Source organism: Pseudomonas sp. NFACC10-1 (genome assembly GCF_900119195.1).
In the GTDB taxonomy this organism is placed as follows: Bacteria; Pseudomonadota; Gammaproteobacteria; order Pseudomonadales; family Pseudomonadaceae; genus Aquipseudomonas; species Aquipseudomonas cerasi.
Map to the genome: position 1 here is coordinate 418,247 of NZ_FPJB01000001.1, position 57,671 is coordinate 475,917.

Genomic DNA, 57,671 nt, shown 5'->3' on the forward strand with positions numbered 1-57,671 from the left:
GTGAGGGATGAGACGCGTCCTGAAGAGCACCATCGTGCCCATGCTCCAGCGTGGGCATGCCTTTCTGGACGCTCTGCGTCCTCTCTTGAGTGCGTGGCGCGGTATCGATTGTGACGCAGAGCTTCACGCACGGCATTCCCACGCGGAGCGTGAGGAACGATAGGTGTCCGCTGTTGATCGCGAGGGGCAAGCGTCGCTTAAAAATCACCGCGCAGGGTCAGGACGTAGTTGCGCGGGTCGCCGTAATAGTTACCGCGGTCGATGTCGCCGGTGGCCTTGTAGTATTTGCGATCCAGCAGGTTGTTGCCGTTGAGCGCCACCGACCAGTGTTCGTCGATTTTCCACGCGACCCGGGCATCCCAGATGGCCCGGCCAGCGTTATCGATGGGTTGGGTCGACTCGTGTTCCGAGTAGCCGCTCTGCGCCGAAACCCCGCCGCCGACGCTCAACCGACGCCAGGCGCCGGGCAGGGTGTAGCTGCTGGTCAGGCGCAGCATATGCCGGGGTGTTTCTGCTGAAATGGACTGTCCGTCACTGCCGCGGGTGATGTTGAACGTGTACCCGGCGAGGGTCTGCAATCCCGGTAACGGCTCGCCACTGATTTCCATGTCGACGCCCTTGCTGCGCCGGATATCACCGTTCAGGTAGCAGGTCCCATAGGCATCATTACTCAGGCACTGGCCGGCGTTGGCGTCATCCTCGACGGCTACGTCCTTCTGCTTCACATAAAACAGCGCCAGTGACACGTTCAGACGTTTGTCGAACAGTTCGCCCTTGATTCCAGTTTCGTGGCTAGCGCCGATGGCCGGATCAAGCAGCGTGCCTGATGCCGTTCGATAGGCGCTTTGCGGCAGGAAAATATCCGTGTAACTGGCGTACCACGACCAGTCCCGGTTGAGATCGTAGATGACCCCCGCAAACGGCGTGACCTGGTTGTCCTCCTGCGCGCGACGGGTTACGCCTGCGGATGTGGTCTGATAGTCATAGCTGCTGACCCGGCCGCCCATCACCAGGCTCAACGATTCCGTCAGGCTCAGACGCAGGTTGCTGTAGAGGCCATAACGTTTGTCGCTGTAGTCGGTACGGCGCCAGGCCGGGCGCACAGGTTCGGCAATCGCGTCGTGGTCGGGGTTGAAGATAGCCAGCGGCTGATTGGCGTTGACCGTGGCATAGCGCGACTCGCGTTTCTGTTCGGACCCATTACCGCCGACGGTCAACTGGTGACTCAGGCCAAAGGCGTCGAACCGGCCGTCCAGGTGCGCGTCGATGCCATCGCTATGGATATCGTCCGAGCGAAACAGGGTTCTGACCAGTCGGGAACCGCTCTGCGTCGCCGGGTCGATGGCGCCCTGTGCGTAGGCCACCTTCTGATCGAAAGCACCCTCGGAGCGGGTTGCCGACAGTGTGCCTCTCCAGTTTTCGTCAAAGCGGGTTTCCAGCTCGCTGAACACTTCGTCAGTGCGGGTCTGGTGGCGGTTCCAGTCCTGGGCCAGCGACGTCGAGCGCGGCAGGTCGATGGCCTTGCCGTTGCTGTAGCGGGGCAGGCCGAATATAGAAAAGCCTTGGGTGTCGGCGTTCTGATGACGTACGCCCAGGGTCAGGGTGGTGTCTTCGCTCAGGTCGGTTTCCAGGATGCCGTAGAACAACGGCGCGGTTTTCTGCAGACCATCGGTGAAATAGCCGCGGTCTTCATAGGACGTTACAAAACGCCCGCGGATGCTGCCGGAATCGTTGAGTTTGCTGCTGCCATCCAGGTCGACCCGGTAGTTGTCCCAACTGCCTGCGCGGGTGGTAATCGAGAACTGCGGCAGGGCGGTCGGGCGCTTGCGGACCAGATTGACCGCGCCACCGGGGTTGCCTGCGCCAATCAGCAGACCGGCCGCGCCGCGCAGTACTTCGACGCGGTCGTAGATTTCCATGTCCGGGGTCATCCAGCCGGTCACGCTGTAACCCTGACCAGCCACGCCATCGATGATGTAACTCTCGTCCTCCAGCGCAAAGCCTCGCGAACTGAAGACATGAGAGCCGAAATTGCGTTGGGAAAAGGTGATGCCGGGCGTTTGTGCCATCACCTCGTCGAGGCCGGTGAGGTTTTTGTCGTCCATCACCTGGCGGGTCATGACGGTGACCGACTGCGGCGTTTCGCGCAGCGACTGAGCGGTCTTGTTGATGCTCACGCCGGTGGCCGAATACGCGCCGCTGCCCTCGGTGGTGATGCCGAACGAATCGCCCTTGATCGCCACCGGCCCGAGGCTCATGGTTTGTGCGGAGGCAGCAGCGCCAAGGGTCAGGGTGTTGTCTTCAAGACTGTGCGCTACGTTGGCTTTTTTCAGCAGGTCGGCGACGGCCTGTTCGGGCGTCAGCCTGCCGTGCACCGGGCTGCTGAGCTTGCCGTTCAGGTCGTCGGGGTTGTAGAGGATTTGCAGATCGCACTGGCGGCCCAATTCCTTCAGGGCACTGCTCAGTGTCTGGGCCGGGATATCGAACTCGAACTCCTCCGCCAGCGCCTGTCCCTGGACACTCAACGCCAGCACCAGCCCCACACTGCCCAGACGCAGGCCGAGCGTTTTCACGCGGCCTGTGCGCAGACGGCTGGAGGATGTTTGCATGGGAGGGATGGCTCGTTGAGATCAATGGCGAAGGATAATGCATTTGCGGTGGAGTTGGTGGTATGCAGATGTTTGCGGAGTGTCCCGGCCCCCAGCGTTCCGCTCGCTCGAACGCTCATGGGCCAGTATGTTGTCCAAAAATGCATCGTCTGAACTACAGTCTTCGCGAACAAGTTCGCTCCCACGGCCTTCGGCCAGAATCAAAAGCGGGCTTGTATATAACGCTGAATGCAGAGCGTAGGCGCTAGAATCACGCCTATCGTTTACTTAGATCAGAAGTCTCCCCGCAAGGTCAGGACGTAGCTGCGCGGTTCGCCATAGACGTTGGAGCGATCGGTGGCGATCGAGGTGGTGTAGTACTTGCGGTCGAACAGGTTTTCGGCGTTGAGTGACACCTTCCAGTTTTCGTCCAGTTTCCACGACGCCCTGGCATCCCAGATGGCCCGACCGGCCACGCCAAGCTCTTTGTTGGACGGCACTTCGTAACCCGAATCCGCCGACACACCGGCGCCCAGGGTCAGGCGGTTCCAGGCACCCGGCAGGTTGTAGCTGGTGTTGAGGCGCAGCATGTGTTTCGGCGTTTCGTAAGCCACATCCGAATCACCGTTGTTGCGCAGCATGTTGTAGGTGTAACCGCCGAACACTTGCAGCCCCGGTAACACTTCACCGCTGGCCTCGACATCGACGCCCTTGCTGCGGCTGATGCCGTCCTGCAGGTAGCAGGAGCCGTCGGAGCTGGTAGGGCACAGTTCAGTGGTGTTCACATCAACGGCGGCCACATCTTTCTGCTTGATGTAGAACAGCGCCATCGACAGGTTCATGCGCTTGTCGAATAGCTCACCCTTGAAGCCGGTTTCGTAGTTGGAGCCGATGGCCGGGTCCAGTGGCGAGCCGCCAGCGGAGACGTAGTTGGCCTGTGGCGTGAAGATGTCGGCATAACTGGCGTACCACGACCAACTGTCGTTGATGTCATAGATGACGCCCGCGAACGGCGTGAATTCCTGAGTCTGCTTGGATTCGTAACTGTTTGCCGCACCGGTTTTGACGTCGTACTTGTAGTCATACCAGCTGAGGCGCGTGCCAAGCACCACGCTCAACGGTTCGCTCAGGTGAATACGCGTGTTGGCGTACAGGCCCGCGCGTTCTTCGGTGGTGTCGATGTCGGTTTGCCAGGCTGGACGGGCTGGTTTGGCGAAAGCGCTCTGATCGACATCGAAGACGTTGACGGCGGTGCGCCTGGTCACGGTCGCCTGATGCGTGTTGGCGTTCTGCTTCGACCAGTCGGCACCCAGGGTCACCTGATGTTCGAGGCCGAACGCGTTGAAGTTGCCTTCCAGCTGGCTGTTCAGACCGACGCTGTCGACCTCGTCCTTGCGAAACAGCGTGCCCTGAAAGTTGGAGCCCGCCAGCGTCACGGGATTCACTGCGCCCCGTGCGTAGGCAATGTTCTGATCGAAGCCACCCTGGGAATAGGTCAGCGAGGTCCGGCTGGTCCAGTCCTCATTGAAGCGATGCGCGACTTCGGTGAACACCTCGGTCATGTCGCTTTCATGGCGATTCCACTTCTGCGCCAGGTTGGTCGAGCGCGACAGGCCCAGCGACTGGCCGTTGCTGTAGCGCGGCAGGCCATAGATCGAGTAGCCGTTGATGACCTGTTCCTGACGTCGCAGGCTCATGGTCAGGGTGGTGTCGTCGCTCAGGTCGGCTTCGACGATGCCGTACAGCAGCGGCGTGCGGCTGTCGCGACCATCCAGATAGGAGCCGCTGTCATCGTAGGCCGCGACCATGCGCCCGCGCAGGGTGCCCGAATCGTTGAGCTTGCCGCTGCCATCCAGGTCGACCCGGTACTGGTCCCAGGAACCGGCGCGGGTGGTGATCGAGAATTTGTTATCGGCAGTCGGGCGTTTGCGCACCAGATTGACCGCGCCGCCGGGCTGCCCGGCACCGACCAACAGCCCTGACGCGCCGCGCAGCACTTCCACACGGTCGTAGATGGCCATGTCCGGCTGCATCCAGCCGGTGATCTGATAGCCCTGACCGCCAATGCCGTCGACCAGGAAGCTTTCCGCCAGCAGCGAGAAGCCACGCGAGGTGTACACGTGACCGCCGAAGTTGCGGTACTGGAAAGTGATACCCGGGGTGTCTTCCAGCACGTCGCTGAGGCTGGTGAGGTTGTTGTCATCCATGACTTGCCGAGTCACCACGCTCACCGATTGCGGTGTTTCGCGCAGCGATTGCGGTGCACCCTTGCCGATACTCACTGCGCCGGTGGTGTAGGAACCGGTGCCGTCGGTGGTGGTGCCCAGGTAATGCGAGTCGATTGCAGTCGGGGCCAGATTGACGGTGCTTGTGGTGTTCGAATCGTCTGCGACGGTTTCCTGTGCCTGACCGGCGACCGGCATGCACAGCGCAAGACCCATGGCCGCCATGGATGGCCGGGAGCGGAACATCTGACTGAGCATCAACGCTTTGCTGAGCGGGGTGAGTCGTGACGGGTTGTGCATGAATTGGCTCTTTCCAGTGAGTATCGGCAAGGAGATTGGGAGCGTCGTTCAGGCCTGCGCAGTCGGGTCCAGCCGTCGACCGGGCAGGCGTGAGCCACTTTTTTATGGGGCGTTGCGCGAGAGATGGCTGGGCGCGCAATTCGCTGTTAATGAGAACGAAAGCGAATAACGTTTATTTAATGTTTTTTTCACAATCCACGAAAAAAGATGGCGCTTGGCTAGCAATTGAGGGTGGCGCGGAGCGGCCAGGCAAAAAAAGCCCCGCTCGCGGACGGGCCGGGCGGGGCGTTTCAGGTGCGAGTGAATCACGCCGTAATGGTTTTATCGCGGGTTTCGTTGCGAACCTGTTCGACCTGAATCTGCCCGGCCTGCATCCGCACCAACTGGTCGGCGACGTAGAAATAGCGGTCGTCATGGGAGATCACGATGATGGTCTTGCCCTGCTGCTTCAGTTCCGGCAGCAGTTCGGTGTAGAACACGCGACGGAACGCCGGGTCCTGATCGGCGGCCCACTCGTCGAACACCAGCACCTGCCGCTCGTCCAGCCACGCATTGATCAGCGCCAGGCGCTTGCGCTGACCGGTCGACAGATCGGTGGTGGTGAAGGCACCGTTCTCGATCCTGACCTTGTGCGCGATGTCCAGGCGCTCCAGGTATTTGCCCGCGTCCTGCGGCAGCGCGGCCTGCCCCTGCAACGGCTCGTCGAACAGGTAGTAGTCGGCGAAAATCGTGGTGAACAGCTGGCGGTAGTCATCCAGGTTTTCCGCGCTGACGGGCTGGCCATTGAGGCGGATCTCACCCTGTTGCGGGGTGTACAGGCCCAGCAGCAGCTTGATCAGCGTGGTCTTGCCACAACCGTTCTCGCCGACGATGAACACGATGTCGCCCTGTTTGATGCTCAGGTCGACCGGGCCGAGGTGGAAGGCGTCGCTGCCCTCGACGGGCGGGTAGTCATAGCGCAGGTTGTGCAGCTCCAGCGTGTGCATGCTGGGCAGCGACGTCGGGCTGTCACTGACCAGCAGGTGCGGTTCGGGGCTGGAGAATTTCCATGACAGCTCGGCAATGCGGCGCATGGCGATCTGCGCACGGCTGATGCCGGGCAGGGCAGTGATCAGGCGCTCCAGCGGGCCTTTCATGTACAGCATCACCAGCACGAAGCCGCCCAGTACGGTCTTTTCGGTCGTCGGCCAGAGCGCCTGAAAGGCGATGGCCATGCCGATCACCGCGAAGAACAGCATCGAGCCGAAGGTTTCCGCGCTGACGAAGATATTGGCAGCGCGAATGTTCGAGCGGCAGATGTGTTCGGTGGCCCCATGAATCTTCTCGTCGAGCATGTGCTGACGACGCTTGCGCTGGATGCGCAGTTCCTTGGCGCCTGCGGACAGCGCCTGGTAGTGCTTCTGCAATTCGTCTTCGCTGTTGCGCGCGGCCAGAATGCTGCGCATGCCAAACGCATGCGCCAGGTATTGCGCGCCGGTGCCGAGCACCACGGTGAGCGCCGTCAGCGCCAGAATCTGCCAGGACAGCACGGCCAGATAGGTCAGGCAGCCGAGGGTGACGGTAAACGAAATCACCATCGGCGCGACCGACAGGGCAAAGGTGCTGATGGTGTTGACGTCGTTGAGCAGCACCGGGATCAGGCGGTGCGCGCGATAGCGTTCCAGCTGCTCGATGGGCGCGACCAGCACCTTGGCTGCCAGCTCGCGGCGCAGGTTGGCGACGACCCGCTGGCCGACGTAATTGGTCGACAGGTTGGACAGGGTCGAGCACGCCAGGGTCAGCACACACAATCCGGCGAACAGCAGCGCGGTCTGCGTGTCCGGCCCGCCGGGCATGTTCATCGCGTTGTTGATGGTGGCCAGCAGCCCGGTGACGCTCAGGCCGCTGACAATCCCCAGCACGGTCGATAGCGCCACCAGCCACCAGAATGGCTTGAGGATTCTCAGGGTTTCCCGGGCGAGGCTTTCAGTTGTGCGGGGCATGGTGTGTCTCGTCAGTGTCCGTGAGTGCGGCGTGGGCTATCGCCGGCCGAGGGTGCGCATGAAATCGGTCAGAGGTCGCGGGCGACCCGGAAACCCAGCCAGTCACCCCTTACATCCGGTTGGCGGCTGTTGCGGTTGCCGGAGCGCGAGAAGATCGGCGCTTCGGTCCAGTCATTGCCGCGAATCATCTTCCAGGTGCAATCACCGGCCAGCCATGCGCTGCCATCGGTGGGCGCGCCGTTGTAGTTGCTGGTCTCGCAATCGGCAGTCCATTCGTAGACATTGCCGTGGGCGTCGTAGATGCCGAAATCGTTGGGGCTGTAGCTGCCAGCGGGTGCCGTGTAGCTGAAGCCGTCTTCCGGGCCGTAAGTGTTGGCATGTTTGGCGATGCTGTAGGGCTTGCCTTCGTCCATCGGAAACGGGAACGAACCCTTGCTGCCGCCGCGTGCCGCGTATTCGCGCTGGGCTTCGCTGACCATGTGGTAGGACTTGCCGGTCTTTTTCGACAGCCATTCGACATACGCCTTGGCTTCGTTCCAGTCCATGCACACTGCAGGCTGACGCGGGCTCAGCGGGTAGCGCGGCTTGCCGGCCTTGCACTCGCGGCCTGGCCGGGTATCGCCATCCGGCATCGTGTAGCCGGAGCTCTTGATATAGGCATTCCACTCGCCGCTCAGCACCTGAAAACGGCTGATGGCGAAGGGTTTGGCGAAGGTCACGTCGTGCAGCGGGCCTTCGTCCGGCTGACGACCCAGTTCCTCTTCGGGCGCACCCATGGTGAAGGTGCCCGCAGGCAGCACGACCATTTCCGGGCAGTCCTTGCAGTCCTTGAACACTTTTCCGGGCGCGGGCGCTGCCGCTGGCGTGGCGGCGAGGGTGGTACCGCATAGCAACAGGCCGAACAGGGCGGACAGGGGCAGCAATGTTTTTTTCATGACGGGTCTCGATGGAAAACGGAAAACAGGTGAACGGTGCAGGCGTGTCAGGCGCGTCGGGCGAGCAGCGTCATGAAACGATCGATTTCGGCTTCGCTGTTCAGCAGCCCCGGCGCGGTGCGCACCACCGGGCCGACGTCGCGACTCACCGCGTCAACGACCATGCGCTGCTTCATCAGCCAGGCCGCCACGTCGTCGCACGATTGGCCCTTGAGCCGGAAGAAGCTGAAGCCCGCCGACAGCGCAGGATCCATGGGCGTCACCAGCTCGACATTGGGCTGGGCCTTGAGGCGCTGCTTGAGGTCACTGTTGAGCTGGTGAATACGTGCCTGCACATCGGCCTTGCCCAGTTGCAGGTGCAGTTTGAAGGCCTCGTTCAACGCCCAGCGGTGTTCGAACGAGTGGTAGCCGCCGGGCGTCATGATCGTGCTGAAACCGGTGGCTTCCGAGAACGTCGGGATCAGCGGCGTGAGGTCCTTGACCTGTTCCGAGCGGGCGCAGACGATGCCGGTACCGCGTGGACCGAACAGCCACTTGTGGGTGCCGGCGACATAGAAGTCGCACTTCATCTCCGGGAAGTCGAGGTTCTCGACGCCAAAGCCATGCACGCCGTCGACCACATAGAGGATGCGGTCCTGGTCGTCACGGTTGCGGTTGTGTTCCTCGACCAGATCGCCGATGGCCCCGATGGGCAGTTTCACGCCGCTGCCGGACTGCACCCAGGTCATGCCCAGCACGCGCGTCTTCGGCTGGATACTGCGCGCGATGGAGCCGATGATTTCGTCGACCGAGACGGTAGCCGGGTCCTTGAACAGGCGAATCTTGCGAACCTGCGTGCCGTCGCGCTGCTGGCGGAATTTCAGGATGTCGCGGACGCAGGAATGCTCGTGTTCGGTGGTCAGAATCTCCTGATCCGGGCGCACATGAATACCGCCGTAGATGATCGCCAGGCCTTCAGTGGTGCTGCCGGTCAGGGCGATCTGGCCGGGTTGGGCCTTCAGGTACTTGCCCGCCCAGACGCGAACCTCGTGTTCGCGGCGCTCGGTCTCTCCCAGATCCCAGTCCATGGCCAGGCCGGGATTGCGGTCGATATGCGCGCGATGCTGTTCGATGGCCTGGCGAACCGGTGCGGGGTGCGAAGTGACCAGAAAATTCGAGAGGTGAACGTAGTCCGGGTCCTGATTGAACAATTGTTTCAGGCGCGTCCATTTATCCGTGGAGGCCGGCTGAGTGGCTGGCGTCATGGCCGCCGTTGCCAGGCCGGAGCCCAGTGGCAGGGCTGCGGCCAGCACTCCGGCCTGTTTGAGAAAGGTTCTGCGATCAGTCATGAGCGTCTGCGCCTGAGGGTCGGGTAGCGGCGTTTGAGAGATTCATGTGTTTCACATCCGGACGGGCAGCCGCCTGAACCTGCTCCCAGACGCGCAGAAAGTTGCCGCCCCAGAGCTTGGTGATATCCGCTTCGGCGTAGCCGCGCTCGATCAATTCGGCCGTCACGTTGCGGATTTCGCTGACATCGTTGAAGCCTTTCACACCACCGCCATCGTTGAAGTCGGAGCTGATGCCGACATGGTCGATGCCGATTTTGCGGACCGTGTAATCGATGGCGTCGACGAAATCCTTGACCGTGGCTTTGGGCTCCTCCTCGAGAATCGCGTACAGCTTGCTGGCATAGGCGCCGAAGCGTTGCTCCGGCCAGACGGTGATGATCGGGTCGCCGGGCATCAGCGCCATGGCCAGGTTCGGCAGCGGTGGCAGGTCGAAGTCCTTGCGTAGCGCATTGAGCTTGTTCTGGGTTTTCTGGGTCAGCGGCTTCAAATAGGCTGGGAACGCTACGATTTGCACCACGCCGCCGCTGCGCTTGATGAGCTGCAGTTCCTCGTCGCTGAGGTTGCGCGGGATGTCCACCAGCGCACGCGGCGCCGAGTGCGAGGCGACCATCGGCGTGCGGCTCAGCTCGCTGACCTGTTGCAGCGCCTTGCTCGACATCTGCGACACGTCGATGATCACACCCAGGTCATTGAGGCGTTGTACGGCCTGCCTGCCGATCTCCGACAGGCCGCCCAGAGCGTCGGGCGTGTCATTGAGAAAGGGCAGGGGGCGTGAAGAATCGGCCCAGCTGTTATTGCCGACATAACTGAAACCGAACATGCGCATGCCGCGTGCGGCCCAGTGGTCCAGCAGGCTCAGGTCATTGCCCAGCGGGTAGGCGTTGAGCATGCTGATGAAGATCGCAAACTTGCCTTCGCCGTGCAGGCGGCGCATGTCGTCCGGGGTGTAGGCGATGCCGACCTGATTGGGGAAATCGCGCACCAGCCCGCTGATGATTCGGTAGCGCACTTCCTGCTGATGGCGTGCTTCGTCGACGAAACCGGGTGTCGGACGATGCGGGGCGTTGTCGCCGTTCCAGATCTCCGGCCAGCCGAATACCGTCAGCGCTGCACCGGACAGGCGTCCGCGCGCGGCTTTCACCAGGTCGAACTGCCCCGAGCCGTCCTTGTCGGCTTCGTTGCCCTCGCTGCCGAATTTCATCGGCACGGTGATGTGGCTGTCGAAGGAAATGATCCGCTCCTGCAGGTCGTCGGCCTGCTGCATGACCTTGACCGGGTAGCCTGCTGGCGACCAGTAATTCCAGGCCAGAAAGCCCGTACCTGCACTGATCGCCAGGGCCAGTGGCAGGCCGATAAAGAGAGCTTTTTTCCAACGCGGTCTTGTCATTTCCGTCTCGTGTGGTTAACCGTTGCGCAGCCTGCGACGGCTGTTGCTATCTGGTGGAGAACGAGCGGATCACCGAGAAATTTAGCGCGGGCTCATGGATGTGTGTGCAGCGCTAAATTTGTCTGCCGGGTTTACGTTCTAGCTTGGATAACGGCTGTCTCGGGGCTGGAACAGGTAGGGTAATGACGATTTCTCGACGAGGGTTCATAGCGGGTCTGGCGCTGACCGGTGCGGCAGTTCCGGCAGCGTATTACGCGCATCGGGAACTCACCCGGGTCGACCTGCCGGAAACGCCGGGCGAAGCGACGGCGGGGCCTGCCGATACCGCCACCCAGCGCCTGGCCGACAAGCTGCGCGGTGTGTGGACTCTGCGCTTCGAAGGGCGCGATGCCGGACTGAGCGGTGCGCCGCTCGAAGGCCTGGAAATGTTTCTCGACATCGCCCCGCGTGGTCGCGGCCTGCGCGGCTATATCGACACGGCCGGGCAATTGCGCGGCGATGCGCTGCCGCGTTTTCGGGTGATTGGCGATCTGCAACCGGCCAATGCCGCAAGACTCTACCTGCGGGTCATGGACGGCCATGCCGGCAATGATCCGCACAGCGACAACCCGGATTACGAATTCAGCCTGACCCTCGATGAAGTCTGGGGCGCGTTCGGTAACGCCGGCAGCGGCACCCTGAGCGGGCGTATCGAACGTCTTGACCGACCGCTGGCCCTGCCGGAACTGGAAAACCGTCTGATCGCGATCAAACAGGTGTTTCCAGAAGCGCGGGAAAGGGTGGGCCTGAGTCCGCCGTTTCTGGCCTGGCTGGTTTCCAGGGAGCATCGTCTGTTCCATCAGCTCTGGCATGCCTCGCGAGACAAGTGGCACAAATTGCCCGAAGACAAGCGTAACGCCCTGCGCGGCATCGGCTGGCAGCCGGGGCCGCGTGACCATGAGCGCGATGCGCGTGGCCCGCACAAGGACCGCAACGGCTCGGGTGAAGACTTCTTTTATATGCACCGGCACATGCTGATCCAGGCACGCAGGATTCAGGATTTGCCGTCCTGGCCGCGTTTTCCGCTGCCGCAGCCTGAGCTGGAACGCGACCGCCTGGGCTTTGCCCGCTATTTCGACAATCACGACGGCTGTTCGCTGCCGCCCAACTGGCTGGCGCATGGTGACGAGGAATACACACAGCTGGTCAGCGATATCAAAAGCCACGAGACGTTTCATACGCATTTTCAGGTCTGGGAATCGCAGTATCGCGATCCGCGCTTTTTGTCGAAGCTGACCCTGGGCCAGTTTGGTTCGCAGGTCGAACTGGAGCTGCACGACTGGCTGCACATGCGCTGGGCCTCGGTGGCCCGCGACCCGGCCAACGGGCAGCCGGTGCCGATGGCACGTCGATCGGATGATTTTGCCGAGCGCTGGTTCGAGCCGGAAAACGACTTTCTTGCCGACCCGTTTTCATCGCACGTGAACCCGGTGTTCTGGATGTTCCATGGCTGGATTGACGACCGCATTGAGGACTGGTTCCGCGCCCACGAGCGCTTTCATCCGGGCGAAGTGAAGCGCCTGCAAGTCAACGGCGTGCCGTGGTTTGCGCCAGGCCGCTGGGTGAATGTCAGCGACCCGTGGCTGGGGCCTGAAACGCACGGTTGCAGCACAGTGCCCGGCCAGACTGCAGGCACGACCATGGAAATGGACCCGGAAGTCATGAAGCTGGCGCTGCGCATCACTTTCGCGGCCGATGACAAACTGAGCAACCTGCTACGCCGCGTGCCGCGCCGGCCCTGGTATGCACGGAATCTGCTGCCGGAGAGGTGGTTTTGAGCAGCGCTGGCTCCTAGGCTCTGTACGAAAAGTGGCTGCGCTCGGTGATGCTGCGTTAAAAACAGGCTCGGATGCGAGTCCAATCGGAATGCTCATTTACAACACGTAGAGTCGAACGCGACCCCGGCCGTTCCTCGCCTGTTTTTGCCTTGCCTGACCTTCGCTCGCCGACTTTTCGTACAGAGCCTGACGCACTCCGCTCTGTCGGATATTTCATGAATGCCCCCCTGATTCTCGAACAAAAGGCGTAGGGTGGCGCCAGGTCGCAAGCTGTCTGGATGTTCGGCCGTTTCTCATCCCTTCCTTGCTTGCGCCCTCGAGAACACCTTTCATGACACCCGGAATTTTTGACGCGAACAACATTCACTTTGATCTGGGCCCCGATGCCGGTGGCAACTGGTCTGAGGTCATGCTGAAGCATCACGGGCTTTACTGTGAGTTCGATAAAACCCTGTCAGGCAACTCCACAGCGCAAAGCTGGAGCCTGGGGGCTATTGGTGTCACGCAGGCTGATCTGAAATCTCTGGTATTGATCCCGGTTGGAGAAGAACAGGATTGCTGGCAGGGGGAATGGCTTTATCTGAAGCTTATGACCGGTGGGTATGTCGATATCGACGAAGCCGGAAAGCAACATCGCTTCATGGCTGGCAGCATGTTCTTCATCGATCCCGGGCAATCCTTTCAGGAGTCGTTTACCCAGCATGGGCAAATGACCGTATTGCGCATTCCCAAGTCCAGTTTGCGCGATCGGGGCCTGAGGCATTCGTTGCCGGGGCTGATGGTTGCCGACATGGAGTCGGCAGACATACGCGCAGCCCGTGACCTGATCCACTGCATCGCGCAGCAACAGGCGGCCCCTGGCTTGGTCATACGCGAGTTGATGGGCAGACAATTGCTGGAGCTGATTGACGCCATGCTGGGCGGCCCCGGCGACAAGGCAGTTTCGCGCAGCACTGATGTCGTGCTGTTGCGCGCCAGACGTTACATTTACACGCGTTTGAATGACACCGAACTCGACTGCGCGGCCATTGCCGGTGCCGTGCATGTTTCAGTCAAGCACTTGCAACGCTTGTTCCGGAGTCAGGAGACGACGGTGATGCGTGATGTCTGGAATATCCGCCTGCAACACGCACAGCAATTGCTCAGTTCGACCCGCACGCTTCGGCCAAGTGTTCAGGACGTTGCCTGGCAGTGCGGTTTCACCACGGCAGCGCATTTCAGTCGCGCCTACCGGGCACAGTTCGGTATTTGCCCCTCGCATGTTCGGGCTACTTTCAACTGAGCAACTTCTGCTCTCGCCTTATCAGTTGAAAGCGCCTTGTGGACATCCCTCACGCGCCTTGCAGGTAACGGTGATACGCCGTCTGCGCCCTAGAATCGATCCTGTCATTCAGTGACTGATTCATCTCAATGGCTGCTGCGCTGACGCATCGGTCACAGCCCACCGTTATTCATCTTTCGCGATTGGCCCCGGCAGTTTTGCGCCGTCAATTCATGGAAGTTTTACAAAGGCACTCTTATGGAAAGTTATACCGGCGCAACCGACACTGCAGACTTTGCACGTCGTGTTGAAGACAATCAGCGGCGACTGAAAGCCAGTCTGAAGGGCGCTTACGATTACATCGTGTGTGGCTCCGGCACCTCCGGATCGGTCGTTGCGCGGCGTCTGGCAGAGAATCCCGACGTCAGTGTTCTGCTCCTGGAGGCAGGCGGCACCGATGATGTGCCCAGTGTTACCGATGCCAGTATCTGGTTCACCAACCTGGGCAGCGAGCGCGACTGGCAGTTTCAGGCACAACCCAACCCGCACCTCAATAACCGGGCCATTCCCTTGTCGATGGGCAAGGTGCTGGGCGGTGGATCCTCGATCAACGTGATGGTCTGGGCGCGCGGGCACAGCAGTGACTGGGACCACTTTGCCAGCGAATCAGGTGATCCGGCCTGGAATTATCAATCGACACTTGCCACCTATCGACGTATCGAGAACTGGCAGGGTACGCCAGACGCACTGCGCAGAGGCACGGGCGGTCTGGTCTTCGTGCAGCCTGCGCCTGATCCCAACCCGATTGCACCAGCCATGCTGGGAGCGGTGGCGGAGCTCGGAATGCCTGTTTTCGATGACCAGAACGGCGCGATGATGGAGGGCGCGGGTGGCGCGGCACTGGTCAATATGTGTCTGGAAAACGGTCGTCGCCGTTCGATTTTTCGCAGTTATGTGTACCCGCTGATGGCGCAGCCCAACCTGACGGTCCTGGCCCACACCCATGTATTGCGCGTGTTGCTGGAAGGCAAGCGAGCGGTCGGGGTCGAGGTCATTCATGAAGGCAGGATCATGAGTTTCAGAGCACGAGAGGAAGTCGTGCTGTCACTGGGTGCCATCAACACACCCAAGGTGTTGATGCTGTCCGGAATCGGCGATGCGCAGCAACTGGTTCGGCATGGTATCGCTCCGCTAGAGAATCTGCCGGGTGTCGGCCAGAATTATCAGGACCACATCATGGTCTCGGGGTGCATCTGGGAATACGAACAGGCTCATGCGGCGCGCAACAACGCCGGGGAATCGACGTTCTTCTGGAAGAGTGATCCGGCGCTCGATGTACCCGACATCCAGACCTTTCTCGCTGAAATGCCCATTGCCTCGTTTGAAGCGCAGGCGACGTTCAACCCTCCGGCCAGCGCATGGTCTTTGTTGCCGGGGCTGGTACGGCCCAAAAGCCGTGGCTCGATCACGTTGTCTGGCGGCGGGCACCGGGACGCACTGAGAATCGACAGCGGTGCGCTTGCCGAACCCGAAGATCTGCAGGCGCTGGTGCGTGCAGTCGAATTTTGTCGAGAGATCGGCAACAGCTCGACCCTGCGCCCGTTTGTACGCCGTGAGGTGATGCCCGGAAAGATGAACCGCAAGGATCTGGAGTCGTTCGTGCGCAACACCGCATCGACCGTCTGGCACCAGTCCGGTACGGCCAGAATGGGTATTGATGAGTTATCGGTGGTGGACGCGCAATTGCGCGTCTATGGCATCGACAATCTGAGGGTCGCGGACGCCTCGATCATGCCGCGAGTAACCACCGGCAACACCATGGCCCCGTGCGTGATCATCGGGGAGCGCTTGGGCAGTCTGCTCACTGGCAAGTCCTGAATAATTTGATCCATGCCGTAGATCATGCAGCGAGTGCCCGGTGGGTACTCGCTGACTTTCACCTTTTCGAGAGCATCATCATGAGCAGGCTTCAAGGCAAAATTGCGATGATTACCGGCGGCAGCAGCGGCATCGGTCTTGCGACCGCCCAGCGTTTTGTGGAAGAGGGCGCCTATGTGTTTATCACGGGTAGACGTCAGCCCGAGCTGGACGAGACCGTTTCACGTATAGGTCGTAACGTGACAGCCGTACAAGGCTATGTGTCCAGTCTTGACGATCTGGACCGACTCTACGCAGTGGTCAGGCGCGAGAAAGGCTGCATTGACGTGCTCTTTGCCAACGCCGGCATTATGGAAATGCAATCCATCGATGGCGTCGATGCGGCGCACTACGACAAGGTTTTTTGATACCAACGTCAAAGGCCTGTTGTTCAGCGTGCAAAAGGCACTGGTGTTGATGCACGACGGCGGCTCGATCATCTTGAATTCGTCCATTGCCGCCAACAGGGGCGTTTCGGGCTGCAGCACTTACAGCGCTACAAAGGCAGCCATACGCTCGTTTGCCCGAACCTGGACAGCCGAGCTGCAAAGTCGAGGTATTCGCGTCAATACACTGAGCCCGGGCCCGATCGACACGCCGATCATGGGCCTGGAAGGGCTTGCGCAAGAGCACGTCGCTCAAATGAAAGCAGCGCTGATCAGAGGTATTCCACTGGGCCGTCTTGGCCGCCCTGAAGAAGTGGCCGCGGCCGCGCTGTTTCTTGCCTGCGACGACAGCAGTTTCATTGCGGGTATCGAGATGTGTGTAGACGGGGGCAAAGCGCAAGTTTGAGGAATAGCGGGCCTGAAGCCCGCTCAGCGCACCTGCCAGCCACCGCCCAGCGCTTTGTACAGCGCGATGCTCGCCTGCACCCGTGCCAGCCGCAACTGCACGCTTACGTCCTGTGCCTGGTAAAGGGTGCGCTGGGTTTCCAGTACGGTGAGCAGGTCCTCGGCGCCTTCCTGGTAGCGGCTCTGGGCGATGCGGAAGGCGGTTTGCGCCTGTTTGAGTTCTTCTTCGTGCCAGTAGCGCTGTTGATCCAGGCCGCGAATGCTGTTCAGGGCTTTTTCCACGTCGGCGAAGCTGTCGATGATCGCGCCGCGATAGGTTTCCAGCAGTTCTTCCTGACGCGCTGTGGCCTTGTCGCGCTCGGCGGCCAGACGGCCATTGTTGAAGATCGGTCCGATCAGCCCGGCAGCGAGGCTGCTGAACGGTGCGCGCAGCCAGTCTTCGGCGCGGGTGTTTTCGGTGCCGAGCCGGGCGCTCAGGGTCAGTTTTGGCAGCATGGCGGCGCGGGCGACGGTGACATTGGCCTGTGCCGCCGCCAGGTCAGCCTCGGCCTTGGCCAGATCAGGGCGGCGGGTCAGCAGTTCGCTGGGCAGGCCGGGGCCGATGTCCGGCCAGTTCAGGGTGTCGAAGGGCTGATCCGCGAGGTGCAGATTCTGCACCGGCTGACCGAGCAAGGCTGCCAGGGTGATCAACTGCTCGTTGGCCAGTTGCTGAACGCGGGGCAGTTCACGCTGCTGGGCCGCAACCAGATTTTTTTGCTGCGCCAGCTCGAGGGCGGTAGCTGAGCCCGATTCATAGCGGGTTTGCACCAGGCGCAGTACGTCTTGGGCATTGGCCAGATTCAGTTCGGCAATCCGCCCTTGCTCGCGCGCCGCCAGGGTTTGCGCATAGCGATCGGCGACGTTGGCCAGCAGGGTCAGCTCCACGGTCGCCTGATCGAACTGGCTGGCGCGCAGCCCTTGGAGTGCGCTGTCGCGTCCCGCTGCGATACCTCCCCAGAAATCCACCTCATAGCTGGCGGTCAGGTCGCTGGTGAAGTTGTTGGTGTTGTTGTCGTCGGAAGGGTTGGCCTTGCGGTCGCTGTTGCGCAGGAACCGGTTACGTTCGCCGCGCAGGTCAAAGGCCAGTTCCGGGAGCAAGGGCGCGCCGCCGATAATGGCGCTTGCCTGTGCCTGACGAACCCGTGCGATCGCCGCAGCGACTTCATGGCTGTCAAGGCTGGCCTGTTCGATCAGGCGATTCAGCTGTGGGCTGCCGAACTGCTGCCACCAACGGATATCACTGCGCTGTGCGGCGGCGTTTGCGGCAAACGCCCAGCTTGCCGGTAGCTGGATGCCGCTGTCCGGCGGCGGAGCAGGCGTCTGGCAGGCGCTCAGCAACAGGCAGGCAGTCAAAACGCAAAGGCTAGGCTTCATTGATCGATCATTCACTGGTGAGGGCCGCGACCGGGTCGAGGCGGGCAGCTTTGCGGGCCGGCATGAAGCCGAAGATCACGCCGGTAATCAGGGCGCAGGCAAACGCCCCGGTCACAGCCGGCAGGGTAAACGCAACGGCCACCTTACTCAGCAACAGCGCTGCGCCCATGCCCAGCGCCAGCACGATACCGGCCAGCCCGCCGACCACGGAAAGCATCACAGCCTCGGTGAGAAACTGCCGCAGGATGTCGCTCTGTCGCGCACCGGTGGCCATGCGGATGCCGATTTCACGGGTGCGTTCGCGCACTGTCATCAGCATGATGTTCATCACGCCGATACCACCGACCAGCAACGAAATGGCGGCAATCGAGCCGAGCATCAGCGACAGGGTGTTCTGGGTGCGTGCTTCGGCCTGGATCATCGCGGCGTTGTTGGTCAGTTCGTAATCCTGTTTGCCGTGATGCAGTTGTTGCAGCAGCTCGCGGATCGCTGTTTCGGCCTGTTTGACGTTGTTGGCGTCACGGGTGGCGATGGTGATGTACTCGGGGTCCTGCGTGCCGAACAGGCGGATACTGGCCGACGAGTAGGGGATGGCGATGCGATTGTCGCTGTCCAGATCGCCGGACGTGGCGCCTTTTTCCTGCAGCACGCCGACCACCTGAAAAGGCACGTTTTCGATCAGGATGTACTGGCCGACAGGGTCGCTATGCTCGCCGAACAGTTTCTGGCGAACCTTGTAGCCAATCACTGCGACGGCGGCTGCGTTCTGTTCATCCGCTTCGCTGAAATAACTGCCTTCCACCACCGGCCAGTTGAAGATCGCCGGAAAGTGCGTGTCATTGCCGCCGACGTAACTGGAGTGATCGACGTTGCCGTAGCGCACCCCGGCCTGGCCGCCGTTGACCGGCATGATCATTTTCACCTCGGGCAACTGGCCCAGCGCGGCGACTTCCTCCAGGGTGATGACGCCTTTGGGCGCGCGCGGATTGGGCGCCTTGCCGTTGAGGTAAATGATATTGGAACCGAACGAGGACATCTGCGCCATGACCTGACGCTTGCTGCCTTCGCCGACGGCCAGCATCACCACCACCGACGCCACGCCGATGACGATGCCCAGCAGGGTCAGCGCGGTTCGGAAGCGATTGATCCACATGACGCGCCACGCCGCCTGAACCGCCTCGAGCAGCTCGCCTTGCCAGGCGCCGTGGCTGCCGCTGCCCTCGCTCAGGCGCTTGCGCAGGTCGACCGCCTGCAGCGTGCCCGGATTGACTGAGCGCTGCACGTCAGAAGCATCTCGAGCCGTATCACTGATCACCAGCCCATCGCTGATCTCGATGACCCGTTTGGCGCGCGCCGCCACTTCCCGGTCATGGGTGATGAGGATCACCACATGGCCCTGGCTGGCCAGTTCGTCCAGCAGGGTCATCACCTCCGCGCCACTGTGGCTGTCCAGCGCACCGGTGGGCTCGTCGGCGAGGATGATGTGCCCGCCATTCATCAAGGCGCGGGCGATGGAAACCCGTTGCTGCTGGCCGCCGGACAACTGATGCGGTCGATTGCCGGTGCGCGACGCCAGGCCCAGTCGGTCAAGCAGGGCGGCGGCCCGCGCATGACGCTCTGCGGCGGGCGTCCCGGCGTAGATTGCCGGCATCTCGACGTTTTCCTGTGCCGAGCCGGACGGAATCAGGTGATAGCCCTGAAACACGAACCCGAACGCTTCACGGCGCAGCCAGGCGAGCTCGTCGCTGCCCAGTTCGGCGACGTTTTCCCCGGCGAACAGGTATTCGCCCGAGGTCGGGCGGTCCAGGCAGCCGAGGATGTTCATCAGCGTCGACTTGCCGGACCCGGAAGCGCCGACAATCGCCACAAACTCACCGGCATGAATCGACAGATCGATGCCGCGCAGCACGTTGACCCGTGGGCTGTCGCCTCCGCCGTAGGATTTACGGATGCCTCGCAGGTCGATCAGCGGCGTGCGCATTCAGCCTCCGCTGCCGACAGAGGCGGGCACCAGCAGGCGCTCACCTTCATTCAGCCCGTCGAGTACCTGCACGCGCAGGCGGTCGCTGATGCCGGTGCGCACCTCACGGTTCTGCACCTCACCATTGGCAGATAGCACCTGGGCGGTCTGCCGATCGGCCTGCGCCCCGTTTCGCAACGCCGCGAGTGGCGCGGTGAGGGTGTTCTCGGCTTTTTCGGCGACGAAGAATATCTGTGCGGTCATTTCTGCCATCAGCGCCTGATCGCTGTTATCCACGTCCAGCAGCACGGTGTACAGCACCACACGGCCACCGCCGTTCTTGCGCGAACTGCTCGGGCTGCCGCCGCCCTGATTGGCTTGATCCAGCGGCCTGGGCGGCACCGGCAGGATCTGCCGCACGGTGCTGCTCCAGCGCCGGTTGCCGCCGCTCAAGGTGGTGAAATAGGCAGTCATGCCGGCTTTGACATGGCCGATATCGGCTTCCGAGACCTCGGCCCAGACCGTCATCGGTGACAATCGGGCGATGCGCAGAATCAGCGGGGTCTGTTGTTGCGCGTTCAGCGTCTGGCCTTCACGTGCATCGAGGGCGACCACTGTGCCGCTCATGGGCGCGAAAATACGGGTGTAGCCCAGCGCTGCTTCGTCGCTGCGCAGCGCGGCCTGAGCTTCGAGAATCTGCGCCTTGAACATATCGACCCGTGCCTGGGTGGCGCGAAATTCCGATTCCGCAGCCTGAACGTCCTCGGCCCGTGTGGCGCCGCCTGCGGCGAGGCGCTTCTGGCGCTGCTGCTTCTGTTCTGCAAGTTCGTGCAGCGCACGCTGCTCCTGCAATTGCGCCTTGAGGTTATCGATGGCGTAGCGTGCGGCGTCGAGTCTGGCCTTTTGCGTCGAAGGGTCGATTTCGACCAGCAAGTCGCCTTCCTTGACCTGATCGCCGACCTGGGCATGGATTTTCATGATCTGCCCGCTGGCCTGCGAGCCCACATCCACGTAACTGCGCGGCTGCAGGGTACCGAGCGCCGTGACGCTGTTTTCGATCGTGCCGCGGGTCACCGTCACGGTCGCGGCGCTGCTTTTGCCGTCGGGCAGGATCTGCCAGGCGCATACGGCAATGACCGGGAACAGGCACAGCGCCACCAGGAGGGCGCGGCGAGGATGTCGAGAGCGTTTCATGCAGATTCCTGCGCTGGGAGATCAGTCGGTCGGTGAACGACGGCCACGAGAGCTGCCCTTTAAACGAGGCATGCCAGCAGGAATTTAGCGTTGATCACGGGTTACCCGCTTCGGCTAAACATCAGCGTCCGTGCTTCGTTTAACGGGAGCGGCTAATTCGGGTCGTCTTGTCGAGTTGGAGTCAGCGTGATTATGTCCAGACCCCTGTGCGGTTTTGTGTTTGCAGGTCTTTCGTTCGCTGTGATTTTCCCTGCGCAAGCCTTGGTTGAGCCTGGAAAACAGGCGGCCAGTGCCGAGATCCGGCGGACCGGTTTTGGCGTGCCGCATATCGTTGCCGCCAATGAGCGCGGTCTGGGTTACGGCATCGGTTATGCCTATGCGCAGGACAACCTGTGCCTGCTGGCCAATGAGATCGTCACCGTCAACGGCCAGCGCTCGCGCTATTTTGGCCCCGATAAGGCGACCCTTGAGCAGCGCAACAATATGGCCAGCGACCTGTTGTTCCAGTGGCTCAATACGCCGCAGGCACTGGCGAATTTCTGGAATGCGCAGCCGCTGGAGATTCGCCAGTTGATGCAGGGCTATGTCGCCGGTTACAACCGCTCGCTCGATGAACAGAAGGCCAAGGGCCTGCCGCAGCCCTGTGCGGCCGAGTGGGTTCGGCCGATCAGTACCGATGATCTGCTGCGCTTGACCCGTCGCCTGCTGGTAGAGGGGGGCGTGGGGCAGTTCGCCGAAGCGCTGGCCGGTGCTACGCCGCCTGCGCTGCAAAAGCCACTGCAGGTAAATGCTCAGCAGGTTCAGGCGCTGCAACTGGCTGCTGCGCGCAACCAGCGGTTTGCTCTGGAGCGCGGCAGCAATGCCGTGGCAATAGGGCGCGAGCTATCGGCCAACGGGCGCGGCATGCTGCTGGCCAATCCGCATTTTCCATGGGCTGGCGGCCTGCGCTTCTATCAAATGCACCTGACCATTCCCGGCAAGCTCGACGTGATGGGCGCAGCCTTGCCGGGCCTACCCCTGATCAATATCGGCTTCAATCAGCATCTGGCCTGGAGCCATACCGTCGACACGTCGAAACACTTCACGCTGCATCGCCTGCAGCTCGACCCGAAGGATTCCACCCGTTACCTGCTGGATGGCAAATCGGTTGCCATGGACAAGCAGCAGGTGAGTGTCGACGTGAAGCAAGCCGATGGCAGCCTGAAGTCGGTGCCACGCATTGTCTATTCGTCCAGGTTCGGTCCGGTGGTGCAGTGGCCGGGCAAGCTGGACTGGGACGAAAAGTTTGCCTTCAGCCTGCGTGATGCCAATCTGCAAAACGACCGAGTGTTGCAGCAGTGGTATGCAATGGACAAGGCTGACAGCCTCAAGGCGTTTCAGGATTCGGTGCGCAAGATCCAGGGCATCCCGTGGGTCAACACCCTGGCAGTCGATGCGCGGGGGCAGGCGCTGTACATGAACCTCTCGGTGGTGCCAAACGTCGACGCCGTCAGGCTTGCCCGATGCAGTGATCCGCGCATCGGCACGGAACTGATCGTGCTCGACGGCTCGCGCAGTGAATGCAACTGGGAGGTTTCCGCAGAGGCGGCACAGGCCGGTATTTATCCCTCTTCCCGTCAGCCGCAGTTATTGCGGACCGACTTCGTGCAGCACTCCAACGACTCGGCCTGGATGGTCAATCCCGCTGCGCCGTTGAAGGACTTTTCGCCGCTGATCAGCGAGGACAGCCAGCCGCTGGGGCAGCGAGCACGTTTTGCGCTGGATCGGCTGGGCAGCCTGAAGAAGGCGGGCAAGATCAGCGTCGAGAACCTGCAAGCGATGGTCATGGACAACGAGGTCTATCAGGCCGGGCAAGTGCTGCCGGATCTGCTCAGGTTCTGTGCCTCGGAGCTGGGTGATGATGCTGCGCGGCTGACGCCGCTGTGTACCGCACTGAAAGCCTGGGATGGACGCGCTGACCTGAACAGTGGCATCGGGTTCGTGTACTTCCAGAGAATCATGACGTCCATGCAGGCTGTTGCCTCGCGCTGGCGTGTTGCGTTCGACCCGCGCGACCCGGTTCACACGCCGAGCGGGCTGGCGATTGAGAACCCGCAGGTCGCCACTGCATTGCGCTCCGCCATGCGGGCCGCAGTGGATGAAGTGGCCAAGGCAGGCCTCTCGGCAAGCAGTCAATGGGGCGACATTCAGGTGTCCAGCATCAGCGGCAAGCAGATCCCGATTCACGGTGGTCCGGCCGGGCTTGGCATCTACAACGCCATGCAGACCGTGGCAGGCAAGGACGGCAAGCGCGAGGTGGTCAGTGGCACCAGCTACCTGCAGGTGGTGACGTTCGACGAGCACGGCCCAAGGGCGCAGGGTTTACTGGCGTTCTCTGAGTCGAGCAATCCACAGTCAGCCCATTCAAGCGACCAGACTGACGCATTTTCAAAAAAACAATGGCAGGCGTTGCCGTTCACTGAACAGCAGATCAAGGCTGATCCTGCGTATGAGGTGCAGGTGATAAGCGAGGAGCCTGATCGCTGAAAGAGGCAAGAAAAGCGTTTGGGCCATGCGGCCCAAATGCGCTTATCGGTAATCAGCCGCCCGGTGTATCGATATCGGCGTCAACGCCAGTGGTGGGCTGATGATTGCGTAAATCCTCGGTTTTTTCTTCCGGCTCGTGGTCAGGCACGTAGGCGCTGTCGCTGGTTGACTGGCCCTGCGACTGAGTCTGTGACTGACTTGGGGAAGGCGTCTGGCCCTGGCTCTGGCCATTGCCCTTTTCAGTCTCGGGTTTTACATCCCCGACTTGCGGCTCGATTGCCGGATCGTTGCGGTCCGGGCCCGGGCTGGCAGGTGCGTCCTGATTTGGCGTCGGTTCTTTCTGACGTTGCGGTTCGATAGACATGAGTACCTCGATATCGGTTTCAGAAAATGTTCTGACACAGTTTCGAGGAGTAGTAATGGGGATCGTTCGATTCAGTTGCCGAATGGTGATGCAGTGGGAAGTGCTGCGTGCAAGGCTGTTGGATAAGCGCTGTTCGCGAAAGGCCCGTACGTTGCATGAGATGCATCGACCGGAGAACAGCCTTCGCGAACAGGTTCGCTTCTACCAGTGCGCTTCAGCGCAGTCAGAGCACTTTTTTGATCGCGTCACACACCACGTCGATGTTCTTCTGATTCAGCGCGGCCACGCAGATACGCCCGGTGTCCAGCGCGTAGATACCGAACTCGCTGCGCAGGCGCTGGGCCTGTTCGGCGGTCAGACCGGAGTAGGAGAACATGCCGCACTGGCGCGCGACGAAGCTGAAGTCCTGACCGGCCGGGTTGTCAGCCAGGCGCTCGACCATCGCCTTGCGCATGCCCTGGATGCGCAGACGCATTTCGCCCAGTTCCTCTTCCCACATTGCACGCAACGCAGGGTCGTTAAGCACCGCAGCGGAGATGATCGCACCGTGGGTCGGCGGGTTGGAATAGTTGGTGCGGATCACGCGCTTGACCTGGGACAGGACGCGAGTGGTTTCTTCCTTCGATTCGGTAATGATCGACAGCGCGCCGACGCGTTCGCCATACAGCGACAGTGATTTGGAGAACGAGCTCGAGGCGAAGAAGGTCAGGCCCGACTCGGCGAACAGGCGCACTGCCAGGGCATCTTCCTGAATGCCCTGACCGAAGCCTTGATAGGCCATGTCCAGAAACGGTACGTGGCCTTTAGCCTTGACCACTTCCAGCACTTTTTTCCAGTCATCCAGGCTCAGGTCGACACCGGTCGGGTTGTGGCAGCAGGCGTGCAGCACGACTACCGAGTTGTTCGGCAGGTTGTGCAGGTCTTCGAGCATGCCGGCACGGTTCACGTCGTGGGTGGCAGCGTCGTAGTAGCGGTAGTTCTGCACCGCAAAGCCTGCGGTTTCGAACAGCGCGCGGTGGTTTTCCCAGCTCGGGTCGCTGATGGCGACGACGGCATCGGGCAGCAACTGCTTGAGGAAGTCGGCACCGATCTTCAGTGCGCCGGTGCCGCCGACCGATTGGGTGGTCAGCACACGGCCCGAGGCGATCAGCGGCGAATCAGCGCCCAGCAACAGTTTTTGCACGGCCTGGTCGTAAGCGGCAATACCGTCGATCGGCAGGTAGCCACGCGGCGCATGCTGGGCCACGCGGATCTTTTCGGCTTCGGCCACGGCGCGCAGCAGGGGAATGCGCCCGTCTTCATCACAGTAGACGCCTACGCCAAGGTTGACCTTGGTGCTGCGGGTGTCGGCGTTGAAGGCTTCGTTGATACCCAGGATCGGATCGCGGGGTGCCATTTCGACAGCGGAAAACAGGCTCATGGTGCGGCGGCTCTTGGTGAAGAGTGGGAAGGGGACACGCTGAGGCTCGATGCGCCAAAGCGGTGCGCAAACTGAGCGTAGTATAGAGAGCATCCCCTCGGTGATCGACAGTGCAGGGCGGGTTTTTTACAGGTTTTTGCGCATATTTGTAGAACGTTCGTTCGGTTAAAACCTCAATGCTTTAAGTGCGTGCCTTGAAAGGCTGATATATGACTCCATCTATTAGCCATCACTTCAAAACATCGCACGCCTGCTTCCCGGCGGGAACGGCTGTTTGCGATGATTTCGTCGTTGCGCGCCGTCATGCGCCGACGAATATTTCCAGTTGTGCCGTCGAGGCGGTCAGGTCGCGGAAGGTTTCACGCGAACCCCGTCACACGCGCACCATTCAAGAGGTCAGTTATGTCCGAGTTCCAGCTCGTTACCCGCTTTGAGCCAGCCGGCGATCAGCCCGAGGCCATTCGCCAACTGGTCGAAGGGATCGACGCCGGGCTCGCGCACCAGACCCTGCTCGGGGTGACCGGGTCGGGCAAGACGTTCAGCATCGCCAACGTGATTTCCCAGATCAAGCGTCCAACGCTGGTGCTGGCACCGAACAAGACCCTGGCGGCGCAGTTGTATGGCGAATTCAAGGCGTTTTTCCCGAACAACGCCGTGGAGTACTTCGTTTCCTACTACGACTACTACCAGCCGGAAGCCTACGTGCCGTCGTCCGACACCTTCATCGAGAAGGATGCCTCGATCAACGACCACATTGAACAGATGCGTCTGTCCGCGACCAAGGCGCTGCTGGAGCGCAAGGATGCGATCATCGTCACCACGGTGTCGTGCATCTACGGCCTGGGCAGTCCGGAAACCTATCTGCGCATGGTCATGCACATCGATCGTGGCGACAAACTCGATCAGCGTGCCTTGCTGCGCCGCCTCGCCGACCTGCAGTACACCCGTAACGACATGGACTTTGCCCGTGCGACGTTCAGGGTGCGCGGTGATGTGATCGATATCTACCCGGCCGAATCCGATCTGGAAGCGATCCGGGTCGAGCTGTTCGATGACGAGGTCGAGAGCCTGTCGGCGTTCGATCCGCTGACCGGGGAGGTGATTCGCAAGCTGCCGCGCTTCACCTTCTACCCGAAAAGCCACTACGTCACCCCGCGCGAGACGCTGATTGAGGCGATGGAGGGGATCAAGGTCGAGCTGCAGGAGCGCCTCGAATACCTGCGCAGCCAGAACAAACTGGTGGAAGCTCAGCGTCTGGAGCAGCGCACCCGTTTCGATCTGGAAATGATGCTGGAGCTGGGCTACTGCAACGGTATCGAAAACTACTCGCGCTACCTGTCGGGCCGTCCTTCCGGTGCGCCGCCGCCAACCCTTTTCGATTACCTGCCACCGGATGCCTTGCTGGTGATCGACGAGTCCCACGTCAGCGTGCCGCAGGTCGGCGCGATGTACAAAGGTGACCGTTCGCGCAAGGAAACCCTGGTCGAGTACGGCTTCCGTCTGCCATCGGCACTGGATAACCGCCCGATGCGTTTCGACGAGTGGGAGGCGATCAGCCCGCAGACCATTTTCGTCTCGGCGACCCCGGGTAACTACGAGGCCGAGCACGCCGGGCGTATCGTCGAGCAGGTGGTGCGTCCGACCGGCCTGGTGGACCCGCAGATCGAGATTCGTCCGGCGCTGACCCAAGTCGATGATCTGCTGTCGGAAATCCACAAGCGCACCGCGCTGGAAGAGCGGGTGCTGGTCACCACGCTGACCAAGCGCATGTCCGAGGATTTGACCGACTACCTGAGCGACCACGGGGTGCGCGTGCGTTACCTGCACTCGGACATCGATACGGTGGAACGTGTCGAAATCATCCGCGACCTGCGCCTGGGGACGTTCGATGTGCTGGTGGGCATCAACCTGCTGCGCGAAGGCCTGGACATGCCGGAAGTGTCGCTGGTGGCAATTCTCGATGCCGACAAGGAAGGCTTCCTGCGCTCCGACCGTTCGCTGATCCAGACCATTGGCCGGGCGGCACGTAACCTCAATGGTCGGGCGATTCTGTATGCCGACCGGATTACCGGCTCGATGGAGCGCGCCATCGGCGAGACCGAGCGGCGACGCGAGAAGCAATTGGCGTTCAACCTGGAACATGGCATCACCCCCAAAGGTGTGTTCAAGGACGTCGCCGATATCATGGAAGGCGCCACCGTCCCCGGCTCGCGCAGCAAAAAACGCAAAGGCATGGCCAAAGCCGCCGAAGAAAACGCCCGCTACGAAAACGAACTGCGCTCGCCGAGCGAGATCAACAAACGCATTCGCCAACTGGAAGAAAAAATGTACCAACTGGCCCGCGACCTGGAATTCGAAGCCGCCGCACAAATGCGCGACGAAATCGGCAAACTGCGCGAGCGGTTGCTGGCGGTTTGAAGCATTGGACACGCCACCTCTCATGCCGGTGCGGCGACCCCCGGATCAGTGTCAGGGCGAAGGAACCCGACGAAGTCGGGCCGGAAACGGAGCAGGGGGCTTTGGTCACTTTGGCCCCTTCGAAGTGACTCGCCGAGGGGCGAAAAGGTGACCTGAGTCGAACCCCCATTTACCTGACAAAGAAAAACCGCCGTGTGGCGCAGAGCGTCACGAACTGCATGCCCACGCGGAGCACTGGCACGATAATCAGCTGAATTTGTTTACAACTCCGGGCGCGGAGCTTGCGGAACGAGAGGCGTCCGGGCAATTGCCTTTGTTGCTGGAGCCTCATGCCCCCGGCCTGTTAACATTCCGCGCTTGATCGACCTAATTCGGGATTTTCCATGACCACCGTTCGTACCCGCATCGCGCCATCGCCCACAGGCGACCCCCACGTCGGCACGGCCTACATCGCGCTGTTCAACTACTGCTTTGCCAAACAGCACGGCGGCGAGTTCATCCTGCGCATTGAAGACACCGATCAACTGCGCTCTACCCGCGAGTCCGAACAGCAGATCTTCGACGCACTGCGCTGGCTGGGCATCGACTGGAGCGAAGGCCCCGACGTCGGTGGTCCGCATGGCCCATACCGCCAAAGCGAGCGCGGCGACATCTATAAGAAATACGCGCAGCAACTGGTCGACATGGGCCATGCCTTCCCGTGCTTCTGCACCGCCGAAGAGCTGGACCAGATGCGCGCCGAACAGCAGGCCAGGGGCGAAACCCCGCGCTATGACGGTCGCGCCTTGCTGCTCTCCAAGGAAGAAGTCCAGCGCCGCCTGGATGCCGGCGAGCCACACGTGATCCGCATGAAAGTGCCGACCGAAGGCGTCTGCGTCGTCCCTGACATGCTGCGTGGCGAAGTCGAAATCCCGTGGGACCGCATGGACATGCAGGTCCTGATGAAGACAGACGGCCTGCCGACCTACTTCCTCGCCAACGTCGTCGATGACCACCTGATGGGCATCACCCACGTACTGCGCGGCGAAGAATGGCTGCCATCGGCACCCAAACTGATCCTGCTGTACGAGTACTTCGGCTGGGACAAGCCGCAGCTGTGCTACATGCCGCTGCTGCGTAACCCCGACAAGAGCAAGCTGTCCAAGCGCAAGAACCCCACGTCGGTGACCTTCTACGAGCGCATGGGCTTCATGCCCGAGGCGATGCTCAACTACCTGGGGCGTATGGGCTGGTCGATGCCTGACGAGCGCGAAAAGTTCTCCTTGCAGGAGATGGTCGACAACTTCGACCTGTCGCGTGTTTCGCTGGGCGGGCCGATTTTTGATATAGAAAAGCTGTCCTGGCTCAATGGCCAATGGCTGCGTGATCTGCCGGTCGAGGAGTTTGCCTCGCGTCTGAAGACCTGGGCGCTGAACCCTGACTACATGATGAAGATCGCACCGCACGTGCAGGGCAGGGTAGAGACCTTCAGTCAGGTTGCACCGCTGGCCGGCTTCTTCTTTGCAGGTGACGTCACGCCTGATGTGAAGCTCTTCGAACACAAGAAGCTGTCTCCGGAGCAGGTGCGCCAGGTGATTCAGTTGATCCTGTGGAAGCTGGAATCGCTGCGTCAGTGGGAGAAGGACCGGATCATGGGCTGCATTCAGGCCGTGGTCGAGCATCTCGAGCTCAAGCTGCGAGACGCCATGCCATTGATGTTCGCTGCGATCACCGGTCAGGCCAACTCGGTCTCGGTGACCGATGCGATGGAAATCCTCGGCCCGGACCTGACTCGCTTCCGCCTGCGTCAGGCCCTCGATTTGCTGGGCGGCGTTTCCAAGAAAGAAAACAAGGAATGGGAAAAGCTGCTGGGCTCGATTGCCTGAGGCATTACCTGTTCCTGTGAATCGCCCCCGGTTTTCCGGGGGTTGAAAGGTAAGTGGTTGTATTACCGACAAAAAACTTTGCAAATTGTAGAAAATAAATTTGACAGCCCTGTCACTCACGCTTAATATGCGCCCCGTCCACTGATGTGGGGCTTTAGCTCAGCTGGGAGAGCGCCTGCATGGCATGCAGGAGGTCAGCGGTTCGATCCCGCTAAGCTCCACCAAATTTAGCATTTCAGAGTGCTGCTACACTGCTCTGAAATGATGTGAAACAAGCGGATCCAGCGACCGTTTGTTTTGCAAGAAGGTTTTGTCCCCTTCGTCTAGTGGCCTAGGACACCGCCCTTTCACGGCGGTAACAGGGGTTCGAGTCCCCTAGGGGACGCCAGTTTCACCGAGGGATGCCGGAAGGTTGATCTCCGCCGAGAGGCGTAAATCCGGGGCTTTAGCTCAGCTGGGAGAGCGCCTGCATGGCATGCAGGAGGTCAGCGGTTCGATCCCGCTAAGCTCCACCAATTTTGCCAGGGTTCATCGTTCGATGAACCTGACTGAAGGTTTTGCGTCCCCTTCGTCTAGTGGCCTAGGACACCGCCCTTTCACGGCGGTAACAGGGGTTCGAGTCCCCTAGGGGACGCCACGATTTCCCGCTCTGCGGGACCAAGGGTCATTCGATTATTGAATGGCCCTTTTGTTTTTTCAGGGTTTGAAAACCCCTCCTTTCTGTTTTTATCTATTGCCACACTCAACTGTAACCGACTCTCGTGCCGATACTGCGTTGGCATGCCGTTCAGGACACTCCGCGTCCTCTATGCGTTCGCAACGCAGTGCGCCGCGAACTACATCCTCGCGCTGCAGCCCTCTTGGTTATACACAAATCTTGTGGGAGCGAGCTTGCTCGCGAAGAGGCCGGTATAGCCCCCAGGAAATAGGGGTTGGATGCATCGTCTTCGTGAGCAAGCTCACTCCCACAGGTCTGTGTCCAGTCTGCACGTACGGTTTCAGGCCTTTTATCCGGGCTTATCCAGACTTGTGTATGACTCTGAGCGCTGTAGCGTGAAGAGCAAAAGGCGTTCGGAGGGGCGCTTTTCATGCCAACGCGTGTGAACGCGCGCCATGACCCGCTACACTCCCGCCAATTACATCCACTCAAGCAGGAGCACGCATGGTCTGGGACCGGGCAACGCCGTTTGTCATCGATCTGAACGTCGCCGCCGAAGACATCGACGGCCTGGGGCATGCCAATAACGCTGTCTATGTGTCCTGGCTGGAGCGCTGTGCCTGGCGTCATTCGCAGTTCCTCGGGCTGGACCTTACCGAATACCGGCGTCTGGATCGGGCGATGGCGGTGGTCAGGCATGAGATCGACTACCTCGCCAGCGCCTACGAGAACGACGAGCTGCAATTGGCGACCTGGATCGTCGACTGGGATCGCCGCCTGAAAATGACCCGCTGCTTTCAGCTCAAGCGTCCTGCCGACAACCTGACCTTGCTGCGCGCGCAAACCACCTTTGTCTGCATCGAACTGTCCACTGGTAAGCCCAAGCGCATGCCTGCCGAGTTCATCGAGGGCTATGGCGCAGCCATCTCTGACAGCGCCGTTCCCAATCCGCACGCCGGGCAGTAAACTGCCGGACTTTTTTCGAGTGTGACCCATGCAAATTGCTCTGGCGCCCATGGAGGGGTTGGTCGACGACATCCTGCGTAATGTGCTGACGAAAGTCGGCGGCATCGACTGGTGCGTGACCGAATTCATCCGGGTGTCCGAGCGTTTGATGCCAGCGCATTACTTCTACAAGTACGCATCGGAATTTCACCAGGGCGCGAAAACTGACGCAGGCACGCCGTTGCGCCTTCAGTTGCTGGGCTCTGACCCGGTGTGCCTGGCCGAAAACGCCGCGTTCGCCTGCGAGTTGGGTGCACCCGTGCTGGACCTCAACTTCGGCTGCCCGGCCAAGACCGTCAACCGCTCACGGGGCGGCGCAATCCTGCTCAAGGAGCCGGAACTGCTGCACTCGATCGTCAGCCAGGTGCGCCGTGCCGTGCCCAGACCTATCCCCGTTACCGCCAAGATGCGCCTGGGTTACGAAAACACCGATGGCGCGCTGGACTGCGCCAGAGCGCTGGCTGACGGCGGGGCAGAGCAAATCGTCGTTCATGCGCGCACCAAGGTCGACGGCTACAAGCCTCCCGCGCACTGGGAGTGGATTGCGCGCATCCAGGAAGTGGTCAATGTCCCGGTGGTCGCTAACGGGGAAATCTGGACCGTTGAGGATTGGCGCCGTTGCCGTGAAATCTGCGGTGCGCGGGACATCATGATCGGTCGCGGTCTGGTGGCGCGTCCTGATCTGGCCCGGCAGATCGCTGCAGCGCAGAAGGGCGACGAGGTCGTGCCCATGACCTGGAACGAGTTGCAGCCGATGCTGCGGGTCTTCTGGCAGGACTGTCTGGCGAAGATGACACTGATTCAGGCGCCGGGCCGGCTCAAGCAGTGGCTGGTGCTGCTGACCAAAAGCTACCCCGAGGCGACTCTCATGTTCAATACGTTGCGCCGCGAAACCGACTGCAATCGCATCAGCGTATTGCTGGGTTGCGCGCCCGGTTGCTTACCCAGAAGCTGATCCCGACGAACGGTCAAAAAAATCCTGAAAAAAGTCTCTTGAAAAGCGAATGGCTGTCCCTATTTTGGTGACCAAGCGATGCCGAACACGGGTCGCGTAAACCACTCGCTGATAAACAGGAGAATTGTTATGGCTACTGCATTTTCTCTGGCTCCACTGTTTCGCAACTCAGTGGGATTCGACCGCTTCAATGACCTCTTCGAGTCGGCGGCGCGAAATGAGACAACCAGCGGCTATCCGCCCTACAACGTCGAGCGGCACACCGATGACCATTATCGAATCGTGATTGCTGCAGCAGGCATGCAAGAGCAGGATCTCGAGTTGCAGGTTGAAAAAGGTGTGCTGACCGTGATCGGCAACAAGCGCGAGCAAGAAGCCGAAAACGTGACGTATCTGCATCAGGGTATTGCCCGGCGGGAATTCAAGCTGTCATTCAGGCTGGCGGACAATATCGAAGTCAAAGGGGCCGATCTGTCTCACGGCCTGCTGAATATTGACCTGGTGCGCAACGTGCCGGAAGAAGCGAAACCAAAACGCATTCCGCTCAATAGCCAAAAAGCGCTGGAAAACTGATCCGACAGGTGATGTTGAGTCAGCGGCATGTAACGGGGAAGGCGCCTGCGGGGTGCCTTCCTTTTTTCAGTCCTGATGTGCGGTTTGCTGCGCAGGCCCCCTGAGCTCCAGCAGGGACTCGAACTGCGGGCCTGGCAGCGGTTCGCTGAACAGATAGCCTTGATAGGTGTAGCAGCCGACTTTTTCCAGAAACGCCAACTGCTCTGAGGTTTCAACGCCTTCAGCGATCACGTTCAGGTTGAGACTCTGCGCCATGGCGACGATGGCACGGATGATTTCTGCGTCGTTGGGATCACTGGTAGCGTCCTGGACGAAGGACTGGTCGATCTTCAGCGTATCCACCGGTAAGCGCTTGAGATAGGTCAGGGACGAGTAGCCGGTGCCGAAGTCGTCCATCGCAAAGCTGACGCCCAGTGCCTTGAGGCTGAGCATCTTGAGGATGGTGTCGTCCAGGTTCTGGATGACGATACCTTCGGTGATTTCCAGCTTGAGCATGGATGCAGGCAACTGATGCAGGGTCAGGCTGCGTTCCACGCGCTCGATGAAATCGTGCTGCAGAAACTGTCGCGGGCTGATATTGACGCCCATCAGGAATCTGTTTTCCGGGATCAGCCCTTGCTTTAACAGCAGGCCACCGGTTTTACAGGCCTCGTTCAGAATATGGCTGCCGACCTCCAGAATCATCCCGCTTTCTTCAAGTATCTGCACGAACTGATCGGGCGCCAGCAGGCCGTATTCGGGGTGTTGCCAGCGCAGCAGGGCCTCGGCCCCGGTGATGTATTCGTTACGACAGTCGACCTGGGCCTGGAAGTGCAGGTGAAATTCGTTGCGGGTCAGCGCCAGGCGCAAGTCATTTTCCAGGCGCAGGCGCTGGCTGACGGCCTGTTGCATGGATACATGGAAAAACTGTGAAGCGTTACGCCCGCAATCCTTGGCCCGATACAGGGCAATATCGGCGCGCTTGAGCAGATCGGCCGGGGTCAGGCCATCATCCGGAATCAGCACCACGCCGATGCTCGGCGTGACCTGCAGACGATGGCCGTCGAGAAACATCGGCTCGGCCAGCAGGTTGCGCAGGTTGTCGGCCAGCTCCCGGACTTGCCGGGTGACCTCGTCCTGCGAGCCTTCCAGGCCGCAGATCAATACCACGAATTCGTCGCCGCCGAGGCGTGCCACGGTGTCTTCCTGGCGCACGCTGGCTTCCAGGCGCGCGGCGATGATGCTTAAAACGCTGTCGCCTACCGGGTGGCCAAGCGAGTCATTGATGTGCTTGAAATGGTCCAGATCGAGAAACAACAGGGCGCCGCGCAGATTCTGGTGCTGGAGCAGCGACACTTGCTGGCTGAGGCGGTCGAGCAGCAGCGCGCGATTGGGCAGCCCGGTCAGTGGATCGTGATAAGCCAGGTGCTGGATCTGCGCCTGGGCATTTTTGAGTTCGCCGATGTCGCGGGCATTCATCAGCAGGCAGGCGGTGTTGTTCAGGGTGATGAACTCGACCGATATATCCAGCACCAGAGGCGCACCGTGCTTGTCTCGCCCGTTCATTTCACGATGATGCACGCGGCCTTTCTGGCGCAGTTCTTCAAGCATGTGTTCGCGCTGCAAGGTGTCGGTCCAGATGCCGACTTCATGCGCTGTACGGCCGAGCACTTCCTGGGCGCTGAAACCGGTCAGGCGGCTGAAGCCATCGTTGACCTCGACATAGCGGCCCGAGTCGATTTCAGTGATGGTGATCGAGTCGGGACTTGAATGAAACGCCTTGGCAAATTTCTCCTCGCTGGCCTCCAGTGCGACCTGAGCACACTGCTGGGTAATGTCCAGCAGTGTGCCGGACAGCCTGACGGGCTGGCCCTGTTCATCCCGGTAAATCCGCGCGCGGCTCTCAAGCAGGCGTGACGTGCCGTTTTTCAGCCGGAACCGGTAAGTGACTTGCAGGCAGTCCTGCCCGGTTTCGAGCGCCGCGGCATAGAGCGCGCGCATTCGGCGGCGTTCTTCGCCGGGCAGGCTGCCGAAGAACTGCCCGCCAGACTCATTGAAGGGCAGTGCCGGCATGCCGTGCAGCAGCGCCGCGCGTGCCGAGGCTTGCAGCCGGTTGCGGACGATATCCAGATCCCAGGTACCCATTTGCGCCAGTTCCAGTGCCAGCTCCAGGCGATCACGGGTTTCCTGCAGGATCCGCTCTGCGTCTGTCAGCGGCAGCCTGGCAGAGACCGACTGTGCGGCAACATTCGGCACGGCGTTATCCGGTGGGTTGGGCATGTTATCCGAGCCTTTGATCGATAGGGCGGCCAGAGCGATCTGCCTGCGGCCTGCTGCAGCCTCTGTTCACTGTGTCTGCGCATCGAGCAGTTTCATGAATGCCCGTGCCGCATTTGAGAGCGTGCGTTCGGTGTGCAGGATGTAGCCTAGCTGGCGATTGAGCTGTACGCCCGGCAGCGGGATGCGCGCCACCTGCTCGTCGAGCATGGTGCGCGGCAGAACGCTCCAGGCCAGGCCGATGGAAACCATCATTTTGATGGTCTCCATATAGTTGGTGCTCATCGCGATGTTGGGCTTGAGGCCCTGAGCCTCGCACAATCCGCTGACAATATGATGGGTAAACGTGTTACCGCCGGGAAATACCGCCGGATAGCGCACAATATCCTCCAGCTTCATCGGGCCGCTGTTGGCCAGCGGGTGCTCGGGGGCCGCGACGAAATCCAGCGGATCGTCCCAGACGGGCACGGCGCGGATCAGCGTATGCGGCTCGGGCGCCAGTGTAATGACTGCCAACTCGGCGCGCCCGTGAAGAATTTCTTCATAAGCGATTTCCGAATCCAGGAACTGGATGTCCAGTGCAACCTTCGGGTAAGTGCGGGTAAAGGCGCGCAATATCGGCGGCAAACGGTGCAGGCCTATGTGGTGGCTGGTCGCCAGAGTCAGCCGCCCGGTGACTTCCCCGGTCAGGTTGGTCAGGGCCCGGCGTGTGTCATCCAGCACGTTGAGAATCTGGTAGGCGCGCGGCAACAGGGCGCGTCCGGCCTCGGTCAGACTGACTTCGCGGCCCAGGCGATCGAACAGGCGTACGTTGAGTTGCTGCTCCAGACCGGCAATACGTTTGCTGATAGCCGGCTGGGTCAGGTAAAGGCGTTCGCCTGCCCCGGAGAAACTGCCCGTTTCAGCGATGGCGATAAAGGCATTGAGGTTGGCGAGGTCCATGGTCGGATTCCAGTTGGTTATCCAAAGTATGAAAATTATGAATTTGAGTTATTTAAGCATATTCCATAGGATGACCGCACAAGCCAAGGGGTCATCGCAACGATTGCCCAAGGCATAGAAACAAGCTGATGAGGAAGTACGTCCGATGGCCGGGAAAACGCTCTACGACAAGCTCTGGGATTCGCATTTGGTCAAACAGCGCGACGACGGTTCGGCGCTGATCTACATTGACCGCCATATCATCCATGAAGTGACCTCGCCGCAGGCGTTCGAAGGTCTGCGGCTGGCGAAGCGCAAGCCGTGGCGGATCGACTCGATCATCGCCACGCCTGACCACAACGTGCCGACCACAGCCGAACGCAAGGGTGGCATCGGTGCCATCGAGGATCAGGTGTCGCGCTTGCAGGTGCAGACCCTCGACGATAACTGCGACGAGTACGGCATCACCGAATTCAAGATGAATGATCCGCGCCAGGGCATCGTCCACGTGATCGGCCCGGAGCAGGGTGCAACCCTGCCAGGCATGAGCGTGGTCTGCGGCGACTCGCACACCTCTACCCACGGCGCCTTCGGTGCGCTGGCCCACGGCATCGGCACTTCCGAGGTCGAGCACGTGCTCGCCACCCAGTGCCTGGTCGCCAAGAAAATGAAGAACATGCTGGTGTCGGTCGAAGGGCAATTGCCCTTCGGCGTGACGGCCAAGGACATCGTTCTGGCGGTGATCGGCAAGATCGGCACGGCAGGCGGTAACGGTTACGCCATCGAGTTCGCCGGCAGCGCGATTCGCGACCTGTCGATCGAAGGCCGTATGACCATCTGCAACATGTCCATCGAAGCGGGTGCCCGGGTCGGTATGGTGGCCACCGACGAGAAGACCGTCGAGTATGTCAAAGGCCGTCCGTTCGCACCCAAGGGCGCGGAGTGGGACCTTGCTGTCGAAGCCTGGAAGGACCTGGTGTCCGACCCGGACGCTGTGTTCGATACCGTGGTCAGGCTGGATGCCGCACAGATCAAGCCGCAGGTCAGCTGGGGCACTTCGCCGGAAATGGTCTTGGCGGTCGATCAGAACGTGCCGGACCCTGCGCAAGAGCCGGATCTGGTCAAGCGTGGCTCCATCGAGCGTGCGCTCAAGTACATGGGCCTGAAAGCCAATCAGCCGATTACCGATATCCAGCTGGACCGGGTATTCATCGGTTCCTGCACCAACTCGCGTATCGAAGACCTGCGTGCTGCGGCCGATGTTGCCAAGGGTCGCAAGGTGGCCGCGACCATCAAGCAGGCCATCGTGGTGCCGGGCTCGGGGCTGATCAAGGAGCAGGCCGAGAAGGAAGGGCTGGATAAGGTGTTCATCGATGCTGGCTTTGAATGGCGCGAACCGGGCTGCTCCATGTGCCTGGCGATGAATCCGGACCGCCTGGGGTCCGGCGAGCACTGCGCGTCGACTTCCAACCGTAACTTCGAAGGTCGTCAGGGGGCCGGTGGCCGGACGCATCTGGTGAGCCCGGCAATGGCCGCTGCCGCTGCGGTCAATGGCCGTTTCATCGATGTTCGCGACCTGATCCAGCACTGAGGAGTCCCGTATGAAAGCCTTTACCCAGCATCATGGCCTGGTCGCTCCTCTGGATCGTGCCAATGTCGACACCGACCAGATCATTCCCAAGCAGTTTCTCAAGTCGATCAAGCGCACCGGCTTCGGCCCGAACCTGTTCGATGAATGGCGTTATATGGACGTGGGACAGCCTTACCAGGATAACTCCAAGCGTCCGTTGAACCCTGACTTCGTCCTCAACCACGAGCGTTACCAGGGTGCCAGCGTGCTGTTGGCCCGGGAAAACTTCGGCTGCGGCTCCAGCCGCGAACACGCGCCGTGGGCACTGGAAGAGTACGGTTTCTGCGCAATCATCGCGCCGAGCTACGCGGACATCTTCTTCAACAACAGCTTCAAGAACGGCTTGTTGCCGATCATCCTGTCCGAAGAAGACGTCGATCAACTGTTCAAGCAGGTGGAAGCCACGCCCGGCTATCAGTTGAATATCGATCTGCAGGCGCAGACCGTGACCCGTCCGGATGGCAAGATCCTGAGCTTCGAAATCGATGCGTTCCGCAAGCATTGCCTGCTCAATGGCCTGGATGACATCGGCCTGACGCTGATGGACGCTGAGGCAATCGCCGGTTTCGAGAGCAGGCACCGCGCCAGCCAGCCATGGCTGTTCCGCGACTGATCGATCAACAGCGGATGCTGCATGTTTGCCAGTAAGGTGCAATTGCGCCTTGCTGGCAAAAGTGTTTTGGCCGGACGCTAAATTTTCTGTGGTATTGAGCGTTTCAAGCAGGCGTTGTCAAAGACGCCGATGCACAAAATCGAGGATGTTATGAGCAAGCAGATTCTGATTCTCCCAGGTGATGGTATTGGTCCGGAAATCATGACCGAAGCGGTCAAGGTGCTGGAGCTGGCCAACGAAAAGTATCAACTGGGGTTTGAATTGACCCACGACGTGATCGGTGGCGCGGCCATCGACAAGCACGGCGTGCCGCTGGCCGATGAAACCCTGGATCGTGCCCGTGCGGCCGACGCCGTGCTGCTCGGTGCAGTCGGCGGCCCGAAATGGGACGCCATTGAGCGTGACATCCGTCCTGAGCGCGGTCTGCTGAAAATCCGTTCGCAACTGGGCCTGTTCGGCAACCTGCGTCCGGCGATCCTGTATCCGCAACTGGCCGACGCGTCGAGCCTGAAGCCGGAAATCGTCGCCGGCCTGGATATCCTGATCGTTCGCGAGCTGACCGGTGGTATCTACTTCGGTGCGCCACGCGGTACGCGGGTGCTGGATAATGGCGAGCGTCAGGCCTACGACACGCTGCCGTACAGCGAAAGCGAGATCCGCCGCATTGCCAGGGTCGGTTTCGATATGGCCATGGTGCGTGGCAAGAAGCTCTGCTCGGTGGACAAGGCCAACGTACTCGCGTCCAGCCAGCTGTGGCGTGAAATCGTCGAGCAGGTCGCCAAGGATTACCCTGAAGTCGAACTGAGCCACATGTACGTCGACAATGCCGCCATGCAACTGGTGCGTGCACCCAAGCAGTTCGATGTGATCGTGACCGACAACCTGTTCGGCGACATCCTCTCCGATCAGGCGTCGATGCTCACCGGCTCCATCGGCATGCTGCCGTCGGCCTCGCTGGACACGGCCAACAAGGGCATGTACGAGCCATGTCACGGCTCGGCGCCGGACATCGCTGGCAAAGGCATTGCCAACCCGTTGGCGACCATTCTGTCGGTGTCGATGATGCTGCGTTACAGCTTCAATCTGACCGATGCGGCCGACGCCATCGAAAAGGCTGTCAGCCTGGTTCTGGATCAGGGTATCCGCACCGGCGACATCTGGTCGGAAGGCAAAGTCAAAGTCGGTACGCAGGAAATGGGCGATGCGGTAGTCGCCGCGCTGCGGAATCTGTAATCTCTCTGGCCCGCCGCCTGCTGTGTACGCGCAGAGCGGCGGTCCCACTTTTATTCAAGGTGTAGTTGCGATGAAACGTGTAGGTCTGATCGGTTGGCGTGGCATGGTCGGTTCCGTGCTCATGCAGCGGATGCGGGAAGAGCAGGACTTCGATCTCATTGAGCCGGTGTTCTTCACTACTTCCAATGTCGGTGGCCAGGCGCCTTCGGTGGGCAAGGATGTTGCGCCCCTGAAAGACGCCTACAGCATCGACGAGCTGAAAACCCTGGACGTGGTGCTGACCTGCCAGGGTGGCGACTACACCAATGAGGTGTTCCCCAAGCTGCGCGAAGCGGGCTGGCAGGGTTACTGGATCGATGCGGCGTCCAGCCTGCGTATGCAGGATGACGCGGTCATCGTGCTGGATCCGGTCAACCGCAAGGTTATCGACCAGCAACTGGACGCGGGCACCAAGAACTATATCGGTGGCAACTGCACCGTCAGCCTGATGCTGATGGGGCTGGGCGGCCTGTTCGATGCCGGTCTGGTCGAGTGGATGAATGTCATGACCTATCAGGCAGCCTCCGGCGCCGGCGCGCAGAACATGCGTGAGCTGATCAGGCAGATGGGCGCGGTGCATGCCTCGGTGGCCGATGATCTGGCCAACCCGGCCAGCGCCATTCTGGATATCGACCGCAAGGTGGCTGAAGCCATGCGCAGCGAGTCGTTCCCTACCGAGAACTTCGGTGTGCCACTGGCGGGCAGCCTGATCCCGTGGATCGACAAGGCGCTGCCAAACGGCCAGAGCCGCGAAGAGTGGAAAGGCCAGGCCGAGACCAACAAGATCCTCGGTCGCTTCAAGAGCCCGATCCCGGTGGACGGCATCTGCGTGCGCATCGGCGCCATGCGCTGCCACAGTCAGGCGCTGACCATCAAGCTCAACAAGGATGTGCCGATTGCGGACATCGAAGGGTTGATCAGCCAGCACAACCCGTGGGTCAAGCTGGTGCCGAACAATCGCGAAGCCAGCATGCATGAGCTGAGCCCGACGGCGGTGACCGGGACCATGAGCATTCCCGTGGGGCGCTTGCGCAAACTGAACATGGGTTCGCAGTACTTGGGCGCTTTTACCGTGGGTGACCAGCTGTTGTGGGGCGCTGCGGAGCCGCTGCGTCGCATGCTGAGAATCCTGCTGGAGCGTTGAGGCTCGGTTTTACAGCAAACCCGCTTTCCGAAAGGAAGGCGGGTTTTTTAATGCCTGATACTTTTGATTGATCGCCCTTAATCCCTATATATGGGATTGAAATTTACATATTGAGATAAGTGTAACAACAGGTTTATAGTCGTCCTGCACTCACTTCCAAAAAAACAACAGGTGACGCAATGCAGGCGCAATTGATCGCGCTCGATTGGGGGACAACCTCACTTCGTGCTTATCGACTTGGCGAACACGGCCAGGTACTGGAACAGCGCGCATTGAGCGCGGGCATCATGCAGTTGCCGACCACGCCGCGGCTGATCGCGGGGCAGTTCTGCAGTGACGGCTTCGAGTTGGCCTTTGACCAGGCGTGCGGCGACTGGCTCGATGCCCAGCCGGACCTGCAGGTGATTGCCTGTGGCATGGTCGGCAGCGCACAGGGCTGGCGCGAGGCGGCCTACCGGGAAACGCCGGCCAGCGTCAATGAGCTGAGCGCAGCGTTGCAGACGGTGCGCAGCGTGCGCGGCGTGACGGTGCACATCATCCCCGGCGTCCTGCAGCGCTCGACCCTGCCCAACGTCATGCGTGGCGAAGAAACCCAGGTGCTGGGTGTGCTGGCAGGGCGCGAAGACGGGCATGGCAGCCAGCCTCTGCTGATCGGTCTGCCCGGCAGCCACTCCAAATGGGTGCAGGTAGAACGGGTTCGCATCGTTCACTTCGATACCTTCATGACCGGCGAGGTCTACGCCGCGCTCTGCGCGCACACCATTCTGGGACGCACCATGCAGCCTTCGGAGGCGTTCGACGAGCAGGCGTTTGACCGCGGCTTATCGATTGCCCTGTCCGACGCGGGCTCTGCGGGGCCGCTGTCGACGATTTTCAGCACGCGAACGCTCGGCCTGACCGGGCAATTGGCTGCCAGTGCGCAACCTGACTATCTTTCCGGCCTGTTGATTGGCCATGAACTGGGCGCCATCGCCAGGCTGCATCTGCACAACCACGAACAATTGCCTGCGGTGATCCTCATCGGCAGCGATTCGCTGTGCACGCGCTATGCGCGCGGGCTGGCCGTTTGTGGCTTTCCCGGGGTGACATTGGCCGAGCAGGCGACCGAGCGCGGCCTCTGGCAGGTCGCCGTTCAGGCCGGCCTGATCGCGCGCCGCTCGTCCCAACACATTCGAGAGGTTTGACATGCTCAAGCAAGCATTGAAAGAAAATGGTCTGGTCGCGATTCTGCGCGGCCTGCGCCCCGAAGAAGCGCCTGCCATGGGCGATGTGCTGTACGAGGCGGGGTTTCGGGTCATCGAAGTGCCGCTCAACTCCCCGCAACCGTTCGACAGCATCCGCCTGTTGCGTCAGCAGTTGCCTGCCGATTGCCTGATCGGTGCTGGCACCGTGCTCACCGCTGAACAGGTGACTCAGGTCAAGGACGCCGGCGGGCAGGTGATTGTCATGCCGCACAGCGATGCCAAGGTGCTGCGTGCGGCCAAGGCGGCCGGGCTGTTCCTGTCGCCAGGGGTCGCGACGCCGACCGAAGCCTTTGCCGCGCTGGCCGAAGGCGCTGATGTGCTCAAGCTGTTTCCTGCCGAGCAGATGTCGCCGGCGGTGGTCAAGGCGTGGCTGGCTGTTCTGCCCAAGGGCACGATTCTGCTGCCGGTCGGGGGTATTTCACCGGACAACATGAAGGTATTTCTCGACGCCGGCGTGAAGGGTTTTGGCTTGGGCTCCGGGCTGTTCAAACCCGGCATGAGCGTCGCAGACGTCACAGAGCGTGCCCAGGCTTATGTGGCGGCCTGGAAGCAGCACAGCGCAGCGCTTGCAGACTGAGTGGCGCAGCAGACGCCGCCGTGCAGCAGCCGCTATCCAACAAGAGAATCAACAAGAGAAACCGCACCCATGAAAATCACCAAACTCACCACGTTCATCGTTCCGCCGCGCTGGTGCTTCCTCAAGGTCGAGACCGACGAGGGCGTTGTCGGCTGGGGCGAGCCAGTGGTCGAAGGCCGCGCGCACACGGTTGCTGCCGCGGTGGAAGAGCTTTCCGACTACCTGATCGGCAAGGACCCGCGCAACATCGAGGACATCTGGACCGTGCTGTACCGCGGCGGCTTCTACCGCGGCGGCGCGATCCACATGAGTGCGCTGGCCGGCATCGATCAGGCGTTGTGGGACATCAAGGGCAAGGCGCTGGGGGTGTCGGTCAGTGACCTGCTCGGCGGTCAGGTACGTGACAAGATTCGCGTCTATTCGTGGATCGGCGGTGATCGGCCCGCCGATACGGCACGCGCCGCGAAGGAGGCGGTAGAGCGCGGTTTTACTGCGGTGAAAATGAATGGCACCGAAGAGCTGCAGTTTCTCGACACCTTCGACAAGGTCGACCTGGCGCTGGCCAACGTGGCCGCTGTGCGTGATGCCGTTGGGCCGAATGTCGGCATTGGTGTGGACTTCCATGGCCGGGTTCACAAGCCGATGGCCAAGGTGCTGATGAAGGAGCTGGACCCTTACAAGCTGATGTTCATCGAAGAACCGGTGCTCAGCGAGAACTATGAAGCACTGAAGGAGTTGGCACCGCTGACCAGTACGCCGATTGCGCTGGGCGAACGGCTGTTCTCGCGCTGGGACTTCAAGCGCGTGTTGAGCGAAGGCTACGTCGACATCATCCAGCCCGATGCCTCGCACGCCGGTGGCATTACCGAAACCCGCAAGATCGCCAACATGGCCGAAGCCTACGACGTCGCGCTGGCGCTGCATTGCCCGCTGGGGCCTATCGCGCTGGCAGCGTGCCTGCAATTGGATGCGGTTTGCTACAACGCCTTCATCCAGGAGCAGAGCCTGGGTATCCACTACAACGAAAGCAACGACCTGCTCGATTACGTCAAGCACCCGGAAGTCTTCGACTACGACCAAGGCATGGTCAAGATTCCCAACGGCCCCGGCCTGGGCATCGAGATCAACGAAGAGTACGTCATCGAACGCGCCGCCATCGGCCACCGCTGGCGCAACCCGATCTGGCGGCATGCGGATGGCAGTTTTGCAGAGTGGTAGAACAACAACTCCGCTAACCATCGTTTCGGCGCCCTGCGCTCATCGCCATCCATAAGCCCTGAAGAGCCCGGAAAATGGGCGTTCAGGCTTCTGCCCGCAGGGCGTAGGAGCGAACGTGTTCGCGAAAAGGCCGACGTGTTCTCTGAAAATGTTTCGTTTGAACAATGTCTTCGCGAACACGTTCGCTCCCACGGCCTTTGGCCAGAATCAAAAGCGCACTGGTGCATAACGATGAGCGCTCTGCGCGGGAACGAGAACCGGCGTGCCTTCAGCTCAGTTATATCGAAACACAGACCTCAATAAATCCAACAAGAGGCTACATTCCATGCGCACTCGAACTCTGGAGGGTGCGGCATCCCTGGTGACGCCGTCCCGCAAACGTTTCTTTATCATGGTGCTGCTGTTCATCACGGTGGTGATCAACTACCTGGACCGCAGCAACCTGTCGATTGCCGCACCAGCGCTGACCTCCGAACTGGGCCTTGATCCGGTGCATGTCGGGCTGATCTTTTCTGCGTTCGGCTGGACCTACGCCGCCATGCAACTGCCCGGTGGCTGGCTGGTGGACCGCGTGCCACCACGCATTCTCTACACCGCAGCCCTGCTGCTGTGGTCCATCGCGACCATCATGCTCGGCTTCGCCGCCAGCTTCATCGCCCTGTTCGTACTGCGCATGGCGGTCGGCGCGCTGGAAGCACCTGCCTATCCGATCAACAGCCGCGTAGTCACCACCTGGTTTCCCGAGCGCGAGCGGGCCACTGCCATCGGCGTCTATACCTCCGGGCAGTTCGTCGGCCTGGCGTTTCTGACCCCGGTGCTGGCCTGGTTGCAGGCGCACTACGGCTGGCACATGGTGTTTGTCGCCACAGGGGGAGTCGGCGTGCTGTGGGCGGTGATCTGGTACACGGTGTATCGTGAGCCACGTGATTTCAAAGGCGTCAATCAGCAGGAAATCGAGCTGATCCAGGAGGGCGGCGGGCTGGTGGACATCCAGAAGGATGTCGAAAAACAGAAGCAGGCGTTCAGCTGGCTGGACCTGGGCATTGTGTTGAGCAAACGCAAGCTGTGGGGCATCTACCTGGGGCAGTTCTGCCTGAACTCCACGCTGTGGTTTTTCCTGACCTGGTTCCCGACCTACCTGGTGAAATACCGGGGCATGGACTTCATCAAGTCCGGCCTGCTGGCGTCGTTGCCGTTCCTCGCCGCGTTTGTCGGTGTGTTGTGCTCGGGCTTCTTCTCCGACTGGCTGATCCGCCGCGGGCATAGCGTAGGCTTTGCGCGCAAGCTGCCGATCATTGCCGGGCTGCTGATCTCGACCTCGATCATCGGTGCCAACTTCGTCGACTCGACGCCGCTGGTGATCACCTTTCTGGCGCTGGCGTTCTTCGGCAACGGCCTGGCGTCGATCACCTGGTCGCTGGTCTCGACCCTGGCACCGGCGCGCCTGCTGGGCCTGACCGGTGGCACGTTCAACTTCATCGGCAACCTCTCAGCCATCGCCACCCCGATCGTGATCGGCTTTCTGGCATCGGGAGACTCGTTCGCGCCTGCCATCACCTACATTTCGGTCCTGGCACTGTTGGGCGCGCTGTCGTACATCCTGCTGGTAGGGAAAGTGGAGCGTATCGAGCTCTGATGTCGACGCCTCTGGACTCAGGCGGCGATAATGCCGCCGGTTTTCGATCCGAACCCTTTTGATCCGAGCAAGGCCTCTCATGCACAACGATTCGATCACCCCTGAAAAAATCATCGGCAAGGATTCCGTACCCACCGGGACTCAGACCTTGCTGCGCGGGCTGGGGGTGGTGCAGGCGGTTGCCGGTGGCGCACGGGACCTCAAGGAGATCGCCCGGCTGATCGGCACCACGCGCAGTACCACGCACCGCCTGGCCAGTTGCCTGGTCGAGGAGCGTTACCTGCGGGTCGTTCCTCAGGTGGGCTATCTGCTCGGCCCGAAATTGATCGAGCTGGGGTTTCAGGCGCGTGAAGAGGTGCCCCTGGCGATGCTCGCCCGGCCGTATCTGGATCGCTTGTCGGAGCTGACCGGCGATACCGTGCATCTGGCAGTACGGGAAGGGGACGACGTGCTCTATCTGCACAAGAATCCCGGTCGCAATGGTCCGGAAATGCGTTCGCGGGTCGGGCATCGGATGCCGCTGGTGCGCACCGGTATCGGCAAGGCGCTGCTGCTGGACAGTGCTCAGTCCGAGTGGCAACGGCTGTATGAAATCAGCATGCCGAGCACAGGTAGAAATCCGCTATGGCCTGCTCATGAGCAGCAAACCTGGGAGCAGTTGAAGGCGCGGCGCGAGGAGTATGTACAAGGGGGGTATGCATTCGATCTGGAGGACAACGAACCGTCGATCCGTTGTGTCGCAGCGCCGGTACGTGATGCCAGCAAACAGATCGTTGCCGGCATCAGTGTCGCCAGTACCGTGCCCTACATGCCGCTGGAGAAGATGGCCGAGCTGGTTCCGCTGATCAAAACCATCGCAGCGGAACTCTCGGCCGATCTCGGCGGCTGATCGGCAGTCGATCAGGCCTTCAGCGTGGCCATGTCGATCACGAAGCGGTACTTCACGTCACCGGCCAGCATGCGCTCGTAGGCTTCGTTGATGTTGCGAATATCGAGCATCTCGATGTCGCAGGTGATGTCGTTCTCGGCACAGAAATCCAGTACTTCCTGAGTTTCCGCGATACCGCCGATCAACGAACCGGCCAGCACGCGACGGCTCATCACCAGATTGGCTGCATGTACCGGCGGCTCGACCGGCTCGATCAGGCCGACGAGGATATGTACGCCATCGAAACGCAGGGTTTCCAGGTAGGGGTTCAGATCATGCTGGACCGGAATGGTGTCGAGCAGGAAGTCGAAGTGCCCGGCAGCAGCCTTCATCTGTTCAGCGTCGGTGGATACGATCACATGATCGGCGCCCTGGCGACGCGCTTCCTGCGCCTTGGCGGCGGAACGAGTGAACAGGGTCACTTCAGCGCCCATGGCTTTGGCGAACTTGATGCCCATATGGCCCAGGCCGCCCATGCCCAGAATGCCGACCTTGTCGCCAGCCTTGACGCCGTAGTGCTTGAGCGGCGAATAAGTGGTGATACCTGCGCAGAGAATCGGTGCAGCGGCGGCCGGATCGAGTTTTTCCGGGACGCGCACGACAAAGTGCTCGGCGACCACGATGCTGTTCGAGTAACCGCCCATGGTGTTGCTGCCGTCCACGCGGTCTGGCGTGGCGTAAGTCATGGTCGGGCCTTCCAGGCAATACTGCTCGAGGTCTGATTTGCAAGCCGAGCATTCGCGGCACGAATCGACCATGCAGCCGACACCGACCATGTCACCGACCTGGTACTGGGTTGCACTGCTGCCGGTGGCAGTGACACGACCGACGATTTCATGGCCCGGCATCAGCGGGTAGACGGCGATGCCCCATTCGTTGCGTGCCTGGTGAATATCGGAGTGGCAGACGCCGCAATAAAGGATTTCGATGGCAACGTCGTCGGCACGCAGAGCGCGACGTTCGAAGGTCATCGGGGCGAGGGGTGCGGTAGCTGACTGTGCGGCGTAACCGATAGCTGTGTACATGTTTGACCTCGCAAGGTGTGAAGGAAGAGAGGCGAACCATTGTCCTGATACGGGCCCTTCGCGGCTATGGTGAATCCTCCGTGTTTCATGCCTATTCCTCCGGTCTGATAGTTCGGGGTCGGCGCTGAGGCGCAAATCTGCGATGATATGACTGTCTGTTTCTCTGTCAGGCGGTGCTCATGAACTTACCTGTTGTGCTGGATGGCAATGCCACCCTTGTGTCCCTGATCCAGCCGCTGGCGGTGCGCCCGGGGTTTGTCGCGACGCCGTTGCCGGAGGTACGTGTGCTTTCGGCGTTTGGTTATGTCGCCAGCAGCCCGCAGATCTACGAGCCAAGCCTGATGATCGTGGTACAGGGCAGCAAGGTCGCGTGCCTGGGGCCGCGCACGTTCGAATACGGCACCGGGCATTACTTGATTCAGGCGCTCTCTGTGCCGTTCAAGTGTGAAACCTTCGCTACTCCGGAAAAGCCGCTTTACGGCGTTTCAGTGGCCATCGACCGGGTATTGCTCGGTGAGCTGGTGCAGGCGATGGGCCCGGTCACCGGCCAGGAGAGTCAGGTGCAGACGCCGGAATCGATGACCTCGGTGCGCATCGACAACAGCATGCGCGACAGTGTCGAGCGTCTGCTGCGTTGTCTGCATGATCCGCTGGAGTGTCAGGCCATGGGCCAGGCACGGATTCGCGAGGTGCTGTATAGCGCGCTGCGCGGACCGCAGTCAGGGGTTTTGCGTGCGCTGGTCGAGCAGCAGGGGCAGTTCGCACGAATTGCTTCTGCGGTGACCTACCTGCATGAGCATTATGATCACGCACTGAACGTCGACACGCTGGCCAGTTGCGCGAACATGAGCACGTCGACCTTTCATGAGCATTTCAAGCGCAGCACGCTGTTGTCGCCGGTGCAATACCTCAAGCGTCTGCGCCTGCTCAAGGCTCAGCAATTGCTGGTGGCCGAGGGCCTGGGGGTGGCGCAGGTCGCGTTGAAGGTCGGCTATCAAAGCGCGTCGCAGTTCAGTCGTGAATACAAGCGCTACTTCGAGCGCAGCCCGGGGGAGGAGAGCAGCAATCTGCGTGTCCCTGCCTGAATAAAAAAAGCCCCGAAAGGGGCTTTCTCTATTGAGGCTTGCTGCGGCTCATTACATATTCGGGTAAGTAGGTCCGCCAGCGCCTTCCGGTGCTACCCAGGTGATGTTCTGCGACGGGTCCTTGATGTCGCAGGTCTTGCAGTGCACGCAGTTCTGCGCGTTGATCTGGAAGCGCTTCTCGCCGTCTTCCTTGGTGATGACTTCATACACGCCAGCCGGGCAGTAACGCTGAGCCGGCTCGTCGTACAGCGGCAGGTTCTTGCTGATCGGGATGCTCGGATCGGTCAGCTTCAGGTGGCAGGGTTGTTCCTCTTCATGATTGGTGCTGGAGAGGAACACCGAACTGAGCTTGTCGAAGCTGAGCTTGCCGTCGGGTTTCGGGTAATCGATCTTCTTCGAGTCGGCTGCCAGCTTGAGGCAGGCGTAATCCGGCTTGGTGTCGTGCAGCGTGAACGGCAGCTTGCCGCCGAAAATGTTCTGATCGATGAAGTTGAATGCGCCACCCTTGATCGCGCCATATTTATGGATCGCCACGCCAAAGTTGCGGCTGGCGAACAGTTCTTCATGCAGCCAGCTGGCCTTGAAGGCATCCACGTAGGAAGTCAGCACGTCGCCACCTTCCTTACCGGCCAGCAGCGCGTCGGCCACCGAATCGGCGGCCAGCATGCCCGACTTCATGGCCGTATGGCTGCCCTTGATCTTGGCGAAGTTCAGCGTGCCCAGATCGCAGCCGATCAGCGCGCCGCCGGGGAAGACCATTTTCGGCAGGGAGTTCAAGCCACCCTTGGCAATCGCGCGGGCGCCGTAGCTGATGCGCTTGCCGCCTTCCAGGTATTGCTTGACGACCGGGTGGTGCTTGTAGCGCTGGAACTCGTCGAACGGCGACAGGTACGGGTTGCTGTAGGACAGGTCGACGATCAGGCCGACCACTACCTGATTGTTCTCCAGGTGGTACAGGAACGAGCCGCCCGGATTGGCATCGTCCAGCGGCCAGCCTGCGGTGTGCACCACCAGCCCTTGTTCATGTTTGGCCGGGTCGACTTCCCAGATTTCCTTGAGGCCGATAGCGTAATGCTGCACGTCGGCTTCGTCGTCGAGGTTGAAGCGCTTGAGCAGCTGCTTGCCGATGTGACCACGGCAGCCTTCGGCGAACAGCGTGTACTTGGCGCGCAGTTCCATGCCGGGGGTGTACAGGCCTTCCTTCGGATTGCCTTCGCGGTCGACACCCAGATCCCCGGTGACGATGCCGCGCACTACACCATTTTCGTCGAACAGCGCTTCCTGAGCGGCAAAGCCAGGATAGATTTCGACACCGAGGTTTTCAGCCTGCTGAGCCAGCCAGCGGCACAGGTTGCCCAGCGAGATGATGTAGTTGCCATGGTTGTGCATGGTCTTGGGGACGAAAAAGTCCGGTATTTTCTGAGCTTTTTCAGCATCGCGCAGCACATAGATGTCGTCGCGCTTGACCGGCGTGTTGAGCGGAGCGCCCAGTTCATGCCAGTTGGGGAACAGTTCATTCAGCGCGCGGGGCTCGAATACCGCACCGGAGAGGATGTGCGCGCCGACTTCGGAGCCTTTTTCCACCACGCAGACGCTGATTTCCTGGCCAGCTTCAGCGGCCTTCTGTTTAAGGCGGCAAGCGGCAGAAAGCCCGGACGGGCCGGCTCCGACGATAACGACGTCGAATTCCATGTATTCGCGTTCCACAGGCTATCTCCTACTCTCAAGGCTCACGGTGTTTTTATGGGCACTGCTTTTTGGGTCGCTGCAGGCCGACGCATGGAGGTATTGAACCGCCCCGTCTTTTAATGGTTCGCATTATATCTACACCACTGCGCGGGTCCAATACAAACGTTTGTTTGAATCGGCCGCAGGCCAGATAAATCAAAGACACCAGACTCGGAACTGGCCGATTTGGCGTATTGACCGGAAAAGGCGTTGCGGTCAATATACGGGCGGTTTTGCGTTTGCCGTAGGCTGAAACGAGGTTTCCGGATAGCGGGCAATCTCTCAAAAGGCATCAGGCAGACGCGCTGCAGGCAACAGGTCAACGTCGCACGGCGCATTTTACACACCCAGCCGCTGCTTGACGGGTGACTCCCGGCTTTTATATGGCTTTTTAAAGTCGCCCGGGTGGCCTGCACGCATTGCGATTGCTTGTTGAGGACACATATCGATCGCCTGGTGCCGCCGGGCGACTTCTTTTCACCGGAGAGTGAGGAATCCATGAAGGTTCTTGTAGCTGTCAAACGAGTGGTCGACTACAACGTCAAGGTTCGCGTCAAGGCGGACAACTCCGGCGTCGATCTTGCCAACGTCAAAATGTCCATGAACCCGTTTTGCGAAATCGCCGTTGAAGAGGCTGTTCGCCTTAAAGAGAAGGGTGTAGCCACCGAGATCGTCGTCGTCACCATTGGTCCGACCACGGCTCAGGAGCAACTGCGTACCGCCCTGGCGCTGGGTGCCGACCGCGCCGTGCTGGTTGAGTCCGCCGAGGAGCTGACTTCTCTGGCCGTGGCCAAGCTGCTCAAGGCCGTGGTCGACAAGGAGCAGCCACAGCTGGTGATCCTTGGCAAACAGGCCATCGACAGTGATAACAACCAGACCGGCCAGATGCTGGCTGCGTTGAGCGGCTACCCGCAGGGTACGTTCGCATCCAAGGTTGAAGTGACCGGTGACAAGGTTGCCGTGACCCGCGAAATCGACGGCGGCCTTCAGACCGTTTCCCTGAGCCTGCCAGCCATCGTGACCACGGACCTGCGTCTGAACGAGCCACGCTACGCTTCACTGCCCAACATCATGAAGGCCAAGAAAAAGCCGCTCGAAGTGCTGACCCCGGAGGCGCTGGGCGTTTCCACGGCCTCGACCAACAAGACCCTCAAGGTTGAAGCGCCGGCTGCACGCAGCGCCGGCATCAAGGTCAAGTCGGTGGCCGAACTGGTCGAGAAACTGAAAAACGAAGCGAAGGTAATCTAAATGACGATCCTGGTTATCGCTGAACACGACAACGCGACCGTAGCCCCGGCTACGCTCAACACCCTTGCTGCTGCCCAGAAGATCGGCGGTGACATCCATTTGCTGGTGGCCGGGTCCGGCGTGAGCGCCGTTGCCGACGCCGCCGCCAAAATTACCGGTGTGACGAAAGTGCTGGTGGCCGACCACGAAGCCTACGCGCACCAACTGCCTGAAAACATCGCACCGCTGGTCGTGGAGCTGGCTGCAGGCCATAGCCATGTTCTGGCTGCGGCAACGTCCAATGGCAAGAACATCCTGCCGCGCGTCGCTGCTCAGTTGGATGTCGATCAGATCTCCGAGATCGTTTCGGTGGTTTCCGCTGACACCTTCACTCGTCCGATCTATGCCGGTAATGCCATCGCCACCGTACAGTCGACGGCTGCGGTCAAGGTCATTACCGTACGTGCCACCGGCTTCGACCCGGTGGCTGCAGAGGGTGGCTCGGCCGCTGTCGAGGCGGTGTCGGCTGCTCACGATGCCGGCAAGTCCAGCTTCGTCGGTGAAGAACTGGCCAAATCCGATCGTCCGGAACTGACCGCGGCCAAGATCGTCGTTTCCGGTGGTCGCGGCATGCAGAACGGCGACAACTTCAGGCACCTGTACACGCTGGCCGACAAGCTCGGTGCGGCAGTGGGCGCTTCCCGAGCTGCGGTCGATGCCGGTTTCGTACCCAACGACATGCAGGTCGGTCAGACCGGCAAGATCGTTGCTCCTCAGCTGTACATCGCAGTCGGTATTTCCGGCGCCATTCAGCATCTGGCCGGTATGAAGGATTCCAAGGTGATCGTTGCGATCAACAAGGATGAAGAGGCGCCGATCTTCCAGGTCGCCGATTACGGTCTGGTGGCTGACTTGTTCGAGGCCATCCCCGAGCTGGAGAAGCTGGTTTAAGCCACGCGCTTCCACTATAAAGAGAACCCGTTCCATTCGGGGTTTGCGCACCAGCGGTTTACGGTGCGCCTGCCTGGATGAAGCGGGTTTTTTATTGCGTATCGAAAGGACTTTTCATGGTGCATTCCCGGCTGCTGTCTTCGCTTCTCCTCGGGCTGATCACGCTGCCGACGCTGGCATCCGCCGCAGGCAAGTGCGAGCGTCTGATCGTGACCGGCAGTCCGGACGCGCCGCCGTATCTGTGGCATGATCCCCAGGATCCGCGCCATCTGATGGGGGCCAATGCCGATCTGCTCACCCAGGCGGCAGGCGAGCTGGGTATCAAGGTCGAATTTCTGTATGGCGGCAAGCGCAGTCAGGCGCTCGAAGAGGTGCGCACCGGGCGCATGGACCTGCTGGCTGACGCGCCATTGAATGCCGCACAACTCGAAGCGCTGGATTACATTCATCCGCCGATCGTGCAGAACGAGATCATGGTCTGGACGCGTCACGATCACAGCGTGCCGTTCAACGCCGTGAGCGAGCTGCAGGGCCATCCCGGCGCCATGTCGGAAAAGACCCGCCTGACGCCTTCCTTCGAGGTGCTGGCCAGACAGAATCTGACCCTGGAGCGCCTGCCCGCACTCACACCTGCCTTTCAGAAGCTGGCATTGGGTGAGGTGGATTACGTGCTTGCCGGGCGTTATGCCGGTATGGTCATGGTGCAGACGCTGGGTCTTTCCAAAGACCTGACGGCACAGCCTCTACCGGTCGATACGCCGGGTTTCTATCTGGCCTTGTCGTTCAACTCGGCCTGCAATGAACCATGGTTGCGCGGACAGCTGGCGAAAAAGATGACAGAATCGGCCGCCTCTGGCCTTGCGGGCGATGTCATCAGGCACAACCTGGAGTTGTGGAGAGCCCAACTGTTGCAACCCGCCAGCGCCAGCGCACCCAACAAGTAGGGATGTTTTTGTGAGTATTCGTTTTTCAATTGCCGTCATGGCAGTCGCCACGCTGGCCGGTTGCGCCAGTGATCCGGTACCAACCGAGCAGTTCAAGCTGACCGAGCAGGCGCTGGAGCAGGCCAAGGCGGTCGGCGCGAGTGATGATCAACCCGAGATGGAAGTCGCTCAGGCAGGGTTTGCCGAAGCCCGCGCTTCCATGGCAAGCCATGCCTACAAGGACGCGCGTATGAAAGCCGAGCAGGCCGAGCTTGATGCGCGCCTGGCTGAAGCGCGAGTGTTGACCCTCAAGAGCCAAGAGCAGGTCAATCAGTTGAATACCCGCCTCAATCGCTTGCGCAAGCAGCTGGGGGAGGCGCAATGAAGCGTATTCCGCGTGTCCTGAGTGTGTGTCTGTTGCTGGGTGCGGCTGGCCTTTATGGTTGTGCCGGTCACCAGGACAGCGGCCAGGCGTTGCAGCAGGCCAGTGCCGACTTCCAGAAGGTCAAGGAAGATACCGATGTGCTGCGCAGTGCACCCAAGGATGTCATTCGTGCGGGTGAATCGCTGGCTCGCGCCGAGCGTCTGTCCAGTTACCTGGGGAGTGGCGCCGATGTCGCTCACTACGCCTACCTCAGCAGCCGCTACAGCGAGATCGCGCGTGAGCACAGCAACCTGATGCTGAGTCAGGAGCGTCTGGCGAAAATGGACATGGAACGTCAGCGTATGCAGTTGGCACTGCGCGAAGCCAAGTTGGCCAGCGCCCAGCAACAGGGCCGTTGGCTGGAGGATCAGATCCTCAGCCTGGCCACCACCGAAACCGACCGCGGGCTGGTCATGACCCTGGGCGATGTGCTGTTCGACGCCGGACATGCCGAGCTGAAAAACTCGGCCAGCCGTACCATTCTCAAGGTTGTGCAGTTTCTGCAGATCAATCCACGCCGAGTGGTCCGCATCGAAGGCTATACCGACAGCACGGGCGATCGTCAGGAAAACCTGAAGCTCTCGAAAGACCGGGCGCAAGCAGTCGCTGATGTGCTGATGGACCTGGGCATCGACGAAAAACGCATTCAGGTCGAAGGCTATGGCCAGGAGTTTCCTGTGAATGCCAATACCTCCGAGCGGGGCCGCGCGCAAAACAGGCGTGTCGAGATCGTTTTCTCGGACGAAAAAGGTCAGCTGGGCGCAGCTCGCTGATAAATAGACGATAAAAAGCCCGATGCCGGAAACGGCCTCGGGCTTTTTTGTCTTTAATCACATTGATTATGGCGTTTCTGCCCGCGTTTATTTTCACTCAGCAGCCATCAATGCTGGCCTGTCTTCAAACTGTTCCCGTACACTTCCGATCTGTGCCGGTTATTACGCATCTGTATTTTCAAAAATAATAAATCACCGGTCTTTTCGAGGCTGTGTCATGACCAATCTCTTGCTCTACCAGCGTATCGCTCAGCAGTTGGCCGAAGACATCCGCCGTGGTGTGTATCAGCCCGGCGAGCGTGTGCCGTCCGTTCGCAAAATGAGTTCGCAGCTCAACGTCAGCCATGCGACTGTATTGCAGGCTTACGCGAACCTTGAAGACCAGGGGCTGATCCGGGCGCGTCCTCAATCCGGCTACTACGTCCATCAAACGCCCGCGCTGACAGCGTCCACCCCGGATATCGCGCGGGTCGAGCGGCCCGGCCTGGTCACACGCAGCAGCATTATCCAGCAAGTGCTCGAAGAGTCGCGCCGCGAAGGCGTATTCGCCCTAGGGGCTGCCGTGCCTCATGTGGATTACTTGCCGGTGCGCGCGCTGCATCAGCAGCTGGCCAAGGTCACGCGTTTTCACAGCCCACGGGCCTTCAGTTACATGTTCAGCCCTGGCTTCGAACCCTTGCGCAGGCAGGTCGCGATCCGCATGCGCGACGCCGGTGTAGTGGTCGACCCGTCAGAAGTGGTCATCACTCACGGCTGCGTGGATGCGCTGCAGATGGCCCTGCGGGTGCTGACCCGGCCCGGCGATCTGATAGCCGCCGAATCACCGGCTTATTACGGGTTGCTGCAACTTGCCGACCTGCTGGGTTTGAAAGTCATCGAAATTCCCAGTGATCCGGCCACCGGCATCAGTCTTGAAGCCTTGCAACTGGCGGCCAATCAATGGTCCATCAAGGCCCTGGTGCTGACCTCACGGCTGAGCAATCCACTGGGCGGCACCATGCCCGAGGAGCGGCAGAAAAACCTGCTGCGGCTGACCTCGGATTTCGATATCCAGGTGGTTGAAGACGACGTCTACGGCGAGTTGATGTTCGAAGTAGGGCGGACCAAGGCGCTCAAGTCCTTCGACCGGCTGGGGAGGGTGATTTACTGCTCAAGCTTCTCCAAGACCTTGTCACCGGGTGTGCGCATCGGCTGGATGATAGCCGGCAAATACCAGGCGGAAATTCAGCGCCTGCAGACCTTCAGTACTCACTCTGCGTGCAGTGTCACGCAAATGGCCGTCGCCGCGTACCTCGAAAACGGCGGCTATGATCGACACCTGCGCTTCATTCGGCTCGAATACCGCAAGAACCTCAGTGCGTATCAGCTGGCGGTGCAGCAGTTCTTTCCCGAAGGCACGCAGATGAGCCGTCCCGCAGGGGGCTTTATCCTCTGGGTCAGTCTGCCGGGCAGGGTCAATACCCAGGAATTGCACGTGCGTGCGCTCGAGCAGGGCATCAGCATTGCACCCGGGCTGATTTTCAGTAATACCGAGCAGTTCAATCACTGTATTCGTTTGAATTGCGGCATGAAATGGAACAAGGAAGCCGAGCGGGCATTGATGACATTGGGGATTCTGGCCAAGCAGTTATGTCAGGAAGCTGTCCAGGCTTATTGATTGGCAAAGATATTTGTCAATTCTTCGGAACTCTTGTCTTGTCAGGTTGGCCTCAAAAGGACAGCATGTGTTTCTTTCCGGCTTTTTGCCACTGTCTTGCCTGACTTTTTGCCTATGAATGTTTTTCGCTGTCTCGGATTGCTTGTCGTCGTACTTCTGAGTGGTTGTGACGCTCCGGATACCTCTGTGCCCAAACCCAAGACCGAGGCGGTCATCACCGCGCCGGTATCGCCCGAGGTGCATCTGAAGACCGAGGCACCTGCGGAGGCAGCCGCCACCGATGCCAGGCAAATCAAGGCGCCGGACACCATGCATCAGCTGATGCCGGGGGTGCCAGTCGTGCCTGTGGTGGTCGGAAAGGAAAAGTCAGAACCTGCAGCACCCCAAAGCGCCAAATCGGCGGCGTCCGAAAAAGCGTCTTCCAAGGTCGCGGCAGCCAAGGCGCCTGCGAGCAAGCGCAAGAACGCCAAGGATGCCAAGACGGCCAGCGTCAAGGATGTGCGAATCAAATCGCCCAAGCTGGACCTGAGCCTGCCTCCCGAACTGGTCAAGGAACTCGACCCGCCTGCCAAGGTGATTACCAGCAAGCGCAAGCCGATATTGCCGCAGATGTTCAGCGACAAGGGCGACTCTGCGAACCCTGGTCCGTTCGAGCTCGAAGGGCGATTGCTGACCAACGAAATGCAATTGCAGATGCGCAACGAAAACCGTCGCGACGTGGAAGGCGCTGCGCTGGACTTCAAATTCAAGCAGTAAGCCCTGCCTGTCGTCCGATACAGCGTTTTCAAACAGACGTTTTGACGGTTAATATCCTTCCTCTTTTTCAATTTTCACAAAAGGGTGTCTGGTCATGGACTGCCGTTCCGGTTGTGGAGCGTGCTGCATAGCGCCTTCCATAACGTCTCCCATACCCGGTATGCCCGACGGAAAGCCTGCAGGCGAGCGTTGTCTGCACCTGTCGGTCGAGTTTTTGTGCGCCTTGTTTGGCAGGGCTGAGCGGCCCGCCGTATGCAGTCAGTTCAAGGCTGCAGAGGATGTCTGCGGTGTCGACCAGGCGGATGCCATTCGCCTGATCGGTTGGTGGGAAAAAGCCACTGCGGTGGCCTGAAAAAGTGTTTTCGAGCACAAATGCTTCTTCGGAACTTCAAAACAAGGAATAAAACAATGGGTCCGCTGTATCGCATGGCTGTTGCTTGTGGTTTGACTGTAATGCTTGCCGGAACGGCGCAGGCTGAAGAGTGGAAAGAGGTCAAGAATCAGGAGGGCATCAAGGTTTCGTTGAGCGACGTGCCCGGGTCTGATTACAAGGCTTATCAGGGCATTGCGCTGATCAATGCCAGCGTGAGCAAGTTGCGCGCGCTTCAGGAGGATGTCACGGGCGCCTGCGCCTGGATTCATGAGTGCAAGTTGCAGAAAGTGCTCAAGCACGAAGGCAACAAGACCTGGACCTACAGCCAGTTCAACACTCCCTGGCCAGTGACGCCTCGCGATTCTGTGCTGTTGATCACCACTCAGGAAGGCCCTGACGGGAGTGTTACCCGTAATCTTGAAGAGCAG

Annotated in this window: 43 protein-coding genes, 4 tRNA genes and 1 pseudogene (1 of these 48 cut by a window edge); 33 read left to right on the plus strand and 15 right to left on the minus strand. The window is 60.5% G+C overall.

The features are described from left to right. Positions 1–197: 197 nt before the first annotated feature. The 6 genes from BT119_RS01705 to pvdM form a co-directional block, all read right to left on the minus strand. The gene (locus BT119_RS01705; RefSeq protein ID WP_072364614.1) at positions 198–2,609 is read right to left on the minus strand and encodes a TonB-dependent siderophore receptor; all 2,412 of its coding nucleotides are present in this window, start codon (positions 2,607–2,609) and stop codon (positions 198–200) included. A 272-nt stretch (positions 2,610–2,881) separates the two neighbouring features. Next, a complete protein-coding gene (locus BT119_RS01710; protein ID WP_003433158.1) occupies positions 2,882–5,113 on the minus strand; it encodes a TonB-dependent siderophore receptor in 2,232 nt (743 codons plus the stop codon). 305 nt (positions 5,114–5,418) lie between these two features. Continuing rightward, a complete protein-coding gene (locus BT119_RS01715) occupies positions 5,419–7,095 on the minus strand; it encodes a cyclic peptide export ABC transporter (RefSeq protein WP_072364616.1) in 1,677 nt (558 codons plus the stop codon). Positions 7,096–7,163: 68 nt separating this feature from the next. Beyond that, a complete protein-coding gene (locus BT119_RS01720) occupies positions 7,164–8,030 on the minus strand; it encodes a dihydropyoverdine dehydrogenase (protein WP_054081911.1) in 867 nt (288 codons plus the stop codon). 47 nt (positions 8,031–8,077) lie between these two features. Next, positions 8,078–9,358 carry a pyoverdine-tailoring periplasmic protein PvdN gene (locus BT119_RS01725; RefSeq protein ID WP_065350141.1) on the minus strand — a complete coding sequence of 427 codons (1,281 nt, stop codon included), beginning with the start codon at positions 9,356–9,358 and terminating at the stop codon, positions 8,078–8,080. Beyond that, positions 9,351–10,745, minus strand: a complete 1,395-nt coding sequence (gene pvdM / locus BT119_RS01730) for a pyoverdine-tailoring dipeptidase-like protein PvdM (RefSeq protein ID WP_060708903.1) — start codon at positions 10,743–10,745, stop codon at positions 9,351–9,353. The genes BT119_RS01725 and pvdM overlap by 8 nt, the downstream gene beginning before the upstream one ends. A gap of 182 nt (positions 10,746–10,927) precedes the next feature. On the opposite strand from pvdM, the gene BT119_RS01735 reads away from it, so the two are divergent. From BT119_RS01735 to BT119_RS26205, 4 genes and pseudogenes are all read left to right on the plus strand, one after another. After that, positions 10,928–12,562 (plus strand): pyoverdine maturation tyrosinase PvdP, encoded by a 1,635-nt coding sequence (locus BT119_RS01735; protein ID WP_044308422.1) that lies wholly within the window; start codon positions 10,928–10,930, stop codon positions 12,560–12,562. A gap of 331 nt (positions 12,563–12,893) precedes the next feature. Continuing rightward, entirely contained in the window at positions 12,894–13,844 is a 951-nt protein-coding gene (locus BT119_RS01740; RefSeq protein WP_072364619.1) for an AraC family transcriptional regulator, read from the plus strand. Between the two features lie 237 nt (positions 13,845–14,081). Next, the gene (locus BT119_RS01745) at positions 14,082–15,701 is read left to right on the plus strand and encodes a GMC family oxidoreductase (RefSeq protein WP_003366627.1); all 1,620 of its coding nucleotides are present in this window, start codon (positions 14,082–14,084) and stop codon (positions 15,699–15,701) included. Positions 15,702–15,781: 80 nt separating this feature from the next. Further along, positions 15,782–16,532: pseudogene (locus tag BT119_RS26205) on the plus strand (SDR family oxidoreductase). A 23-nt stretch (positions 16,533–16,555) separates the two neighbouring features. Here the strand turns inward: BT119_RS26205 and BT119_RS01760 are convergent. The 3 genes from BT119_RS01760 to BT119_RS01770 are packed head-to-tail and all read right to left on the minus strand — an operon-like array spanning position 16,556 to position 21,098. Next, positions 16,556–17,944, minus strand: coding sequence for an efflux transporter outer membrane subunit (locus BT119_RS01760; protein WP_072364623.1), 1,389 nt, complete (start codon positions 17,942–17,944; stop codon positions 16,556–16,558). A gap of 7 nt (positions 17,945–17,951) precedes the next feature. Beyond that, positions 17,952–19,925: a MacB family efflux pump subunit gene (locus BT119_RS01765; RefSeq protein ID WP_072364625.1), complete on the minus strand. Its 1,974-nt coding sequence runs from the start codon at positions 19,923–19,925 to the stop codon at positions 17,952–17,954. Beyond that, positions 19,926–21,098 (minus strand): efflux RND transporter periplasmic adaptor subunit, encoded by a 1,173-nt coding sequence (locus BT119_RS01770; RefSeq protein ID WP_072364627.1) that lies wholly within the window; start codon positions 21,096–21,098, stop codon positions 19,926–19,928. Positions 21,099–21,290: 192 nt separating this feature from the next. Here BT119_RS01770 and BT119_RS01775 point away from each other — a divergent pair, with 192 nt between their 5' ends. Continuing rightward, on the plus strand, positions 21,291–23,624 hold the full coding sequence (locus BT119_RS01775; RefSeq protein WP_072364629.1) for a bifunctional acylase PvdQ: 2,334 nt from the start codon (positions 21,291–21,293) through the stop codon (positions 23,622–23,624). A 52-nt stretch (positions 23,625–23,676) separates the two neighbouring features. Here BT119_RS01775 and BT119_RS01780 read toward each other — a convergent pair whose 3' ends face one another. Then, entirely contained in the window at positions 23,677–23,988 is a 312-nt protein-coding gene (locus BT119_RS01780) for a hypothetical protein (protein WP_003366637.1), read from the minus strand. A 223-nt stretch (positions 23,989–24,211) separates the two neighbouring features. After that, positions 24,212–25,408 carry an amino acid aminotransferase gene (locus BT119_RS01785; RefSeq protein WP_003366639.1) on the minus strand — a complete coding sequence of 399 codons (1,197 nt, stop codon included), beginning with the start codon at positions 25,406–25,408 and terminating at the stop codon, positions 24,212–24,214. Positions 25,409–25,810: 402 nt separating this feature from the next. Between BT119_RS01785 and uvrB the strand changes: the two genes are divergently transcribed. The 9 genes from uvrB to BT119_RS01835 all read left to right on the plus strand — a co-directional run bounded on the left by uvrB (position 25,811) and on the right by BT119_RS01835 (position 32,882). Continuing rightward, positions 25,811–27,826: an excinuclease ABC subunit UvrB gene (uvrB, locus tag BT119_RS01790; RefSeq protein WP_003366641.1), complete on the plus strand. Its 2,016-nt coding sequence runs from the start codon at positions 25,811–25,813 to the stop codon at positions 27,824–27,826. Positions 27,827–28,209: 383 nt separating this feature from the next. Then, positions 28,210–29,691: a glutamate--tRNA ligase gene (gene gltX, locus BT119_RS01800; RefSeq protein WP_058415974.1), complete on the plus strand. Its 1,482-nt coding sequence runs from the start codon at positions 28,210–28,212 to the stop codon at positions 29,689–29,691. 148 nt (positions 29,692–29,839) lie between these two features. Further along, positions 29,840–29,915 (plus strand) — tRNA-Ala (locus BT119_RS01805). Positions 29,916–30,003: 88 nt separating this feature from the next. Further along, a tRNA-Glu gene (locus BT119_RS01810) sits at positions 30,004–30,079 on the plus strand. 51 nt (positions 30,080–30,130) lie between these two features. Next, positions 30,131–30,206 (plus strand) — tRNA-Ala (locus BT119_RS01815). 46 nt (positions 30,207–30,252) lie between these two features. Further along, a tRNA-Glu gene (locus tag BT119_RS01820) sits at positions 30,253–30,328 on the plus strand. A gap of 525 nt (positions 30,329–30,853) precedes the next feature. Then, complete coding sequence (locus BT119_RS01825; protein WP_054081903.1) at positions 30,854–31,315, plus strand: acyl-CoA thioesterase; 462 nt, start codon at positions 30,854–30,856, stop codon at positions 31,313–31,315. A gap of 28 nt (positions 31,316–31,343) precedes the next feature. After that, positions 31,344–32,309, plus strand: a complete 966-nt coding sequence (locus BT119_RS01830; RefSeq protein WP_072364632.1) for a tRNA dihydrouridine synthase — start codon at positions 31,344–31,346, stop codon at positions 32,307–32,309. Positions 32,310–32,438: 129 nt separating this feature from the next. Then, positions 32,439–32,882, plus strand: a complete 444-nt coding sequence (locus BT119_RS01835; protein WP_003316521.1) for an Hsp20 family protein — start codon at positions 32,439–32,441, stop codon at positions 32,880–32,882. A gap of 66 nt (positions 32,883–32,948) precedes the next feature. On the opposite strand, the gene BT119_RS01840 is transcribed toward BT119_RS01835, so the two are convergent. Both BT119_RS01840 and BT119_RS01845 read right to left on the minus strand, forming a co-directional pair. Further along, the gene (locus BT119_RS01840; RefSeq protein WP_003433133.1) at positions 32,949–35,141 is read right to left on the minus strand and encodes a putative bifunctional diguanylate cyclase/phosphodiesterase; all 2,193 of its coding nucleotides are present in this window, start codon (positions 35,139–35,141) and stop codon (positions 32,949–32,951) included. A gap of 66 nt (positions 35,142–35,207) precedes the next feature. Beyond that, on the minus strand, positions 35,208–36,080 hold the full coding sequence (locus tag BT119_RS01845; protein ID WP_003433130.1) for a LysR family transcriptional regulator: 873 nt from the start codon (positions 36,078–36,080) through the stop codon (positions 35,208–35,210). A 145-nt stretch (positions 36,081–36,225) separates the two neighbouring features. Between BT119_RS01845 and leuC the strand changes: the two genes are divergently transcribed. The 9 genes from leuC (at position 36,226) to BT119_RS01890 (ending at position 46,282) form a co-directional block, all read left to right on the plus strand. Next, complete coding sequence (gene leuC / locus BT119_RS01850; RefSeq protein WP_003433129.1) at positions 36,226–37,650, plus strand: 3-isopropylmalate dehydratase large subunit; 1,425 nt, start codon at positions 36,226–36,228, stop codon at positions 37,648–37,650. Between the two features lie 10 nt (positions 37,651–37,660). Continuing rightward, the gene (gene leuD / locus BT119_RS01855) at positions 37,661–38,302 is read left to right on the plus strand and encodes a 3-isopropylmalate dehydratase small subunit (protein ID WP_072364634.1); all 642 of its coding nucleotides are present in this window, start codon (positions 37,661–37,663) and stop codon (positions 38,300–38,302) included. 150 nt (positions 38,303–38,452) lie between these two features. Further along, the gene (gene leuB / locus BT119_RS01860) at positions 38,453–39,535 is read left to right on the plus strand and encodes a 3-isopropylmalate dehydrogenase (protein WP_072364921.1); all 1,083 of its coding nucleotides are present in this window, start codon (positions 38,453–38,455) and stop codon (positions 39,533–39,535) included. Positions 39,536–39,605: 70 nt separating this feature from the next. Further along, positions 39,606–40,718, plus strand: coding sequence for an aspartate-semialdehyde dehydrogenase (asd, locus tag BT119_RS01865; RefSeq protein WP_002552957.1), 1,113 nt, complete (start codon positions 39,606–39,608; stop codon positions 40,716–40,718). 179 nt (positions 40,719–40,897) lie between these two features. Beyond that, on the plus strand, positions 40,898–41,902 hold the full coding sequence (locus BT119_RS01870; protein ID WP_072364636.1) for a 2-dehydro-3-deoxygalactonokinase: 1,005 nt from the start codon (positions 40,898–40,900) through the stop codon (positions 41,900–41,902). Between the two features lies 1 nt (position 41,903). Next, positions 41,904–42,539: a 2-dehydro-3-deoxy-6-phosphogalactonate aldolase gene (locus tag BT119_RS01875; RefSeq protein ID WP_072364638.1), complete on the plus strand. Its 636-nt coding sequence runs from the start codon at positions 41,904–41,906 to the stop codon at positions 42,537–42,539. A gap of 69 nt (positions 42,540–42,608) precedes the next feature. Then, positions 42,609–43,757, plus strand: a complete 1,149-nt coding sequence (gene dgoD / locus BT119_RS01880; RefSeq protein WP_003366667.1) for a galactonate dehydratase — start codon at positions 42,609–42,611, stop codon at positions 43,755–43,757. 325 nt (positions 43,758–44,082) lie between these two features. Further along, positions 44,083–45,393 (plus strand): MFS transporter, encoded by a 1,311-nt coding sequence (locus BT119_RS01885; protein WP_058396475.1) that lies wholly within the window; start codon positions 44,083–44,085, stop codon positions 45,391–45,393. A 79-nt stretch (positions 45,394–45,472) separates the two neighbouring features. Continuing rightward, positions 45,473–46,282: an IclR family transcriptional regulator gene (locus BT119_RS01890; protein ID WP_058415978.1), complete on the plus strand. Its 810-nt coding sequence runs from the start codon at positions 45,473–45,475 to the stop codon at positions 46,280–46,282. An 11-nt stretch (positions 46,283–46,293) separates the two neighbouring features. On the opposite strand, the gene BT119_RS01895 is transcribed toward BT119_RS01890, so the two are convergent. Then, complete coding sequence (locus tag BT119_RS01895; RefSeq protein WP_003366675.1) at positions 46,294–47,346, minus strand: NAD(P)-dependent alcohol dehydrogenase; 1,053 nt, start codon at positions 47,344–47,346, stop codon at positions 46,294–46,296. Between the two features lie 179 nt (positions 47,347–47,525). Here BT119_RS01895 and BT119_RS01900 point away from each other — a divergent pair, with 179 nt between their 5' ends. Continuing rightward, entirely contained in the window at positions 47,526–48,431 is a 906-nt protein-coding gene (locus BT119_RS01900; RefSeq protein ID WP_003433116.1) for an AraC family transcriptional regulator, read from the plus strand. Positions 48,432–48,482: 51 nt separating this feature from the next. Here the strand turns inward: BT119_RS01900 and BT119_RS01905 are convergent, their stop codons facing one another. Then, positions 48,483–50,138, minus strand: a complete 1,656-nt coding sequence (locus tag BT119_RS01905; RefSeq protein WP_072364640.1) for an electron transfer flavoprotein-ubiquinone oxidoreductase — start codon at positions 50,136–50,138, stop codon at positions 48,483–48,485. A gap of 519 nt (positions 50,139–50,657) precedes the next feature. On the opposite strand from BT119_RS01905, the gene BT119_RS01910 reads away from it, so the two are divergent. From BT119_RS01910 to BT119_RS01950, 9 genes are all read left to right on the plus strand, one after another. Further along, positions 50,658–51,407 carry an electron transfer flavoprotein subunit beta/FixA family protein gene (locus tag BT119_RS01910; protein WP_003366681.1) on the plus strand — a complete coding sequence of 250 codons (750 nt, stop codon included), beginning with the start codon at positions 50,658–50,660 and terminating at the stop codon, positions 51,405–51,407. Continuing rightward, a complete protein-coding gene (locus BT119_RS01915) occupies positions 51,408–52,337 on the plus strand; it encodes an electron transfer flavoprotein subunit alpha/FixB family protein (RefSeq protein ID WP_072364642.1) in 930 nt (309 codons plus the stop codon). Positions 52,338–52,453: 116 nt separating this feature from the next. After that, the gene (locus tag BT119_RS01920; protein ID WP_072364645.1) at positions 52,454–53,281 is read left to right on the plus strand and encodes a substrate-binding periplasmic protein; all 828 of its coding nucleotides are present in this window, start codon (positions 52,454–52,456) and stop codon (positions 53,279–53,281) included. 10 nt (positions 53,282–53,291) lie between these two features. After that, positions 53,292–53,645 carry a DUF4398 domain-containing protein gene (locus tag BT119_RS01925; protein ID WP_003433112.1) on the plus strand — a complete coding sequence of 118 codons (354 nt, stop codon included), beginning with the start codon at positions 53,292–53,294 and terminating at the stop codon, positions 53,643–53,645. Further along, positions 53,642–54,457, plus strand: coding sequence for an OmpA family protein (locus tag BT119_RS01930; RefSeq protein WP_044308403.1), 816 nt, complete (start codon positions 53,642–53,644; stop codon positions 54,455–54,457). Before BT119_RS01925 ends, BT119_RS01930 begins: the two co-directional genes overlap by 4 nt. A gap of 217 nt (positions 54,458–54,674) precedes the next feature. Beyond that, positions 54,675–56,114, plus strand: a complete 1,440-nt coding sequence (locus BT119_RS01935; protein WP_058415980.1) for an aminotransferase-like domain-containing protein — start codon at positions 54,675–54,677, stop codon at positions 56,112–56,114. A gap of 114 nt (positions 56,115–56,228) precedes the next feature. Next, positions 56,229–56,870, plus strand: coding sequence for a translation initiation factor 2 (locus tag BT119_RS01940; protein WP_072364648.1), 642 nt, complete (start codon positions 56,229–56,231; stop codon positions 56,868–56,870). 94 nt (positions 56,871–56,964) lie between these two features. Beyond that, positions 56,965–57,222 carry a YkgJ family cysteine cluster protein gene (locus tag BT119_RS01945; protein WP_003366694.1) on the plus strand — a complete coding sequence of 86 codons (258 nt, stop codon included), beginning with the start codon at positions 56,965–56,967 and terminating at the stop codon, positions 57,220–57,222. Positions 57,223–57,278: 56 nt separating this feature from the next. Next, positions 57,279–57,671: the 5' portion of an START domain-containing protein gene (locus tag BT119_RS01950; RefSeq protein ID WP_003366696.1), read on the plus strand. The gene runs 219 nt beyond the window's last position; only the first 393 of its 612 coding nucleotides appear in the window; its start codon is at positions 57,279–57,281; the stop codon falls past the right edge of the window.

Bases quoted from the DNA above. Each gene is read 5' to 3' on its own strand.
- BT119_RS01705 (WP_072364614.1), bottom strand. From the start codon at position 2,609: ATGCAAACATCCTCCAGCCGTCTGCGCACAGGCCGCGTGAAAACGCTC.
- BT119_RS01710 (WP_003433158.1), bottom strand. From the start codon at position 5,113: ATGCACAACCCGTCACGACTCACCCCGCTCAGCAAAGCGTTGATGCTC.
- BT119_RS01715 (WP_072364616.1), bottom strand. From the start codon at position 7,095: ATGCCCCGCACAACTGAAAGCCTCGCCCGGGAAACCCTGAGAATCCTC.
- BT119_RS01720 (WP_054081911.1), bottom strand. From the start codon at position 8,030: ATGAAAAAAACATTGCTGCCCCTGTCCGCCCTGTTCGGCCTGTTGCTA.
- BT119_RS01725 (WP_065350141.1), bottom strand. From the start codon at position 9,358: ATGACTGATCGCAGAACCTTTCTCAAACAGGCCGGAGTGCTGGCCGCA.
- pvdM (WP_060708903.1), bottom strand. From the start codon at position 10,745: ATGACAAGACCGCGTTGGAAAAAAGCTCTCTTTATCGGCCTGCCACTG.
- BT119_RS01735 (WP_044308422.1), top strand. From the start codon at position 10,928: ATGACGATTTCTCGACGAGGGTTCATAGCGGGTCTGGCGCTGACCGGT.
- BT119_RS01740 (WP_072364619.1), top strand. From the start codon at position 12,894: ATGACACCCGGAATTTTTGACGCGAACAACATTCACTTTGATCTGGGC.
- BT119_RS01745 (WP_003366627.1), top strand. From the start codon at position 14,082: ATGGAAAGTTATACCGGCGCAACCGACACTGCAGACTTTGCACGTCGT.
- BT119_RS01760 (WP_072364623.1), bottom strand. From the start codon at position 17,944: ATGAAGCCTAGCCTTTGCGTTTTGACTGCCTGCCTGTTGCTGAGCGCC.
- BT119_RS01765 (WP_072364625.1), bottom strand. From the start codon at position 19,925: ATGCGCACGCCGCTGATCGACCTGCGAGGCATCCGTAAATCCTACGGC.
- BT119_RS01770 (WP_072364627.1), bottom strand. From the start codon at position 21,098: ATGAAACGCTCTCGACATCCTCGCCGCGCCCTCCTGGTGGCGCTGTGC.
- BT119_RS01775 (WP_072364629.1), top strand. From the start codon at position 21,291: ATGTCCAGACCCCTGTGCGGTTTTGTGTTTGCAGGTCTTTCGTTCGCT.
- BT119_RS01780 (WP_003366637.1), bottom strand. From the start codon at position 23,988: ATGTCTATCGAACCGCAACGTCAGAAAGAACCGACGCCAAATCAGGAC.
- BT119_RS01785 (WP_003366639.1), bottom strand. From the start codon at position 25,408: ATGAGCCTGTTTTCCGCTGTCGAAATGGCACCCCGCGATCCGATCCTG.
- uvrB (WP_003366641.1), top strand. From the start codon at position 25,811: ATGTCCGAGTTCCAGCTCGTTACCCGCTTTGAGCCAGCCGGCGATCAG.
- gltX (WP_058415974.1), top strand. From the start codon at position 28,210: ATGACCACCGTTCGTACCCGCATCGCGCCATCGCCCACAGGCGACCCC.
- BT119_RS01825 (WP_054081903.1), top strand. From the start codon at position 30,854: ATGGTCTGGGACCGGGCAACGCCGTTTGTCATCGATCTGAACGTCGCC.
- BT119_RS01830 (WP_072364632.1), top strand. From the start codon at position 31,344: ATGCAAATTGCTCTGGCGCCCATGGAGGGGTTGGTCGACGACATCCTG.
- BT119_RS01835 (WP_003316521.1), top strand. From the start codon at position 32,439: ATGGCTACTGCATTTTCTCTGGCTCCACTGTTTCGCAACTCAGTGGGA.
- BT119_RS01840 (WP_003433133.1), bottom strand. From the start codon at position 35,141: ATGCCCAACCCACCGGATAACGCCGTGCCGAATGTTGCCGCACAGTCG.
- BT119_RS01845 (WP_003433130.1), bottom strand. From the start codon at position 36,080: ATGGACCTCGCCAACCTCAATGCCTTTATCGCCATCGCTGAAACGGGC.
- leuC (WP_003433129.1), top strand. From the start codon at position 36,226: ATGGCCGGGAAAACGCTCTACGACAAGCTCTGGGATTCGCATTTGGTC.
- leuD (WP_072364634.1), top strand. From the start codon at position 37,661: ATGAAAGCCTTTACCCAGCATCATGGCCTGGTCGCTCCTCTGGATCGT.
- leuB (WP_072364921.1), top strand. From the start codon at position 38,453: ATGAGCAAGCAGATTCTGATTCTCCCAGGTGATGGTATTGGTCCGGAA.
- asd (WP_002552957.1), top strand. From the start codon at position 39,606: ATGAAACGTGTAGGTCTGATCGGTTGGCGTGGCATGGTCGGTTCCGTG.
- BT119_RS01870 (WP_072364636.1), top strand. From the start codon at position 40,898: ATGCAGGCGCAATTGATCGCGCTCGATTGGGGGACAACCTCACTTCGT.
- BT119_RS01875 (WP_072364638.1), top strand. From the start codon at position 41,904: ATGCTCAAGCAAGCATTGAAAGAAAATGGTCTGGTCGCGATTCTGCGC.
- dgoD (WP_003366667.1), top strand. From the start codon at position 42,609: ATGAAAATCACCAAACTCACCACGTTCATCGTTCCGCCGCGCTGGTGC.
- BT119_RS01885 (WP_058396475.1), top strand. From the start codon at position 44,083: ATGCGCACTCGAACTCTGGAGGGTGCGGCATCCCTGGTGACGCCGTCC.
- BT119_RS01890 (WP_058415978.1), top strand. From the start codon at position 45,473: ATGCACAACGATTCGATCACCCCTGAAAAAATCATCGGCAAGGATTCC.
- BT119_RS01895 (WP_003366675.1), bottom strand. From the start codon at position 47,346: ATGTACACAGCTATCGGTTACGCCGCACAGTCAGCTACCGCACCCCTC.
- BT119_RS01900 (WP_003433116.1), top strand. From the start codon at position 47,526: ATGAACTTACCTGTTGTGCTGGATGGCAATGCCACCCTTGTGTCCCTG.
- BT119_RS01910 (WP_003366681.1), top strand. From the start codon at position 50,658: ATGAAGGTTCTTGTAGCTGTCAAACGAGTGGTCGACTACAACGTCAAG.
- BT119_RS01915 (WP_072364642.1), top strand. From the start codon at position 51,408: ATGACGATCCTGGTTATCGCTGAACACGACAACGCGACCGTAGCCCCG.
- BT119_RS01920 (WP_072364645.1), top strand. From the start codon at position 52,454: ATGGTGCATTCCCGGCTGCTGTCTTCGCTTCTCCTCGGGCTGATCACG.
- BT119_RS01930 (WP_044308403.1), top strand. From the start codon at position 53,642: ATGAAGCGTATTCCGCGTGTCCTGAGTGTGTGTCTGTTGCTGGGTGCG.
- BT119_RS01935 (WP_058415980.1), top strand. From the start codon at position 54,675: ATGACCAATCTCTTGCTCTACCAGCGTATCGCTCAGCAGTTGGCCGAA.
- BT119_RS01940 (WP_072364648.1), top strand. From the start codon at position 56,229: ATGAATGTTTTTCGCTGTCTCGGATTGCTTGTCGTCGTACTTCTGAGT.
- BT119_RS01945 (WP_003366694.1), top strand. From the start codon at position 56,965: ATGGACTGCCGTTCCGGTTGTGGAGCGTGCTGCATAGCGCCTTCCATA.